Below are 51,857 nucleotides of genomic sequence, written 5' to 3'. Positions count from 1 at the left end.
CCGAATACGAAGCTTACTTAAGTAAGCGGAAACAGGCAAAGGAAGGTCGAAACTCTTGGTTCGATCCTGTCTTAGCTGCTATATAGGGTGCTGGGTAACAGAACACGCCTTAGTGGAGGCTTGAGCCGTATGCAGTGAAAGTTGCACGTACGGTTCTTAGGAGGGCGGCACTTGGTAACAGATGCCGTCTATCCGACAAAAGTGTGTTGCGTATGTCTTTTAAATCTACAGGTTACGTGAATGCACGAAAGGTGAGCCATGGTGATTGGCGAGACGACCGTCCGCCCCATGGACGGGGCGGTCGAGCATCCAAGGACGGACTTGAACAACATCCTGTTTAACGGCCAGTTCGCCATCTGATAGGCAGGACGCCTGAATGTCGTGCAATGCAGGGATGCTTGAGAACGACCATGGCTCTCGTTCATAAGCTCAGAAACCCTAGGTTTCTATTCACCGCGTCGGTGAGTGACTACCATGGCAAGCCTTTATAAGCGAAGAACAGCAAACGCTAAGCCCCAAAAAACTAACGTCTTATTATAAAACTGAAAATTGTGCTAACAGTGCAGAAGAAAGAACTGCTCAAGTTAACCCGCTAGCGTCTTAATCCTCTCAAGTGTCTGCTGTGTCGCCAGATTTTGCGCTGCAAGATAATCCAGTTTTAGCTGTTTGATGATGCCAGTAATCAAAACTAACTCCTGCTGTAACTGCGGAATTTTCGACATATCATGGGTGGGTAAATTGATATCGACGGTATCAAATAAATTGCCAAAATAGCTCGCCATGATCAGCACTTTATTGGCTTTAAATTCGATACTCAGCCCCGACCCGCGCGCCGTTTTACGGAATAACTGTTCCAGTTCAACGAGGCGTTCCATCACGGCGGGAGACAACAGATATCGCGCATAATGTTGGTCGTGGGAATACACTTCAAACATCGCCTCAAAGGTCACGCTTTCGAGTTTAACTCTGGGTTTCTTTATGCCTGCCATGGTGTTACCAAGGGAGCCATAGTCTTGGCTGACGACGGTATGGGATTCAAAGCTAAAGGGCATCGTCATGATCACGACCCCACCTTTAAATTGGATCTTGTCTGACTTGCTGCCGCGGGATTTTAAGGTTAATTCGCAAAATTCGAAGCTGATATCCTCTACCTTGCCGCGAATATGATCCTCTGATTGTTGCTTGCTAAAACGGGGCATAAGTTCGAAATCGGCCACTGAATCAAGGTTAACACAGGAGTCGGGGCTATACCTAGTTTTTTGAGTAAAACAGGCAATATTTTATATTTGTAATGGCGCTTATATTGCATTTCAGGCAGATGAACCCACATCAAAATGCTGGCGATGACGATCAGGCTCAAAATGGTTGGGTCATGGTTAGAGGCTAACGAGATTAAATCAAAGGCCAGTGCGGGCAGGCACACGAGCCAACCTAGACGCTTCGCCCATTTTTTACGGGAGAGTTTAGTTTCAAGCTTTTCAATACGATAGGCTTCTAGCGGCGCTAATAGCTGCAATAGCTCGGCTTTAGCTTCCTCGTACAGTGGCGGTAATTCAGCGCGGGGAAAATCAGCGGGTAAATTCGCTTCAGAAATATGATTTCGAATACTTTTAAGGGCTTCAAAACCTTGCTTTAAAGAATACAATAATGGGCTCATCAACTTATCCATGTTATCGCCGACACCGCGCCCATTCCGTTACGCTGCTAACCCCAAACCTTAGCGGTAACAAATAGGGTGGCGGTTAAATTCTGAGGTTAACATGCTGTGATATCAATCCACAGCTAAACACAAAAACGCTAGCACTTAGGCTTCGACTACTTTCACTATCTAGGTCTACCGCCCTTTTCCAACAGCTAAAACTTATTGCAAGCATCAGATTAAAAAAAAGGTTAATTTATTGTAAACACAAAAATGACCTTCTTTATTCGCGGTACCGATCCAGAATGCCAGTTCATAATCTAATTTAACTATTTAATTTAGCTATCCAATTTCACAATCCATAACCCAAAATCCTAGCTCACTTCTCTATCTCACGATCCTAGCTCACTATCCTAATCAACGATCCTAGCTCAGCATCCTAAAAGCAAAACGCTCCACAGAGACTGCGGAGCGTTTTATTCAGGCATTAAAACTGCAGATTAATGCGTGTGTTAGCTTTTCATGTCCTTTTCCATATCTTCGTAGGAAGTATGGCGAACGTCTTTACCCTTTACGTAGTAGATGATGTATTCACAAATATTTTTACAGCGATCACCGACACGCTCAACTGCGCGTGCTGCCCATAATACGTCGAGTATGTCTGGGATAGAACGCGGATCTTCCATCATATAAGTCATTAACTGGCGGATAATGCCTTCGTATTCACGGTCAAGCTTAGCATCTTCTTTATGCAGCTCTAACGCGGTATCGGCATCCATACGGGCCAAGGCATCTAAAGTCGCATGCAACATCCGAGTCGCATGACGCCCCATATTTTCAATGCTAACTAACAAAGGCTGCTGATTATTCAAACGTTTATCTAATGCCGCTTTTGCAATCCGCACACAGGCATCACCAATACGCTCAAGATCGGCGATGGTTTTTGAAATAGCGATAATCAAGCGTAAATCGCTGGCCGCAGGTTGACGCTTAGCAATAATACGCGTGCATTCTTCGTCAATGGAGACTTCCATCGCATTGACCTTATGATCGCCTGCAATCACCCGCTGGGCTAACTCGGCATCGAGGGCACTTAAGGCATCTATCGCTTGCTCCAGCTGACGTTCAACCAAGCCACCCATGGCGAGCACTCGATTACGGATATCATCCAGCTCAGCGGTGAACTGACCCGAAATGTGCTTACTTAAATTCATGTTTTCCATTGCGTTCCAACCTGTTACTTAACTGTTGACCCATACCAAGCCTTGGTGGCCTTATCCGATACTCAAGCGATTAACCGTAACGTCCTGTGATGTAATCTTCAGTCTTACGTTTTTTCGGCGTGGTGAAAATCGTATTAGTATCAGCATATTCAACTAATTCACCCATATACATAAAGGCCGTTTGATCCGATACCCGCGCCGCCTGTTGCATGTTGTGAGTCACGATAACCACAGTGTATTTCGTCTTAAGCTCAGTGATTAACTCTTCAATCGTCAGCGTCGAAATCGGATCGAGTGCCGATGTTGGTTCGTCGAGTAATAGCACTTCTGGCTCAATGGCTATCGCACGGGCAATCACCAGACGTTGCTGTTGACCGCCAGACAAACCAAAGGCGTTATCGTGTAATCTGTCTTTAACTTCGTCCCAAATCGCCGCGCCGCGCAATGAACGCTCAGCCGCTTCGTCGAGTTCACGACGGTTATTCAGCCCTTGCAATCTCAAGCCATAAACAACATTTTCATAAATCGACTTAGGGAAAGGATTTGGGCGTTGGAACACCATACCGACATTACGGCGCAGGGCCGCGACGTCAATCTTTTTGTCGTAAATATTCTGGCCGTGCAGCAATATCTCGCCGCCGATATGACAATTATCAACTAAGTCATTCATGCGGTTAATACAGCGCAATAGTGTCGATTTACCACAACCACTGGGGCCGATAAAGGCAGTGACTTGCTTCTTGGGGATCTTCATCGATACATTAAACAGCGCTTGCTTATCACCATAGCGCAAATCTAAGTTACGGATCTCCAGCGCGGTGTCGTTCTGGCTTAAGTTAGCTAAATCAAAGTTATTGGTTTTCATTGCTGTCGAATCTATAGAAATCATATTTAGTCCTAATACTTTCAGGATAATCGCTGATTAGTGCTCAAGCGAACGATATTTTTCACGTAAGTGGTTACGCACGCTAATGGCCGTCAAGTTGAGTGCCACAATCACAGACACCAGCAAGAAAGAGGTCGCATACACCAGAGGACGTGCCGCTTCAACGTTAGGACTCTGGAAGCCCACATCATATATATGGAACCCTAAGTGCATGAACTTACGTTCTAAATGCACAAACGGGAAGTTAAAGTCCAGTGGTAATGTTGGCGCTAATTTCACGACACCCACCAACATCAGCGGTGCCACTTCACCGGCAGCACGAGCGACCGCTAAAATCAAACCCGTCATGATCGCTGGACTCGCCATCGGGATCACAATCCGCCACAGGGTTTCAGCCTTAGTCGCGCCCAGTGCCAAACTACCTTGACGCACCGCGCTTGGAATACGACTTAACCCTTCTTCAGTCGACACAATAACCACTGGCAGCGTCAAAATCGCGAGGGTTAATGCAGACCAAATCACCCCCGGCGAACCAAAGGTAGGAGCAGGCAAAGCTTCAGCGTAAAACAATTGGTCGATGGAACCGCCCATCATGTACACGAAGAAACCTAAACCGAATACACCATACACAATCGAGGGCACACCCGCTAAGTTGATTACCGCAATACGGATCATCTTAGTAATAGGGCCTTTCTTAGCATATTCATGTAGATAAACCGCCGCGACCACGCCAAATGGCGTCACGATAACCGCCATCAACATCACCATAAATACAGTGCCGAAAATCGCGGGGAACACGCCGCCCTCAGTGTTGGCTTCACGCGGGTCGTCACTCATAAAGCGTCCAATACCGACAAACCACTTACCAATTTTTCCTATGAGTCCTAAGTGATTCACATAGGTCACATCGAGAACGGTATCGAGCTTCAGTTCAACTTCTTCGCCACGCATATCTCGGACGATAACCGAGTCACGCGCCGCATCATCACGCAGGGCAAATAACGCTTTTTCAAGCACTAAGTAATCTTCTTGCAGTTGAGCTCTCTTGGCGACCAACTCAGCTTTTATACTGTCGGTCAGTTCCCCATCTAGCTCGAAACGACGCTCCTGCAAACGCAATTTTTCAATGGCGTAGTTAATCGAACCAATATCTTGCTTCTGCAAATCAACCGCTTTGTCCGATAAGGCAACAGCGCGTTCGATGTGCTCCATTAAGGAGGATTCAATCGCATCATTCACTAAATCAAGACGCTTGCCATTTTCAATCACGGCTATCGGATAACCGTAGAAGTTACCGTTTTTAGCCCGCTCGATCAGTGCGACCTCGCTTGGCACAGAACGACTAACAATGTCTGTACCTAATATCCAGCGGAAATCCAAACCCACAAATTCACGGTTACCGGTTTTCACTAAGTAACGGGTCACAAACTCGCCCGGATGTTGCTTAAACACATGGCCAGCTGCAATCAAACGCTCAGTCGGTACTTCTTCCCTATCGTAAACCTCACCAATTAAGGTCGAACGTACACCCGTGTTATCTTCAAGCTCCCACTGGTAAACGGTTGCAGGCCAAAAGTAACTTAAGCCACGCCATGCGATTAACAATAATAAGCCTAAGACGGCAATCAAACTGATGCTCACGGCACCGCCCGTCATCCATATCCATGGCGAGCCTGATTTTACCCACTTACCCATTGCACAAACCTCTCAAGGTCACTGGCGAAATAGTATTTAATGTCATTGTCTTATCCCCGTTACAGCGAGCTATAGCGTTCACGTAGACGCTGTCTCACCACTTCTGCAATGGTGTTAAAGAAGAATGTAAAGATGAATAGTACGAACGCAGCAAGGAAGAGCACACGATAATGCGAGCTACCGATAGCCGATTCAGGCATTTCAACCGCAATGTTTGCCGCCAAGGTTCGCATCCCTTCGAACACGCTCCATTCCATGATGGCGGTGTTACCGGTGGCCATCAGTACGATCATGGTCTCGCCAACGGCGCGGCCAAGGCCCATCATAATGGCCGAGAAAATACCCGGACTTGCGGTTAACAACACCACGCGTGTCAATGTCTGCCAAGGCGTCGCACCTAAGGCTAAGCTGCCGTTAGATAAATGACGTGGTACAGAGAAAATGGCATCTTCAGCGATGGAGAAAATCGTTGGGATCACCGCAAAGCCCATAGCAATACCGACCACCAGCGCGTTACGTTGGTCGAAGGTGATCCCCAGTTCGTTAGTGATGAATTGACGGGTATTACCATCAAACAGCGCCACTTCGATGATTGGGCTGACCGCAAAAGAGAACCAACCCACGAAACAGACCACAGGGATTAACATCAGCTCTTGGTACACTTCGGGTAAACGTTGTTTCCACTTACCCGGCAACCTACTCCAGCCATAGGCAGATGTGAGTATCGAGGTCGGCAATAAGATCAGTAGAATTAAAATGCCGGGGAGATGCTCTTCAATCAGTGGCGCTAACCACAGACCCGCCAAGAAGCCTAAAATCACCGTTGGTAATGCTTCCATGATTTCAATGGTCGGTTTCACGAAACCGCGCACCTTAGGCGACATAAAGTAAGCAGTGTAAATCGCACCAGCAACGGATAAAGGCACGGCAAATAACATGGCATAAAATGCCGCTTTCATTGTGCCGTAGGCCAATGGCATTAAGCTCAACTTAGCTTCGAAATCGTCAGAACCTGAGGTCGATTGCCATACATATTGTGGCTCTGGATAACCTTCATACCACACTTTGTCCCACATGGCGCTCCATGACACTTCTGGGTGGGAGTTTTCCACACTGAAGATATGCAGCTTTTTGTCCGCCTCAACGACTATGCCGTTTGAGCGTGGGGTAAAGCCCATTTTACCGGGGTTTTTAAGGTCAAACTTTGCATCAAACAGTTCACGATGACTCGTGGTATAGAGTAGTGTTAGCACACCCTCAGGGCTCACAGTCGCAAAACTCTTACGATAGAATTCAGAGGTAATCGAGCTGATGGGCGGTAAGTCATCAAACTGACGAATCTCTTGATATAAACGCCCTTTTTCACCATTAACTTGGAAGTACTGCGCCACAATACCTGTGTCATAACTGACCAGTAATGAACTCGCTCCCGCCAGCAAAGCCACGTTATTGACTTGTGCCTTAGCACGTTCAACATCAATCACCTGCAGCAGATCTAAGCTGTCAGTATCACGGATGTCGTACACGAAAATTTTATTGCCAGTTTGCAACATCAATTGACGTTGATCGGGCGTCATCAGCTCGTGGGAGACTTTCTTCGGCGCATCTTGAATTTGTGACGTCGTAGAAACCCACTCCACTTCTTCAGTCATCATGTTCTCTTGCCCTTCGAGACGAGTGAGACGCCAAACACCACTCTCATCTTGATAAGCAAAACTCATTTTGTCTGAGCTATAAGTGAAGGTCAGCTTATGAATCGCGCTGCCCGTCTCATCGACGGTAATGGGGGTTTCACCTGCGGGATAACGCAGTTTAGGTGTGATTAAACGTTTGTTATTAGGGTACGTTAAACCAAACTCTAGGCCCGCCACTATGACCTGACCATTACTTAATCCCAGCGCAAAACGTTGTTCGCTCGGTACAGCAACGGCGGCGCTGGTGACGGTAACACCCGCTGGTAACGTCGGGGTAAAGCTAGAAAGTAGGCTACCGTCGGCAACAGTATAGAAGTCCACTTGACCATGAACGCTCACACGGTACATCACCTCATTTTGCTCTTCAGCACCCACCATTAAGGTCGGCACATCCGCGTGTTGATAGCTCACACTCTTAACGGGTGTGACATCAGCACTGTCGAAAATGGGTTTAATCACATACAACAGATAAAAGAAGATCAACAATAAGGCGACAAATACCATAGTGCCGCCGATAGTGACGCTGATTTGCGCCGCTTTATCCTTAAATGCCCTGCGATTCGAGCGTCCGCCTTTAAGCATACTGTGCGATGCAGAACCAGGTTGAGTGACCTGACTTTCCATTAAGAACCTCTATTATTAATAGCTAGCGAGTTTTTTCGCTAGGATTTGCCGAGTGCTATGCTTACACTGTTTGAACGTAAACTGAGCAATAACAACATCCTTTATTCTAAGTGCGTTGGATTATATGACGCAAAGATGACAGTTGTGTTACACCCCGTTTTAAAACAGGTGCCTTTTACAAAAAATAGGAGTCAGTCACTATGCTACGATACTTAATCACACTACAAGCACCTGATAGAAAAGGATTAGTAGAACAAATCGCCCATGCTGTAAGTCGTCATGGCGGCAACTGGCTCGACTCAGAATTACGCCATATTGACGGTGTCTTTGCCGCGATATTGTTACTCGAAGTACCGTCACTGCGGATGGACGAGCTCATTGAGGCCCTAGAATGCATCGATAGCCTGTCCCTCACCTACTCCAAAACCTCGGTCGCTCTTAAGCCCATCAAACGCTTAAGTTACAACCTAGTGGCCTATGACAGACCCGGACTTGTGCTCGATATATCTAATAAAATCAATGCAATTGGCATCAATATCGAGCAGTTTAGTAGTCAATATGAAACCGCAGGCCACACTGGTATAGCCCTATTTCGGGCGACCATTGGCCTTGGATTGACTGATCTCGCACAAGAAGATCAATTAGTTGAATCCCTCTATGCTCTTGGGGATGATCTCGTGCTCGATAGATTAAGCCGTTAATCTTGTTTACTTTTACGGCGAGCTAACACTTAGCACACCAATATATTTAGAGAGCGCACTCGCAATAGCACTTTCAAACAGCACTTAAAGTGCGCTTAAAAACCGACATTCGCGGCAAGGTGTTCAAATTAAGTTAAGCCAGTGCAATCAATACTGGATAGTTGGAATCGTTAGAATGCGCATAGGAATCAGGCAAGTGGGTTTGTAAGTTTATGCCATCATTCGAAATTTATTAACCCTATAATAATGCTTAATATTTTTACTATAAAAAACCCACAAAACCCGATTACTGAACCATAAACACACTAACACCAACAAAATTTAATGTTGTAACTGCCTTTCGATTCATGCTCCCTTGGTAGAATAACCCACGAAACACCATAGCTCAGGTTCAAAATTGCCGCTTTCGAGCTTTTCCATCTTTATGTTTTATCAATTATTTTAGGGAGTAGTACGTATGGAGCAGTTATACGAACTGGCCCAAGCCATGATACACAATGATCTGGCGGTTTTAGCCAATCCTAAAATCGCCCTCATGGTCAGCGCATTAATTTGTGGCTTTTTAGTGTTAGAAAATGGCTTTATTCCCACCGCATTTTTACCCGGAGATAGCCTACTCTTTCTCACTGGAGTGCTGATTTATCAAGATATTCTTCATATCGGTATTATGCCGTTATTGGTTCTAGCAACCTTTACAGGTACAGCTATAGGTTATTTACAGGGTCAATTTTTAGGGCATACCCAAATTTACCAAAAACTGCTGTCGAATATTGATATCAAACATCAGGAAAAAGCGACCCACCTTATTGATAACTATGGAGTGATAACCCTGCTACTCGCACGTTATATTCCTTTTGTTCGTACCGTTTACCCCTATATTTTAGGTGCAACGGGTATTTCTTCCCGTCGTTTTTTACTCATTAACTTCATCAGTTCAATGGTGTGGATTTTTTCCGTTGTTGGTTTTGGGTATCTCATTAGCCATACCCAATTAGCAACAAAATACCAAACACAATTTATGAGCATAATCATTTACTTACCAGTAGCCTTGCTTACTTTCGGTATTATTGCCTTAGTGTACAAATGGTTAAGTAAAACAAAAGAGGTTTAAGTGCACTCAGACAATCGACTCACTTATCGACTTACTTATCGAAAAATCCTATCTAAACTGACTTGGATAATCTTGTATACTGGCGGCCACGCAATGACGATATAACGAAAGCGTGCACTAAACCGCATGATGAGCGACTAAGCTGCACCAGAACGCAACACATTAGGATGACCATGTTAGGAACGCTAAAAAAGATGCGCGTGCAGTTAGATGACGCGCAACAAGTGCAATATCAACTCGTTGTCGGTGATGAGTTACTCCCGCTCAATCCATTGATAGGCAAGCAATTAACCTTGACCCACACGGGTAATATCTTCTGCTGCAACTGCGGTAAAAAGAGCAAGAAGAGTTACTCGCAGGGCCATTGTTTTGTCTGTATGCAAAAGTTGGCGAGTTGCGATATGTGCATCATGAAGCCGGAAACTTGTCATTACGACCAAGGCACTTGCCGCGAACCAGAGTGGGCCCAGAGCCACTGTTTTGTGCCGCATTATGTATATCTGTCGAATACTTCGGGCGTTAAAGTCGGCATTACCCGCCACACTCAACTGCCCACCCGTTGGATTGACCAAGGCGCTACCCAAGGTTTACCGATTTTTAAAGTCTCAACAAGACAGCTCTCAGGCTTAGTCGAAGTAGAATTGGCAAAACTGGTTAATGATAAAACCCATTGGCAAGCCATGTTAAAAGGCCATGCCGACGATATTGATTTAAATGCTAAGGCTGCGGAACTGATCCCGCAAATTGAGGCTAAGTTGCACGAAATCGGCATGCAAAAAGGCGATTACAGTATCGAGCGTTTGCACGAAACGATTCAGCCAATTCATTATCCAATTGACACCTTTCCGAAAAAGATCACTTCGCACAATTTCGATAAAGATGTGGTCGTCAGCGGAATTTTGCAGGGGATAAAGGGGCAGTATTTAATGTTTGATACGGGCGTGATTAACATTCGTAAGTTTTCATCCTACGAGATCACAGTCGAACACGACTGAAACAGTCTGAAATCAAAATGGAACCTCCCTCCACTAAAATGAAAAAGCGCGGCAGTTTTCACTGTCGCGCCCTTTATTGAGATGGCTGTCACTAAAGTACCATATCCCACAGTTCAAAAATGGGAGCTAGCACCACAAACATGGGACCAAGACACCTCAATTAAGCACTAATCCCGTTTATCTGGCGAATGCTCCAACCACTCAATTCACTTAGAACTGAACTAAAGCTCAAACGCTGGCTAAGGAGCCACATTAACCGACGGCATATTGGCCAACATACTGGCAATGAGACTGTCGAAATTTTCGGTTAGCTCATCCATCTTTTTAATGTTGCCAAAACCTTGGGCAAGCACTCGCCAAATTGGCTCATCAACGCCCTGTATTTTAGTGGGTTTAAAGAGCGCTATCACCACGGTACCTTTGTCATACTTTCGGGTATTCACACCGTCGGTTGACAGCCCAGCGACTAACCCTGTCACTGCCAAAATTTGTTCATCGCTCATTTCAGTTCCCATAGCGACGCCAAAGCCAACCTGAAAATCCGCCAGTAGTGGATCTTCGATCCAGCGATATCCCTTACTCTGCAAAGTTTGCTTTAATACGGCTTGCATGTGTTGTAACACTAGCTGCGAATCTAAACGTTTATCTGTGATGATTTTTTGAAATTTAGGATGCCAAGTGAATGTCATTGCCGTTGACGGTAATTCACTGAGATCGCCAGACATCACGATTGTGGTTCGCAACGGCTGCGCCGCGTTATCCGTCACAGTCACGCACCCAGTAAGACCTAAAACACTGCTAAAAAGCAGTATTAACACTCTCAAATACCGACTTAACACTCGGTCAGGAACCCAACAAGGAACTCGACTGAACTGTCGATTTAGCACTCCACTTAGCTCACTATGTAATGATGGATTCATCATGCCCTGTTACCTCAATCTATAAAATGCTGTCTAAGGATAGTTGCTATTGCTATTACTAAAACTGAAAGCTGATATCCATCATAGTGTTAAATCAGCATATTCCAATATAGTGTTAAATCAGCATATTCCAATATATCTTGATATTCGTACTAACACAGAAAACCATCAAACTGCGCTAGCCCTATTCTCACGCCATAAGCCTATCGAGGCATGTACATATTTTGTTATTCTTTTTAGTTTATAAACTCGCTATGTCGTATAGGCGCGGCAACATTTAATCGCTAGAATGCCTCGCCTGCGTTGCAATCAAATGTCGCAATTATAAATAATTGCAACACAGTATTGCGTACCCTCCGATGAGTAAATCGCAGGCTCAATGCGGCAAATAATCACAATGCCATAAAACTAAAATAAAAGGTGTGGATCTATCTATGGAGTTAATACTCGCTATCGCGTTGTTTGCCTTTTCATCTGGGATCACCCCAGGGCCTAACAATATTATGCTGATGACCTCAGGGGTAAACTTTGGCGTAAAACGCAGTATTCCGCATCTTATGGGAATAAGCCTTGGCTTCCCGACTATGATCCTCGCGATAGGTTTGGGCTTGAGCGCCCTATTCCAAAGCTATCCTATCATCCATCAAGTGATTAAAGTCGTCGGCATAGGTTACCTTTTGTATCTGTCTTGGTTGATTGCCAACAGCAGTAGCAAGATGGAAGGTAAAGCCATTGCTAAACCCTTCAGTTTTATCCAAGCCGCGGCCTTTCAATGGGTCAACCCTAAGGGCTGGATCATGGCCGTGGGCGCGATTGCGACATTCACGTCAGTACAGCAGGATTTGACCCCGCAGGTCATCACTATCGCAACGGTATTTTTGTGCGTCGCATTTCCCTGCGCTATCGTCTGGCTAGGCTTTGGCGTAGCCCTTAAACGCATTTTGAAAAATGAGCGCCAACAGAAGATTTTTAATATCAGCATGGCGCTCTTGCTTGTGGCGTCTATCATCCCTATGATCGCCCCCTAATTTTTAAGCACGAGCAAACGACCGCCATGAACGAAATTGACATGATCACTCAACAAACCGACGACTGGGTGAAAAAAGTGATCATGAAATACAATATTTGCCCCTTTGCCAGACAAGAAGTCGAGCGCGGCAGTATTCGGTATCTGGTGGTGGAACAAACCAAAGTCAAACTCGTACTCAAGGCATTGATCGAAGAATGTCAATACCTCGACGCCCACCCCGAAGCCGAAACCACACTGTTTATTCTGCCCCGTGGTTTTGAGGGGTTTTATGCCTACCTCGACCTCATCGACATGGCAACCGATACGCTTATCGAACACGAGTACGAAGGCACCTACCAACTCGCCACCTTCCACCCAGACTATTGTTTCGATGGCGAACCACAGGACGGGGCAGCCAACTTCACCAACCGCGCGCCCTACCCAACCCTGCACATCATCCGCGAAGCCAGCATGGAGTTAGCTCTCGCCAGCTACACAGATCCCGAAACCATCCCAGAACGTAACATCGCCTTTTGCGAACGCAAAGGCAGCGACTTTTTCGTCAAACTGTTAGCAGAGTGCATGGGGAAATCCTCATAACAGCCCAAATACGGCAGCTTTAATGAGATTGCGGCTCTTATCACTGAAACGGATGAAGCCCTTTTCGATGATAACGTCAATATCCAGCCAACCTATGTTGAGCTAATTAAAGCGATGATTGTTAACCATGTAGGGCTTGAGCAAGGCAACCAGATAATCGAGCAATTGGAAATCAGGGCCTACTAACACAAGTAGGCCACAACAAATAAAGCATTACAAATCAACAAATTAAATGTAATATACCCGAAAGCATTCCGACGATATCTTTATCATGGTCGATAATGCTCGCGAATAAGATCTGTCAAACCTATAACTGAAAACGTCTTAGTAATCCTTTTAACGTAACACCAAGGCTAGCAAGATCATCGGCGGAGCGCGCTGTTTCTGCCGCGCCATCAGCGGTTTGCTCGGCAATATCCCTCACTCTCACAATACTTTTATTAATATCTTCTGCCACGGCGCTTTGTTCTTCCGAGGCGGCGGCGATTTGATGTGTCATATCCTGGATACGGCTAACCGCATCGGCAATATCCACTAACATTTCACCCGCTTCGCGGGATAATGACACTGCGCCATCACTTAATGTTCGGCTTTTGGTCATCATTTGTACCGACTCCAGTGTCCCCTTTTGCAAATTAACAATCATATTTTCAATTTCTTCAGTAGAGGATTGTGTTCGACTCGCAAGGCTTCTCACCTCATCGGCCACCACTGCAAATCCCCGTCCTGCCTCACCTGCTCTTGCAGCTTCAATGGCCGCATTTAGCGCGAGTAAATTGGTCTGTTGTGCAACCGATTTGATCACATCAAGGACGGAACCGATACTGTCACTCTCAGATTGTAAGCGCTCCATCGCATGTGCCGTGGTCGCTATTTCCTTTGCTAAAAGTTCGATTTGACTGACCGCTTCAATAACTTTTTTATTACCTATCGCAGTGGTGTGATCCGCCTCTTTAGCCGCTAGCGCGACATTTTCAGCACTGGTAGACACCTCTTGTACTGTCGCCGCCATTTCATTAATCGCGGTGGCAACTTGGTCAGTTTCACTACATTGATTTTGCATACCCGCACTATTTTGTTCTGTGACCGTTGAAAGTACTTCTGCCGATGAAGCCAACTGCACCACGCTATCACCTATTTGTGTCAACACTTGCTTAAGGGTGCTATTCATTTCACCCATGGCACGCAATAGTTCTCCCATCTCATCCTGACGCTCTGAGTGGATAGTGCTGCTTAAATCACCTGCGGCAATTTTTCTCGCCGTAAGGAGAGTTTGTTTAAGTGGCCCAACAATTTGTCCACTGATTAGCCATGCAAGTAAGGGGCCGACAACCAAGGCGACGATTAACACACCGAGTACCACGGCCTTTGCTTGGGCATCAGCGTCTGCCCGTTTATGCTTTTGGATGTTAACTAATTCACGAATATTCACCATCAATGTTTGTGCTGCGCCGCCCATTGACTGTGCTAGGTTATCCATATCACGGTTAACATTGACCATAGCATCAATATCATGGTCGTAACGGTCCAATATCTGGATGGCTTGTGCGGTATCCTCTCCCTTAAGAGTGGCGATAGTCTGTGACAATCTGGCAATGGCATCTTTTGCCGTTTTTAAATTGAGATCACTAGCATCATAGACATAGCCTCGGATGTGATAACGTAACATGGTCATTTGCTGGCTAACACTTAAGGCATCTTTTAATAATTCAGTATTTTGCGTTGCTTGCGCCCTGTTGGTCATTCTATCGACCAGCTCCGCATAGGTGGCAACCAACTTGGCCCCCACTTGAGCACCCGTGACTTTCAATTCCTGTTTATGCTTAAACACATCACTAAACTGATTTATCGATTGATGATACCGATCCATTGCAACTAACGATTCTTGAAGATACTGCTGATCGTGGGCCTCGCTAGACGCTGACAATTGTTGCTGTAAACCGCTTTTTGTATTTTCAATTAAGCTCTGGAGTTCATCCAATTTGGTTAAATCGCCATTTGCAATAAATTCTAATCTTGCGGCCTTGGCCGCAAGCAATGTTTTATCGACATTGGCAATAAACTCCAACCGACTACTGCTGATATCGATTGAGGTAAGTCCCCTGTATCCAGCCGCTGCCACAATAAATATCAGCAATAACAAGATCCCAAAACCAAGCCTTAACTTATTGGTTACCGTCATGTTTCCTAGCAGGCGGCGCAAACCTTCCATTTAAATACTCCATATCAAATTTAAAAATGAATATACAAATCCAATGCAATTGTAATGAGTTTTTCATGGCCGTTTATTGACCCAGTTAACCAATCTATAAAATACATTATATGTATAACATTTAAATTAAGGATGTATTGTGGAAGTCAGAAGCAAGAGAAAGCATTGCGGGAATGACGGCAAAAATGAAAGGGTGATGACATGTCATAGTAGAACAGCCACGGATGGACGGTCATTAAGGAGAGGATGATGCCAGTCACGTGAGTAACTGCATTAGATTTACAATAGACACACAGCAAAATTAAAACAATAAAGTTGAGCACTACGACAAGACTGGTGACATCACAATATCCGATACATCTTCATCATGGTCGATACTAAAGGCCATAAAACCATCGGTTTTATGGATAGCTTGATAGACTTCAGTTTGGGTAAACTGCACTAGGCATTCGTTAAACACTGCGCGTATTTGCCGCACTATCTCCTCCCACTCACTAAAGTCATCCTCGGGTAAGCTCTGTTGAATCGTCTGCAACTCATCCTCTGAAAGCAGGTAACATGTACTAAAACATTGATACTCCCAGTCACCTGTATTGAATTTAAGTTCTTGGATAGCCTCAGGGCTTTGGTATGACTCAGCCCATTCCCCAGACTGGTAATAGGCCAATCGCTGCTGAAAATCTGCCTCTGTATTAAAACAAAGATTTAATTCTGCGTATTCAGCATGGGTGTCAAAAGCAAAGGCATAAAAGGTTTTATCAGGATGAGCTAATAAAAATTGCTCAACCTCAACCGTTGTAAACCGCAATGTCTCGGCTTTGATTCGAGCAATAAGAGCATTATCTAATGGCATAAAGATGTTCCATTTACACAATATTTTTTGTGTCTCAGTGCATCACTTAAATTAAACCGACGTTACTAAACTCAATGCTTTAGTCATTTTTTACTGACGTCAAGCATTGAGATTAAGCTGAATTAAAGGATTTGTACGCTCCATTTCTCATTGCCATAGCGACGATTTTTATAGCTATCGATACGCCATTCATCGGCTTTTTTAAGAGCAATAAACAAATACTCATCTTCGAAGTTAGTGTTGGTTTTAATATAGATTTCGGCTCTGCTTTTACTTTTTAAAGTAATTTGCACTTCAAGAGGATGATCGCAACCATTAAATTTTGAAGGAAACCCGAAGGAATTACGCACTTTTCCGCCGTAAACACGGGGCTTATCGGTACAAAAATCGTCAAATAATGGCGCTATTTGCTCACTCAGTAAAGCAAACCAATCGGTTTGCTTCGCATAATGGAATTCAGCCACTGGCAATTCCTGCCGTAGCTTATCTTCTTCGGCAGTTCTTTCGGTATAGAGGGTATTTTCGATACTGTTCCAGCGCGTACAAAAAGATAACACCCTCTCTGTTAAATATGCTTTTAATTCAATCTCATCCATTTAAATTATTGACTCCTTTATTTATAAGTCTGTCGGTCAAACCCGCCAAGAGTTTATACCATATCGGGACAGACGAATGACTCTTTACCGCGATTAAACGACGTATTAAAACCAACCCTTTACGCTCAAACGAGCTTGCACCACTGCAAACTCGGCAGCAAGCCATAACACCAAGATTTACAATGCTATAGATTTAATCCCCACACCTCAAAGGCATCACGACTCAGTTGTTCCCTAAAATCTGGGTGAGCGATGGCGATCAGCGCTTGTGCCCGTTCGCGCAGTGAACGGCCGCGTAGATTAGCGGCGCCGTATTCGGTCACAATGTAATGCACATGGGCCCGAGTGGTGACAACCCCTGCGCCAGGTGATAACACGCTGGCAATGCGAGAAAGCGTGCCCCCCGCGGCAGTGCTGGGCAGCGCAATAACAGAACGACCACCTTCAGATAACCCTGCTCCGCGGATGAAATCCATCTGGCCCCCGACACCAGAATAGATTTTAGTGCCAATGGAATCGGCACACACTTGGCCTGAAAGGTCGACCTGCAGCGCCGAGTTAATCGCCATCACATTGGGATTTTTACGGATAATGGCCGTGTCGTTGACTTGCTCTATGTCCATAAAGATAACCGCAGGATTATCATCAACATAGTCGTATAATTTCTGGCTACCCAGGGCGAAACCTGTGACGAGTTTTCCCGGATAAAAACGCTTCTTGCTGTTGTTAATCACGCCCTTTTCAACCAGTTGCAATATACCGTCAGAAAATAGCTCAGTGTGGACGCCTAAGTCTTTATGTTCGGTTAAGCAAGACAGCACGGCATCGGGGATCGCACCTATACCCATTTGCAAACAATCGCCATTACGCACCAGTTGGGCAACATTTTTACCGATCGCCAAACTCACCGCATCCCCCGTCGCGAAGGAATGAATGGGCAACGCCGCGCTCTGCTCATACACAGCGGCAAAACGGTCGATATGGATAAAGCTGTCGCCATGGGTGCGCGGCATTTGTGGATTAATATGAGCGATGATCTTACCCGCGACTTGGCAAGCTGCGAGCGTTGCTTCAACCGAAATGCCTAAGGAACACATGCCATGCTTATCGGGTGGCGACACTTGGATAATTGCGGTATCAATTTTTTGCTCGCCGGAACGAAATAACTTAGGCACTTCAGACAGGAAAATCGGCACATAATCCGCGTCACCACTTTGCAGTAATGCCCGCGTTGGCAGCCCACCGAAAAAACATCGATGGCGTAAATGCCCCTGTAAACTGGGATGGCTTAAGGATTCGGCGCCTTCAGTATGTAACTGTAACAGGGTGAGATTTTCTTTGGTGAGTGCATGCTGCGCCAACGCATCTAATAAAATGCGCGGTGTGGCGCCCATGGAATGAGTCCACAGCGTCTCGCCGCTTTGAATTAAAGCAACCGCATCGAGCGCGCTATGACAAATGATTGGAGGCATAATGAATTCCCTTCGCTAAGCATGATGGCGGCAATCGCCCTAGCGGCAGTGTAAGGGATATCCTAATTAAGCAACATCGATTTCAATAGCTTAGCGCGATTGTTTACTGATAATTTGCGCTATATCAAAACTCGGCACTTTGCCCTTGATGATGAAACTCAGTACAGGGTTAATCCAAGCGCTTCGAAAATCTCATACTGGCAATCAATAACCCAATACAAGTAAAACCTATCATCCACAGGGCATCAAATTGCAGATCCATCACTTGGGCATCGCGCAGCACTATGGCCCGTGACATGCGCATAAAATGGGTTGCGGGTAAAGCTTCGGCAATCCATTGCGCCGCGATAGGCATGGCTTCGTAGGGGAACATAAATCCCGACAAGAGAATCGATGGCAGGAGGATAAATACCGTCATCTGCATCGATTGCAACTGGGTTTTCGCTATGGTCGAAATCACTAATCCTAAGGTTAAACTGGCGCAAATGAACAACATAGCGGCAAGGGCGATAGAATCAAGCCCGCCGCGAATGGGCACATCGAACAACAGATGCCCCGCGCTCAGGATAATGGTCACTTGCACAAAGCCAACCATCACATAGGGCACGATTTTACCCAGCATCAACTCCAGTGGCCGAACAGGCGTAGTGATCAAAAACTCCATATTGCCCTGCTCGCGCTCACGCACTATGGCGGCGGAAGTAAACATCACCATGGTCATAGTCAAAATCACCCCCAACAGACCGGGCACTATGTTGACCACAGAACGTTGCTCGGGATTGAAATATTGCACCACTTCAAAACTCGGCATCGCCGTTTTTAGTGTTCTTCCTGCGACTTCATCCAGTGGCATTTGCCTTAGGCTACGAATAGTTGAAGCGACAACCGTATCTGAACCATCCACCAGCCATTGGCCAGCGGGTTGTGCGATATAGGATTGGGTTAAATATTGCTGACCCACAAAGCTTGGGTGACGCACTAAGCGCTCATCGAGATCGGCGGGCAAATACAGCACGGCTTTGACTTCGCCGCGAGTAATCGCCGCCTCAGCCTCGGCGGCACTTAAATATCGCTGCTTAAAATCTACGACCTGCGTTGCTTCCACCGCCTTAACCAGTGCGCGACTGTAGGCAGAATCACTCAAATTAACTAACCCAGCAGGCAGATGGCGAGCATCGGTATTGATCGCATAACCAAACAACATCAGTTGCACTAACGGGATCATGACTATCATGCCAAAGGTCATGCGATCCCGCGACAACTGCCGCAGCTCTTTGACCACAATCGCAAAAATCCTACGCCACATGGTCAGTATCTCCCTTGGAAACCCCAGCCAAGCGCTCGCCAGTACAAGTGACAAACACATCTTCTAAGCTAGCGCGCACTTCTTCCATCGTCCGGCTGGCAACCCTAGGTTTAAGCCAAGCGAGCGGATCTTCAATATCGCTGCGCACTAACACCCGCAAACGACTGCCGATTTGCGCCGCCGACAATACCGCAGACTCGCTGATCAGTGATTGTTTTAAAGTGCGTAAGTCGTCCCCTGAGATCTCAACCACCCGAGCCCCCATCGCCGCCATCAACTGCTGGGGTGAACCGTCGGCGCGTTTTATCCCCCGCTCTAAAATCGCAAGACCATGGCAACGCTCGGCCTCATCCATATAGTGAGTCGACACAAGTATCGTGGTGCCTTGGGCACAGAGATCGAATAAGCGCTCCCAAAACTCGCGTCGATTTTCAGGATCGACCGCCGATGTCGGCTCATCGAGAAACAATAATTCGGGGTGATGTAAGGTCGCTGCCGCTAAGGCCAAACGCTGTTTCTGGCCGCCACTCATGGAGCCCGCCATTTGTTTTTCTCGGCCGACTAAATCGTATAGCATGACTAACTCGGCTATCCGCAGCTTTGAGGCTCGGCGGTTAAGCCCATAAATTTGCGCGACAAACTCTAAGTTTTCCCGCACCGAAAGATTGTCGTACAGGGAGAATTTTTGCGTCATATAGCCAATGCGGCGGCGCAGTTTTTCCTCGGCGCCGGGTAAGGTTTCACCCAAAACACGAATATTCCCCGATGTTGGACTCAGCAACCCAGTTAACATGCGAATTGAAGTCGATTTTCCGCAGCCATTGGGGCCGAGAAACCCATAAATTGTGCCCTTGGGAATGGCGAGGTCGAGGTTTTCTACCGCATTAACACCACCAAAGGCGCGGGTCATCCCTTGGGTCTCGATAGCAAAATCAGCGCTTTTCATGGCTGCTCCACTTTTTGCTGCACTCCTTGCAGCACATCGAGTTGCAGCACATCGAGTTCAACTTCTAAAGCCATGCCAGTAGGTAGGTTCTGATCTGTGGCGGAAATAGTAATATCGGTCAAATACATCAGCCGCGCTCGATCACGTTCATTTAGCGCATAAAATGGCGTGTAAGCAGGTTGACTGCGGATATTGCGCACAGTGCCAGCAATCGGTATCTCGCGGCCATCTACAAGAATATTGACGCTATCACCCGCCTTCACTCTGTCTAACCAAGTCGCGGGCAGGTAAACCCGCACATAGGGATCCTCGCTCGCCAGCAAACCAATCAACTGGGTGCCTGCGGCAATGCGATCGCCGACTCGCCAAGGCAACGTATCGACAACGGCATCACGCGCCGCCACTAGGCTCAAGTCTGCTAAGGCTTTTTGTTCGATGGCTACACTGGCGCGAGCTGCGGCCACCGCCGCTTTGGCCTGCTCTAGCTGCTCACTACGGGTGCCATTTTCTAGTAGTCGCAGGCTTTGCTGCGCCTCGACTTGCTTAGCGAAACTGGTATCCCGCGCCGCACGGGCCGTATCTAAATCCGCTTGGCTAAGTACTTTAGTGGCAAATAAACGGTTTGTTCGTTCAAAGGCTCGCTGAGCCTCTTTCACGCTGGCATTTGCCCCGTCGAGCACGGCCTTGGCGCGTTCTATATCCTCTAAACGCGCACCTGTGACCGCCTCAGAAAGTTTAGCTTTAGCCTGTTCAAGCTCGGCTTGGCGCAGGGCGAGGCGCGCATTAGCAGAGGTTGTATCGAGCTGAATTAACACCTCACCCGCCTTAACCTGTTGACCTTCAACCACATTCACTTGAGTAATCAACTCACCTACGGGCGCGGTAAGCGTCAGCCTGTCCCGCTCGACAGTGCCAAGTACTCTGGGCGGCGCTTCAGTGCAGCCGACTAATAGCAAGATCACACAACCCACATTCACGTGCGTCAGAATTTTAAAATTCACACTCATTACGACTTCCTCGGTTCACGCAGTACACCTTGGGTAAAAACCTGCATATTGTGCAGCGCTAAACGCTGTAAACCATCAGCATCGGCACTAAAAAAACCGAACTGACGCATTAACACCGGGGGCGCAATAAGCGGAAAGACCATCAGACTCACGAAACTGAGGCGTGCTAAATCGGGATCTAATCCCTCCTTCAATAGCCCCGCATTGACTAATGTGGATTCGAGCCATTGCCGCGAGAGGGATAAAATTTGCTCAAAAACAGACAACATAATGCGATAGGGTTCTGAGCCATCGCCTTCCTGTAACACCCGTATAATCAACCGTGGCAATCCCAGGTTAGGTGCCATAACGCGATAATATGTCTGCATAAGTTCACCCAAGTTATTAGGGGCATCCGCAGCGGATATTTCGCGAAAACGCGCTAATACGGGCTCAAGGGTTTCCCGCACCATTTGTTCGAACAAGCCCGCTTTTGAACCAAAATAATAACGAATAAGTGCGGCATCAACCTCGGCTTCGCGGGCAATTTCACGGGTAGAAACACTGGGATAACTGCGATGACTGAAGAGATTTAGGGCTGCGATAATTAAGCGTTGGCGGGCATCGGAATCCCCTTTCGGACGACCAGGAGTCTGCGGCTGTGATTCAGTTTGGGCGGTAAATGGCACAACCCCCTTTGGGCGACCGGGAATAAGCGACATGGCAAGCTCCAGCAAAATTCATCTATTGATGAATATACTGAAAAGCCGCGTAAAAAGGCAGCAGTTAAATTCCTCATTTTCATTGATATTGAGGAATTTAACCCTAGCACTGCAAGGCTAAAATTTAGGTACCGTTCAATCGAAAAATTAAGCGGCCTTCTATTAAAGATTTATACAGTAAAAGCTTATGCGCCTTTCACTATCGCACTCAAACGGGTAATGAATTGCTGTACGGCTTCAACCGTGTCAAAACTAAAGGCAAGGCCATAGTGGGTTTCGGTCAAACTCTTATGCAAACGTTTGGGGAAACGTGTCATCTCGGCATTGTGGAAATAGTCGTATTTGGCATGCACGCCTGCAATAGTGGCAAGTTCGCCGGAAAAGACTTCGAATGCAGGGCGAATAATCAAGTTTGGTGATTTACCGTCGAGGTGTAAATAGAACGCCTCTTTGGTTTCTGGGAGCATGTATTCAGTAATGTTTTTTATGGTGAAATTAGTGCGACATTGCAGTCCACTTAAGCAACTCACCATCTTATTATGTTCTATCGCCAAACTTATTCTCCCGTGTTTGTTGTCTATTTAGATTAAACCTGCCCATATCGCGCTACTTTTTCTACTCCCAGTCAATCCATGGCTCAGATGACTGATTAAGATAAGAAGAATATCATCTCGGCAATGTTGGTTCTTATCCCGTTTATCCCACTTTACCTCAGCTCAGCCTAATCGGTTTAGTCTTTAAATGCACTAAAGTGATACCCATATCCCAGAGTAAATGCGCGAGTTTGAATTATTTATCACAAAAAACCTTTATATACAGAATGATAAACTGATTAACTCAAACACTAAGCGGGTGTCACAGAAAATTCTTTTGTGTGAGCAAATCGATATTTCAAACACGATAAAGCACAATTTAGTTTATTAGGCATTGCTTATCATCAGGTTACCAACCTTTAGTTTAACATTAAAACGAACCGTTCAAAATGCGACCCTGCGATTGCATTTTATAATGATGGTTTTACTTGCCAGCTTAAAATGTTGCGTCTAGGTTAATAAGCTTGAGTTAAGTCCTGTTGATAATGGCTAAGTTACGGCAATCACATTTGATGCCAACCTAAACTAGCGCATTCACACTATCCCGTCGTATTCAGGCCTTAAGTCATGTTTTACCCAAAGTGAGTAACCCGCGCTTAAGCGCCTATAAACCGAGCCATGCCAGCCGATTTCAAGCTTATTTACGGCAAATCCTGCATTAACTGACTTGCCCTGAACTGTCGCAACGGACTGGCGGCCACAATCAACAAGACCAACAACACGAGATATAGCCATGAAGATCAAAAAAGCCCTCATGCTCTTGGGTCTGTTCGCTGTCAGCCCAGTCACGTTAGCCGCAACCGGAGTCGCCTTTATCCATGGTACGGGTCACCAGACCAATGCCTTAGCCGATTACTGGACGCCCGAATTTGTTAACTCAGTGCGCCAAGGCATCCCAGTGCCAAACAATTACACAGTGATCAACTGCGACTTTGACCAATATATGTGGGAAGAAAGCGCCGCAGGTTGTCTGGCCACGCAGCTTAATAGCTTTATCCAAGCCAAAAATATCGACGACTTAATTCTGCTGACCCACTCCAATGGTGGCAACGTAGTGCGGTGGATTTTATCTAACCCAACGTGGGACAGCCGTTATCCTGCAGTGATCAACGCCACCTCAAAGGTTATCGCCATCGCGCCTTCCAGTGCTGGTACGCCGCTGGCCGATGCGGTGAACCAAGGTAATGTGTTCGAAACCAGCTTAGGCTGGCTCTTAGGCTATGGCAGCAATGCGGTGAAACAACAGCAAGTCGGTTGGATGGCAAACTACAACAACGCTTGGCTTAATGGCACAGCGGGTCGCCCATCGCTGGGTAAACCCTTCGAAGTCGTGGTGGGCTCAGATGTTGATTCCGCCATTTGGGACAGCGACAGTTACTGCGCGGGTTATCAATACCAAGTCGCGCTCGAAACCACCCAAAACTGGCTCGATAGCTGCTCCGACGGCTTCTTAAATTGCAGCTCACAAAAGGCGGCTGGCACTGTCTGGTTTACTGATAAACAAAAGACCCGTGGCCAAGAGCCCTTAAGCCATCAGCAGAGTCGTCGTACGTGTTTCAATTTAGACACGCTGATCCGCAACCACATTTAAGGAGCACTAAGATGCACACACTCAGCAAACTTGCCAGTGTCTTGGCGCTAAGCGGACTGCTTGCAGCCTGCCAAGATGAAGCCACACCCATAGATCCCAAAACCAATGCCAGCCCTATGTACGCCAAAGGGTTAACCCTAGCTGCGCCGAGCGATACCGATTTAGTCGATAGCAATATTGCCAGCCCAACACTCACGCCCATCAACACCAGTACGGATTACATTAGCTTTATCACCCCGCTGTACGGTGAGTATCAAGCGAGTATGCTTAAGCTTGAGCAAGCCAGCCAAAGTGACGAGTATTGGGTCAATGTAACAGGCGCACAGCTTAATGCGGGCGTGGGCCTCACCATGAGCCAAGCGTCTAGCTTAGTGCGCATTGCACCTCGGGGCGATACCCGCTCTGGCGCCTTAATGCATGCAGAGGCTATTGCCCCTGAGCGCGTACAAATTCAGCGCGTTACCCCTAATCAGTCACCCCAAGGCAAAGCAGCCAATAGCAGCGGGATAAACACCAATGAGTCACTGGTTAAATCAATGGTCAACGCCGATGCTTTGGCTAGCGCAGGGTTAACCGATGATTCCAGTGCATTGCAAATGTCGGCGAAAGCCACACCGGGCCAATATCGCCTGCAGGTCAGTCAGCCGTTAACGCCAAGCGCCAACTACTTAGTCAATGTGAAGGAAAAAGGCTCGCCCTATCAACTGAGCGTCAAAGCCCCCACCGCCATCGCGGCGGATGCGCAAACCCTTGGGCTTGAACTCGCACTCAGCCAAAGTGATAACGCCTTTGTGCCACAAGCAAAACTCAAGCAAGCCGATGGCGATATGCAACCACTGACGATGGTAAAACAAGGGGAGACATGGCAAGCGGTGATCCCCGCGGGCGTCGCACTTTCGAGCAGCAATGCAGGGTTCAGTGAAATTGAAATCACAGTGCAAACCCAAGTCGATGGCCGACCTGTGCAGCGCACGGTCAAATCTGTCTTTAAGTCCTATGTCAATTCGGCGAGCATCAAGCCCAAAGTGCTCACGGTTTGGGATAAAGGCTTGCCTAACCAAATCAACTTTGAGTTAACTGTCGCCGAGGCGGGACGTTTTGGCTTAAGTGGCACGTTAACGGGCACCAACGCCGAAGGTCAAAAGGTGGCGATTCTACGCACCCAAGCGGCCAATTGGCTGACCCCAGAGTCGCCGAAGTTAAAGCTGATGTTAGATCCTAAGCTCATCCAAGCCTCGGGTTTACAGCAGCCCTTCGAACTCAATGAGTTAGAACTCCAAGATCAAGGTCAAATGGCCAGATTAAGCTATCAAGCCAAGGCACTAACCTTAACGCGCTAATTCAAAGGGACCAATGTTAAGGGGCTAACGTTAAGATACTTAGCTTAACGTGCTGATAAGTCAGGCTTGTTAGCCTTAAGTTCATCTCTAATACCAAGTGCCCAATCACGGGCACTTTTTTATTGTTGATCTTTTGCAATCGACACCTAAAAGCCATCACCTTATTTAACATCTAGCGCAAAGCACAAACTGTTGACAGAAAAATGACAAGCTAAAGACTATTTACCACACCTCACCCTGATAAAATTTACATTGATTATCAAGGGTTATTCCTTTTAAATAACAATCATCAACGGCATAATGTCAACGTCTTGACATCAGACCTTTGAATGACAAGCATAGATCTTTATAACAATACGTATAACAATAAGAGTGACTCACGGCGCAAGTTTTTACCGTGCCATGGTCAATACTCAATAAATGGACATCGTTATGAGTGACAGCACATTTTTCTTTGGTGAATGGCAAATCAATCCCAGCGCCAATAGTCTGCTCCTTGGCAAACAAGTCAAACAACTTGAACCCAAGGCGATGGATGTGCTGCTATTTCTCTGTCAACGGGCGGGCGAAGTCGTCAGCAGTGATGAAATAGTCAGCCACTGCTGGCCAGGTGTAGATACCGGCGACAATCCACTACACAAGATTATCAATCAGTTACGTCGAGCATTAGGCGATAGCGCCACAGAACCCACCTATATAGAAACCATACGCAAACGCGGCTATCGCACCTTAGCCGAAGTGCGTTTTCCTATCGGACACCAAGCCACCGCCAGCCCACAGAGTTGGCAAGGCGGCTCGCCCTTTCCGGGACTGCAAGCCTATAGCGCTAATTATGCCGAGGTGTTTTTTGGCCGCAGTGAACAAATCAGCACTTTGCTTAACCGGATAAGCCAACAAATCCTGTTTGGCCGTGCCTTCTGCCTGATCTTAGGTCCAAGTGGCAGCGGTAAATCCTCCCTGATTAATGCGGGTGTTGTGCCCAATTTAATGAAGGGCGACGGCTATAACGGCATTGGTGTCGCGTCATTCAGCAGCTTAGATTTTGCCGATGTGAGTAAAGGGCAACTACTCACCGATCTTGCCAGTGCAATGCTCGACTGGGAAATCAACGACATCCCAGTATTCGAAGGCATGAGCGCTGAGACTCTGGCGATTCAACTCGTCGAAGATATCCAAAGCGTGATCAATCAGTGTACCCAAGCGCTCAAGGCTAAACCCTTTTCCAATCCGTTTTTTGCCTTGTTTATCGACCGATTAGAAGTGTTGCTCTCATCACCGCTATTTAGCGATACCGAACGAACCCAGTTCATAGAATTATTGGAACAACTCGCCACCTCAAAAGCCGTGATTATCATCAGTGCCTGTCGCAACGATTTTTATCCTTTATTGGTCAATTACCCAAGCTTAATGGCGGGTAAAGCCCGCGGCGCCCACTTTGACTTAGCGCCGCCAACACGCACTGAGCTATTACAAATGATCCGCCTGCCCGCGGTGGCTGCCAACTTAAGCTGGGAAGTTGACAGCGACACCGCGATGCCGCTCGACGAAATGCTCTGCAGCGATGCCGCCAGTAACCCAGATGCGTTGCCTATGTTGCAATACACGCTGCAAGCCTTGTATTTGCAACGCAGCGCCGACGATAAGTTATTAGTCTCGGTTTATCATGCGCTTGGCGGTATTGAAGGGGCGATTGGCAAAAATGCCGAGCAAGCGATTTCCCATTTAAGCGATGCCGAAAAAGCCAGCCTACCGCGGATTTTATCCCTGCTAGTGACTCTGCGTGAAGATGAAAAGTCCATCACCAGCCGCACCGCTCGCTGGTCACAACTACAAAGCACCGCTGAAACCGCCCTAGTGCAAGCCATGGTCGATAGCCGCTTATTCGTGTCGCATCTGCAAAATGGTGAACCCTGTTTTAGCATCGCCCACGAAGCACTTTTACGCCGTTGGCCGCGGGCAACCGCTTGGATTAGCGAGCATAACGACAGCTTAAGCATTAAGAGTCGCCTACAGCATTTATCTAAGCGTTGGCTCAGCGAAGCCAAACACAGCGCTTATCTGCTCGCCGACGGCAAGCCGTTGAAAGAGGCCCAAAGCCTCAGCCAAAATCCGTTATTCGATTTAGACGATCCCGAAACCGCCTTTATCGCAGCCTCCAGCAAACGCGCCAATATGCTGCGCTGGACGAGGCGCCTAACCGTCGCCCTGCTGTGCGTCCTCACCTTAACCTCCGTCATTATGAGCGTGCGCAGTATAGAGGCCGAAAAACTTGCCCTGCAAAAACGCCTCGCCGCCGAAGATTTGCTCGGCTTTATGGTGGGTGACTTCGCCGACAAGATGCGCGGCATCGGCCGTATGGACTTACTCGACGGGATCAGCAATAAGGCACTGGAATATTTCACTGATTTTTCCAATAAAGAGGATGATGCACACTTAAGTTTTGACGCCCGCTTCCAACACGGCCAAACCTTAGAGGCCATGGGGGAAGTCGCCTATTCGCGCAATAAAATCGATGAAGCCCGCAGCGCATTACTCGCGGCGCAAGAAAAAATGTTGCCACTGCTCGAATTGCAGCCGGAAAACTTAGCCCTACTGAAAACCTTAGGTGCCAATGCCTTTTGGTTAGGACAGCTTAAGTATGATGTGAGTGATTGGGCGGCATCGCGCCCCTTCTTCGAGCAGTACTTAGCCTATAGCCAAACTATGTACGCCCTTGCGCCCGAAGATAAAGATGCGCTCATGGAACTTTCTTACGCCCATAACACTTTGGGCTCAGTTTCGATGAAGCAACAGGAATTTGCCAAAGCACAACAAGATTTTGAAGAGTCGCTAAGGCTTAAATTGCTCGCCTTGGCAAAAGCGCCTGAGGATAGTCAGCTAATTGCGGATGTGGCCAATGCACGTTCTTGGTTAGCGAGTGCGGCAGTGTCACAAGGTGATGTACTTTCAGCCATACAGATCCACACTCAACTCCAACAAGAACTAAGCAATAACATTAAACAGCCATATATATTAGATAGACTAGCAGCCAGCCATCAAATTCTTGCTAAGTTATACGATTATCAAGATCTACCAGAACAAGCCCTAAGACAAACCCGACTTGGTTTGGAAGCAATATCAAAAGCGCTAGAACAAGATCCTAAAAACGATATTTGGACAAGACAAAATTACTATTTACACTTCAATCTTCTAGCATTTGCACGCACTGATTCTAATGAGATTACAAGATTAAAATCTTTACTAGATTCAGATATTGATTTGAATTCTTCATCGAAGAGAGACGAAGTGTATGCAAGCTATTTTCTTGCATCAGCACAACACTTACAACGACAAGGTAAGTTTGATAAAAGTATAGAATATGCTGTGCTAGCAAAAAATGAATTTCTTAAGTTATCAAAAAAATTCAATCAAAATATTAACTTCATTTCAAACTTATCGGAAAGTATTCTATTTGAAGCTAAAACGGTCAAAAATTATAAAGCCAAGCATGAATTATGCAACACTTCAAAATATTTACTATTACCTATAGTAGAAAAAGATAAATCACCAAATTTCACCATTCATTATGTTAAAGCCCTTGACTGCCTTGGCGAAATTATAAGCGATGACAATCTTAAACATTTACTATTAAAATCTCATATAACCAATACCAAATTTTAACCAAAAGAAAGGAAGTTAATATGTTCGCACCACAAGGCTCGGCTCAATTTATTAAAGTCAATGTTAATCTAGAAAATGGCGAACCTGTATTTATTTATACAGATGCTAATGGTGAACAATGCCAAGGGGATGTGACTATCACCCAAGCTGGTACTGTTACCTACTTGCTAAATGATCAAACAGGAAAAGGTTTAAAATTTGTTGGGGTCGGCTTTGTTACCCCATTCGATGATATTGTCGATGCGGTAACCATCAGCAGCGATGGTATGTTAGTACAACTCGTCGATCTAGATAGAACGTCGGGAACTACTAAGTTCCAATTTGTATTGAGCAATACTACTAATACCTTACTGATATTAAGTCCTGATCCAGAAATTATCAATCGTCCTCAAAACTAATCGAAATGCCCAACCTTTAATCGGGCTGGGCAGTTTCTACACCCGAAGAAAAGGGGAAAAGCGGGGACAGCCATGTCTTTTTGTGCTTTGTCCCCTCTTATACTAGCCTTTACATTATCTTGATTGCGTCTGTTTGGAGCAGATGATGACCCCGGCCAGAAGAATGCTTATCGATGCTAATACAACGCCCTTCTATCATGTGATAAATCGCTGTGTCAGAAGGGCTTTTCTGTGCGGTGAGGATAAACTCACAGGCCGCAGTTATGAGCATAGACGTGACTGGATTGTCGATAAAATCAAAGCATTATCCACCATCTTTAGACACTAAAATCCTTTGCGCTTGCCGCTTAATAGCCAAAAATCCACTCATGGGTACCGCTCTTTCAACTTAGCCATGCCCAAAAACCTCGCACGTTTCAGCTAAACCTGAGAATTTACCGTGAGAAGAGTAAATTTAAAACCTTTATAAACAATAGATTAAATCGGAAGGTAAGCAGAAGGTATCTTTTCTTTGCGAAGAATAAAGTCATCATCAGAAAAGCGCTTAGCGCAGATGACATTAGGTTCACGGAGAATGATAACAATGACAAGCTCACCTAAACAGACTCGCTCACAACATCCATTATCACTTGTGGGTGAAGGCAATGGCTCACAGTGCACTGCGCAGCAAGGCTTGGTCGAACCCTCGTTGCCGTTAACCTTCTTCGAACATGCCTCGATTGAAACGATTCAACAGTTTATTCAGCATCTGACAGAGCCGGTGATTATCGTCAATGCCCAAGGTTACATTTACTTTAGCAATAGCAAAGGTGCTGACTTACTGACATGCCCGCAGGCCAGTTTGAAGGGACAAGATTGGCGCAACTTTTTGACCGAACACCACCAAGCTCGCTATGACAATCTGCTGAGCAATGATATTAAATTAGGCAAAAATTGCGGTATCCCAGTGCAGCACTGCGCCGAAGAAATCACCCTCATTACCGCCTCAGGCAAAGCAAAAGATGTTGAGCTTTCCATTTCCTACATCCCCAGCCATGAACCTCTGTTTGTGATGATGATGCACGATTTAACGCAGCACAAAGCGGAAAATCAAAAGCTACGTAAATTGGCCGCCACAGATTCACTGACAGGACTGGCGAACCGCCGATATTTTGATGAAATGCTGCATCACTATTGGGAAGAATGCACAGGTAAGTTGCGCCCGATCAGCGTGGTGATTATCGATGTGGATTACTTCAAAGTGTTCAACGACCAATTCGGCCATATCCAAGGGGACGAATGTCTACGAAAGATTGCCAAAGTGATTGCTGACATAGTGCCAATAGAAATTGGCCTGGCAGCGCGTTACGGCGGTGAAGAATTCGCGCTAATACTGCCAAGCCACAATGCCAAAATGGCACTGACGATTGCCCAAAAAGTGCAGCAAGGGATTAATGACCTGCGCTTTACTGAGCAAGGCCTGCGCGACTATGTCTCTGTGAGCGCGAGCCAAGGGATTGCGAGTGAAATCAATGGCCAATTCCGTACCTCACTCGCCATGCTGTGCGCCGCCGATACCGCATTGTATCGCGCCAAAGCCGATGGCCGTGACAGGATCAATACGTCGCTTTAATACCTATTAATTGGCGACTTGTTTGCCCGCAACTGATTTACCCAAAACTGATTGACCCAAAACATAGTTACCCGCGACTTAGTTACCCGCGATGGATTAACCACGGGATGAATTACCCCAGTAGCGCTTTAGCGCACTGAGGTAAAACACGCAAAGCACACGAAAGGACGCACGAATATGAATAAGCTTGAGGCATCAAGAAATATACGGGCAGTGATTGAAAAAAGCTTACCCGTGAGCACGTCACCCCTTGCCATATTCACATACCAGTGTTGGTTGAAAACCAGCGCAGGTGGGCGTGTGTTCCATTATAAAACTGATAGGGAAGATACCTATTTTGCGGTGGATATAAATTCACTGGGGCATATTGAATGCGTGATTAATACCACCTTACTGCGGGTTGAGGCAATATCAACCTTAGGTGGACTCAACGACGGTCAGTGGCACTTATTGTCCATCTGCCATGAATACCATGAAATCAGTTGTTATGTGGATGGTGAAATTACCCATACACAACTCAATAATCTGTCACTGGTTGCCGACAATGAATTTTTAATTGAAAACGTGTCTTTACCGAATCATCGCGATACACATTTCGATGGTGAAATATTTGGCATCACCTTGCTCAATCGATTATTAACGCGAACTGAAATCGTTGACTATTACCGTAATCCAGCGCAACAAAGATCGATTAGCGAAAATAACCTTTACATTTACCAGCATCAAGATGCACATAATATTCGTGGTGAAAACTTTATCCCACTTAAAAGACAAAAAGTGCTGCTGGTCATATTTAATGACACTGAATATCAATTCATAAAAACCACTACGGATAGCAACACCTATAATCAACAATTACCTAAAATTATTCCGCCCCACGAACGCCGAGCCTACATTATTGAATGTAACTATAACACTTGGCCAAATTTTAGTTATTTAGTGAATTACACGGCGAGTAATCAAGCGGATATTACACTCAATATTGAAGTGTTTAAATCGCTGACGGCCTATCGCTCTAATATTAAAGTCACCGTCGCAAATGAACTGGAACGGGATTGTTTGATTATTCAATCGACCGAAGAAGAATTAAGTGCTGAAGTGCGTATTAGTGAAAACTTAGTGATCACTCAAGCCAAAAACTTTGTTAATTTCATCAATGAAGTTCGCGCACACATTCCGGCCGATAATATTATTACCGGTGGCCATTATTATAGTGAGCAGCAACTCTCGGTCAGCACAGGTAAGCAAATGATTGCCTATCAACAGGCTTGCCAACTGTTCAACCGCAGATTACAAAAAAAACCACTGGCGATCATCAAATGCACGTCAACTGAAGAAGTCAAAATCGCCTATAAAGCGGCCATCGATTATAACTTGCCAATCAGCGTACGCTCGGGTGGGAATGATCACGAAGGTGAAAGCACTGAAACGAATACCGTAGTGTTAGATCTGCTGAAGATGGATAGCCTCACTTTAGATCCCATTACAGGTATTGCGGCCATTGGCCCAGGTAATCGTTTTATCAATCTCACCACAGCCCTTGCCAAACAAGGCGTGATGCTCCCCCATAGCTCCTGTGGCAGTGTTGCCATAGCGGGATTTATTATGGGCGGCGGCTCAGGACCTTGGACCCGCAAACACGGCATGTGCTGCGAATCCCTATTACAGGCAGAAATCGTCCTCGGCGTTGGTGAAACTCAAGTCGTCTCTGTTGCCAATAAACCTGAGTTACTCTGGGCGCTCAAGGGTGGCGGTGGGTTAAGTTACGGCATAGTGACCCGCTTTTTTGTGCAAACCTTTCCACTACCACCTTGCCTTATCAAGTTTGAATTAGAATGGAATTGCTACAATAAACAAACCCATGAACTCATTGAGCACACCCCAACTAAAGACATTTTACAGCGCTGGGAAGCCATCATAAATGCCGACAGCACTGGCTGTTTGATTGGCACTAATCTCAAGATTAATGCCAAACATTTACCCGTAGAACAACACAAAACACTCGACATAGACACTGACTCAATTACGCATAACTGCTTGATGTATGGTTTTTGGGAGGGCAATTCCGCCAGCCTAAACCACTTTATCCAGAAACAATTTAATGAATTTGGCCTAATCCCCAATGATATTCGCATCGAGGGTATGGGCGGACTCACCAAAGCCTACGGTGAAAACTTAATGCCCAGTTGGGAAAGGGAATCTTTTCATCATCTGCAAGCTGACTTACAAGGCATAAACCGCTCACCGACGCCACCCGATTTGGATGAGCCCGCGCCCCATAAAGTCACCTCGCGCTTAGTGAATCAAACGGGCCTAAGGGACGGTTATAAGCCACTGCTTGAAAGCTTAACCTCTCGCTATGTGCTTGAAGGCAATCGCCAACTGGGGCTATTTACCTATGTTACCCTTGGCGCCATTGCGGGCGATTATTATCGCACTATGGGCGAAGAGCAAAAGAGCCGCAGCGCCTTCCCCTACAAGGACAGACAATACACAATTCAATATCAAACTTGGTGGAATAACGCCCTGCAAGAGAAGCAACAATTGCAGGATAGCCAAGTGTTTACCCGCATTAATCGTGCGCTCGATTGGATTGATGCCAGCCGAAGCTATGACATCCCCAACACCTCGGGCGCTTATATCAGTTTCAAAGACAAGGCCATCCCCACTGATGTGTACTTCGACCATAACTACGCCGCGTTAAAACGGATTAAGGCGGCCTACAGCCAAGATAGCTTTAACCATTTCCGCTCACGTAAAAGCATTATTTAGTTAATATATCGGCATAGCCTAGGGTGAGTTTTTAAGGCAAAATCGACGCCGTCCACAGGACGGTGTCGCCCCTTAACTCTCTGTTCACTCTGTTGTAGGTTATCTATGCCAAGCTCAGCTTTAGCTATCATTTTTGCCCTATTGGCGGCCATTCTTATGGGCACAATCGGTGTATTAGCGCGCTTTGCCGCCCTGCCCGCCGAACACATTACCTTCTACCGCTTACTGCTCGGTGCCCTATTTCTATTGGCTTATATGTTATTCACTGGCAAAGGACAGCAAATTCGCCATAGACCGAGTAAGCGTAACTTAGTTAACGGCGCTATGCTCGCGGGTTTTATGGCGTTTTACATTGAAGCCATTCAGTACACCCAAATGGCCAAAGTAATCATGATTATTTACTTAACCCCTGTGGTGTCGGCTATTTTCGCCCATTATTTCTTTGCCGAAAAACTCACCCGCTTAAGCATGGCAAGCGTGGTCGTCGCACTAATGGGTTTTATGTTAATGATCCCAACAGGGCCACAGCAAGCGAGCAATCACACTGAATTATTAGGTTATTTTTATGCCCTACTCGCTTTATTAACCTACTGCGGTTTTATGTTAATCAACCGAAAACCTAGCCTGAGTTCGCCCTATCAAAGCACTTTAGTGCAGCTTAGTGTCGGCGCTTTGTGCCTACTGCCCTTAGTGATAAATGCACCGCTAACGCCAAGTTTGCCGCAAATGGGTTGGTTAATTGCGATTGGATTCTTCCCCGGATTTTTAGCCATTTTGCTGGCGGTAAAAGCCCTACGCCAATTGCCTGCAGTCACTTTTGGCACCCTCGCCTATGTGGAACCGGTTATCGTAGTGACGCTAGCATGGTGGATATTTGGTGAAACCTTGAGCCCAATGCAATTAAGCGGTGTCGGCTTAATTCTTCTGGCCGGCATTAGCCAAGGCTTTATCAGTCAGCGCAAAATGCGAGTTGCGAGCGAGTAACCAACAACCTTTGCCAAGTAGCTGAAATAATGTGAAGAAAATAGTGTAAGCTCGATAGCGGATTGATTGAACATTGCACTTAAGACGTGCGACTAAGACTTAAGATCAGGAGGTCAAATTGAGAAAGCTACTGTTAGTCATCAGTATATTTTTGCTCAGCGGTTGCTTAGGCATGCCTAAATTGGTTCAACCCGTGAATGATTTTGAGCTGAATAAATACTTAGGTAAATGGTACGAGATTGCGCGCTTAGATCATTCATTCGAAAGAGGGTTAAGCCAAGTTAGCGCAGAATACAGCCTGAAAGAGGATGGTGGTGTTAGGGTCATTAACCGTGGATTTTCAGCGGCTAAAAATGAATGGAAAGAAGCCGAAGGAAAGGCCTATTTTGTGAATGGGGACTCAGAAGGCTATTTGAAAGTCTCCTTCTTTGGGCCATTTTATGGATCGTATGTGGTCTTCGAATTAGATCATGAAAACTATCAATACGCTTTTATATCGGGACCCGACACGGGTTATTTGTGGCTATTGGCTAAAACCCCGACTGTGCCACCCGAGGTGCTGCAAAAGTTTGTTGAAATGTCTAAAGCCCGCGGCTTTGATACCGACAATTTGATTTATGTGCAGCAAGAGTCAGCGTCCTAACGAGTGCCGCCAATGCGCTAAAATCGAGTGCGCGAAAAGCTAATCGCTAGATAAAAGACAGCAAATGGATACAAAAACGCCGCAATGAATCGCGGCGTTTTTATTGATGCTGCATTTAGCTGTATTTAAACATGCAGCGAAATGAGCAAATAGCGTTAGACTTCAATGCCTTTGCTGGCAAGGAACTCATCGTAAGTGCCTCTGAAATCATTCACGCCTGAATGAGTGACTTCGAGGATACGGTTTGCCAGAGACGATACAAATGCACGGTCATGGCTCACGAAAATCAAGGTCCCTTCGTACATTTCCAGCGCGTTGTTTAATGATTCAATCGATTCCATATCCATGTGGTTGGTCGGTTCGTCGAGCACTAAAATGTTGGCTTTTTGCATGATGAGCTTGCCGAATAACATACGACCTTTCTCACCACCAGACAGCACTTTGACTGACTTTTTAATGTCGTCAGAGCCAAATAACATACGGCCTAAGATGCCACGTACCGATTGGTCGTCATCTTCTGGCTTGCGCCATTGGCTCATCCACTCGAACAGCGTCATTTCGTTAGCGAAATCAGACTCATGGTCCTGTGCATAGTAACCAATGTTAGCGTTTTCAGACCATTGGATAGTACCGGCATCCTGCGGGATATCATGGATCAGTGTACGTAACAGGGTTGTTTTACCGACGCCGTTTTCACCCAATACCGCAATGCGCTCGCCCACTTCAACAATTAAGTTTAAGTCTTTGAATAACGGAGTGTCGTAGCCTTTAGTTAGGTTTTCAATCACTAAGGCATTACGGAACAATTTCTTCTCTTGCTCGAAACGAATGAAGGGGTTCACACGGCTAGAGGCTTTTACTTCATCTAACTTAATCTTGTCGATTTGACGGGCACGTGATGTGGCTTGTTTCGCCTTAGAGGCGTTAGCCGAGAAGCGTGCTACGAAGGTTTGCAGCTCAGAGATCTGAGCTTTTTTCTTCGCATTATCAGACAATAAACGCTCGCGAGCTTGAGTCGCTGCTTGCATGTATTCGTCGTAGTTACCTGGGTAAACGCGCAATTCGCCGTAGTCTAAGTCAGCCATGTGAGTACAGACTGAGTTTAAGAAATATCTATCATGGGAAATGATAACCATAGTACTGCTACGTTGGTTCAACATGTCTTGTAACCAACGGATTGTGTCGATGTCCAAGTTGTTGGTAGGTTCGTCAAGCAGCAGCACGTCTGGATCAGAGAACAGGGCTTGCGCTAACAATACACGCAGTTTTAAACCCGGTGCGATTTCAGACATCAAACCAAAATGGCTTTCAATACCGATACCTACACCTAACAGTAATTCGCCAGCACGAGATTCGGCGGTATAACCGTCCATCTCAGCAAAATCCATCTCTAGGTTGGCGACGGTAATGCCATCTTCTTCACTCATTTCGGGTAAAGAATAAATACGGTCACGTTCTTGCTTTACCTTCCACAGTTCGCGGTGGCCCATGATCACGGTATCGATCAGGTTGAATTCCTCATAACCGAACTGGTTCTGGCTTAATTTACCCAGACGCTCATTCACATCTAACGAGACGTTACCGCTGCTAGGGTCTAGATCACCACACAGGATCTTCATGAAGGTCGATTTACCACAGCCATTCGCGCCGATAAGACCGTAACGGTTACCACCGCCAAATTTAACTGAGATGTTTTCAAACAGTGGCTTAGCGCCGAACTGCATGGTGATATTTGCTGTTGTGATCAAAATGAACTTCCAAATCGAGTAATGTTGGCCGAGCCCGCTGGCGCCGCTTTAAATAAGCATAAACCAAATAACGCTATGCCGAAGGGGTAAAAATAAACGTGGCACTATAGCAGTTTGGGCTAAATTATCAACTACCAAGGCGGATCAAAAGCCAGAGGGAATGCCGAAATCGCTGCACTATGCCTGTGTGAGAAGCATAATTGATTTTACCCTATTGGCTTAGCTTTCAATGTATTCGAGCAGAATGACAATCTGATGACCCTTAGCGTCGTAAAGCTTGCCGACGCTAAGGGCTTATGTGGTAAGTGCTAATGTGGGCATAGCCCTAAGCTAACTCAAGATACCCGTTTCAACATTTTGAGTTAGCTTAGGTATCGACAGCTTATAACTTCTGCCGTCTTAAGCGGTTGGCGTTCGTGACGACAGTCAGTGAAGACAAAGCCATGGCTGCACCCGCGATCACAGGGCTTAATAACATGCCCGTAAGTGGATAAAGCACGCCCGCCGCAACCGGAATACCCAAACTGTTATACACAAAGGCGCCGAACAGATTCTGCTTAATATTAGTAATCGTCGCCCGCGACAATGCCAATAAGTTAGCAATCACTATCAATTGCTGCGACAACAAGGTGATATCCGCACTTTCAATTGCCACCTCAGTGCCCGATCCCATCGCGATCCCCACATCGGCGCTCATCAGGGCGGGGGCATCATTAATGCCATCCCCAACCATAGCCACCACATGCCCTTGCTTTTGCAAATCCAGCACATGCTGTTGTTTTTGCTCGGGCAGTACGCCGGCAATCACTTCGGTGATACCCACTTGGTCGGCCACCGCCTGCGCCGTTTGTGGGTTATCCCCCGTTAACAGCACCACACGAATGCCCCGTTGCTGCATGGCCGCGATGGCTTCTTTGGCATCAGGTTTAATCGGATCAGCCAGCGCGATAGTGGCCACTAACTTGCCCGCTTTGGCGACATAAATTGGGGTTTTACCTTGGTTCGCAAAACTGAATGTCGCGTTAGGATCTAAGGCACTGCCATCGGAATTGACAATATTCAATGCCGTCATCAAGGCGAGATTACCAATCGCCAGCGATACGCCATCGACCTTGCCCTCAATCCCCTTACCTTGATGGTTCGTAAATGCCTGTGTATCGGGCAATTGCGTCAGTGATTCCTTGGCATAACTGACAATCGCCCCCGCTAACGGATGCTCAGAGTGCTGCTCAAGGCTTGCAATTTCGCCCAGCAAGGTTTCTTTATCGGCATCACTCAATGTTTGTACTAATACAAAGTCAGTGACTTGTGGCTTACCTAAGGTGACAGTGCCGGTTTTATCCAACACCACACAATCAACTTTACTGGCGATTTGCAGTGCCTCGCCATTTTTGACTAACACGCCCATTTGGGCTGCGCGGCCAACGGCCACCATGATAGACATAGGCGTAGCCAGTCCCAGCGCACAGGGACAAGCTATGATAAGCACACTCGTCAGCACCACTAACGCATGGCTTAAGGCGGGCGTTGGACCTGCAAAATACCAAATAGCCGCCGCCAGTAGCGCTATCGCCACCACAGTAGGGACAAATACCGCTGAGATCTTATCGGCCAATCGACCTATGGGTAATTTTGACGTTTGTGCCTGTTGCACCAGTGCAATGATTTTGGCGAGCTTAGTATCTTGTTGCCCAGCCGTCACTCGGTAAACTAGGCTGCCATTGCCGTTGACTGTGCCCGCGCTCAGACTGTCTCCCCGATATTTAAGGACAGGAATAGGCTCACCTGTGAGCATGGCTTCATCGAGTAGGGATTGCCCCGTTTCGACCTCACCATCGAGGGCAACTCGGTCACCGGGGCGCAAACGCAGCTTATCGCCCAGTTTCAACTGACTTATCTCAACCTTTTCATCACCCTTATCCGTAATACGAATCGCAGTAGTGGATTGCAACCCGAGCAGTCGCTGCACCGCTTCGCTGGTTTTGCCCCGCGCTTTGAGTTCGAGTCCATGACCTAAGTTAATCAAACCTAAGATCATCACACTCGCCTCAAAGTACACATGGCGGGTATCCATAGGGAATGCGCTCGGCATAATGACCACCAACATGGAATAGGCCCATGCGGTACTGGTGCCCAGCACAATCAACGTATCCATGTTGGTGGTTTTGGCTTTGAGCGCCCGCCACATGCCTTGATAAAAATGGCCGCCTGTGGTGATGAGTAAAGCTAAAGTGACCAGTCCCATGATGCCCCAACCTAGCTGCAGATTTGGGCTGTTGATCATCATTTCACCGCCCAGTAATCCCCACAGCATCATGGGCACACCCACAACGAGCGCGGCTATAGCTTGGCGCATCCGCAGTCGATACTCGGCGGCATCTTCAAGGCGTTTTTCTTCGGCGGCGACTTTAGCATCAATAACGACCTGCGCCGGATAACCCGCATTTGCCATCACAGCCAAGGCGGTATCAGCGCTCATCTTGCCTTCTACCGTCACTTGCTTATCGGCGAGATTCACACGCGCTTCGACGCCATCTTGGGCGGCAAACGCCTTTTCAATTTTTGCGACGCAGCCAGCGCAATTCATATTGGCGACATAGAGTCTGGTCATAGACATGGGAGATCCCTCACTTGATGTTTCACACTATAGGTCTAAGATAAAGTCTCCCATCACTGGAGAGTCAAGGATGAATTTGCTCAATGTGATCACATCGACAATTAATTGTTGGGCGAAGTGGGTGATACCATTCAGTTGGAAAAATAGAGGTCAAAATGAAGATAGGTGAAGTGGCGAAACAAACGGGCTTAAGTGTTAAGAGTATCCGTTATTACCATGATATTGGTTTAGTGTGCGGCGAGCGCAATGAGGCGGGTTATCGAGTTTATCGCCATCAAGATATTGAAGCGCTTAAGTTTGTGCATCAATGTCGCGACTTAGGTTTTAGCCTAGAGGATTGCAAATCCTTACTTGGTCTTAAGGGCAATGAAAGCCGTAATGCCGAGGATGTTAAGCAGCTTACCCAAACGCACCTTGCCTATGTCGAGCAACAAATCAATAAGTTACAGCAGCTTAGGTCGCAATTGCAGCACATGGTGACCCAATGCCAAGGCGGCGATCAGCCCCACTGTGCCATTATCGACAGCCTAAGTCACGAGACTCATGGCAGCCATGAAAATCACAAGAGCCAGCAAAATGCTGGCTCTGAGTGTTGCAGTAAAAGCCAATCGCAATAATGATGGCCAAGTTCAATAACGGTAAATACTGCGTTATTGGCTTCTCACTATGGTTGGCTTTAGCGCCGCGGCGTTATCCAGTACCAGTGTTGCAAGCTTACCCGCTGGGGTAAAGTTAAACACTTGCCCATAAAATGCCAGCTCAGTTTCTAATCCTGCGGCCTTGTGCTCAGGTTTCCAACCGCCGTGGGGTTCATCCTGATAAGCGATATAAGCCGTGGGTACGCCTCTCACTTTCAACGCCTCATAAATCTGCCGCGACTGCTGTGGTGGCACGATTTGGTCGCGTAATCCTTGAAAAATTAATAAAGGCTCATTCAATCCTTCAAGGTGATGCAGGGGCGACAGCTCCCTATAGCGGGCTTGATTTTCACCATAGGGGCCGATAAGCAGATCTAAGTAGCCAGTCTCGAATTTATGGGTACTCTTGGCGAGCTGTTCAAAGTCACTGATCCCCGCATAGCTCACCCCCGCTTGAAATACATCATAAAATGCCAAGGACGACATCACAGTTAACCCACCAGCGCTAACACCTCGAATCGCCAGTTTTTGTCCATCGACCCAACCCTTATCAACTAAATAACGGGCCGCATTGACCGCATCTTCCACATCAACTTGGCCCCATTTTCCGTAGATACTTTGACGATAAGCACGGCCAAAACCACTGCTGCCACGGAAATTAACATCGAGAACCGCAAAGCCTCGGCTGGTCCAAAATTGAATATCACTGCGATAAGCCAGACTCGCCCGCGCCGTAGGTCCGCCGTGTAACATTACAATCAAGGGCGGACGGGTATCATTAGGCGCAGTATAGTTGGGGTTAACCGGACCATAAAAATAACCGTAAGCTTGCTGGTTAGCACCTGTTTTAAAAGTAATATTTTTAGCACGGGAGATATAATTGGGATTAAGTTTTGGTAAGTTAGGGGTATACACCAACTCAGTACCACGACCGATCACTTTATAAATGCCCTTCTCTGGCGTCGCCTTAGCGCCGACAAAATAGACAGCATCTTCCCCTCGGATCACTTGGGTGATTTCACCAAAGTCGACGGCCAAAGATTCGGTCAGACCTGAATCTAGATGCAGTCGAATTAAAACGGCCTGACTACCAAGCATATAACTGGCAATAATAGTTTTTTCGGATTCAAAGGCATAATTATGATTGCCTAAATACCAATCAGCCACCGCAAACTCGGCCTTTTTCTTTAGCACTGGGTCTAAGGTATTTTGTGCCGTGACTCGATAGATATTCCACCAGTTACTGATATCCGATACGACATACAATTGTCCATCAGGACTAAATAACGGCTGTGACACCGAAGAATCTGCGGGCGTGTTTACCTTACGAATATTGTGTAATTGTCCTTTACGGTCCAGATCCCCAAGCCAGAGCACGCTATTATCCCATGGCATATAGGGATGTTCCCACGTGATCCACGCCAGTTGGCTGTTATCGGGCGAGATGGCTGGCGAAGAAATAAAGTCATGGCCCGAAACAAAGGTATCGCCTTCACCGGCAAAATTAAGATTAATGGTAACAAGACTCGCCTTAGGCTCACCCGCTTGACGATGATCTTCGCGCACACAGATAATCCTCGACCCTTTGGGGTAAGCAATACAATCTGCATGACGAGTACCATTTGGCGTTAAAGGCAAAGGGGGTTGATTAGGGGCAAAACGATAAAACAGTTGGTCCTGTGCCTTAGTGGCAAACAGACTCTGACCAATCCCCAAAAAGGCGGCACCACCGTATTCATGAACGGCGGATTTAACATTAAACGCAGGCGGCACTATGTCGGTAATTTTTCCCCGTTGATCGAGGCGTTTAATGCCGACTTGGCCTTGTTTTTCACCATCAGATTCAGAGAAATAAATGGCACCATCAACACTTTGCAACTCAGCCACATTATCGGCCTGCTCAAACACTTCAGTCGCCGATAGCGGAGACTGCCAACTACCATAGGGCGCAACTATGCGCGCGCCATTATCACTAAGATGCGGCGTCTCTTTGTTCGAGCGCTCGCAAGCACCTAAACAAAATAAGCCCCCCAGCATCCATAAATATCCATGTAGCTTCATTGTTTCTCCCCAATGTTTGCCAACTGCACAAACCGAAACAAAATATGAACTTGCAGAAATGAGTTATGTGTAAATTAGTTATTTTTTAAATTTTTTTAAGAACCAATTTACCACTTGCACTTGTTGTACTTGCGTTAAACCAAAATAAATACACACCCAAGGTGAGATAAGAAAAAACCATGGGATCACGGCCACAGAACGGCCACTAAAGAGCAGAAAAAAGAAACCGCAATAAATCACAACCAACCCTAAGATACCCACGATCAACATCATGCGCTTAGTGATTTTCTCAAGCCAGTGGGCTTTTTCCTGCCAAGACATCCGGATTTCAAGCTCCATTACATGTGATCAACATGTTTGTAAAGTTATGTAAAAAAACGGGAGAGCGATTGTTGAAGGTTAACAACTAAATGTCAACTCCAACAGTGAAATCTAAATAAATCCGAAAGCTAGGGTATAAGAACCATTATCTTTATTTACCCTATAAAAAAACCGAGCCTAAGCTCGGTTTTTATGCAAATCAATAAGATATCGCTCTAAAGACGAATACCACCATCGATTTCAAACACACGACCGTTAACATAATCATTTTCAATAATAAAACGTACGGTAGAAGCTATCTCGTCGGCATGACCTAAGCGGCCAACAGGCACGAGTTTCTCTAAACGCTCCAATGCTTCTGGCTTCATTGCTGCCGTCATCTCGGTCGCAATCACACCTGGTGCTACGGCTGCACTACGGATATTGTAGCGCGCTAACTCCTTCGCCCAGCCGACAGACATAGCCGCAACACCCGCTTTTGAGGCCGCGTAATTTGATTGACCCATATTACCCGCCTTAGCAAGGCTAGAGATGTTAACAATCACCCCCGCTTGACACGATTCAATCATGGCAGCTGCGGCCTCACGGCCACAGAGGAAACTGCCGGTCAGGTTCACATTGATCACCGATTGGAATTGCTCGTAAGACATACGATCAGTGACTTTGCCGTCTTTGGCTTTGACTAACATGCCATCACGCAGAATACCGGCGTTGTTCACTAACACGTTCACTTGACCAAAATCTTCGAGAATATAGGCAAAACCCGCGACGACGTCTTCTTCGTCGGTAATGTCTAAGGCATAACCTTGGACTTCAGTGTCCGATCCAAGCTCAGCGCAGGCTCGCTCGAGTTTTTCTTGGTCCACATCGATAAGCGCTATCTTAGCACCCGCCTGCGCAAAATTTTGCGCCATTGCTAAGCCTAAGCCACCCGCGCCGCCAGTAATGACGACAACCTTATCTTTTAAATCCATCTGGTGATCCCTTGTTATCTGTGTCTATTTTTTAAGTGGTGCAAATTGTTCAAATATACTGGAAAAATCTCGGCGGCCATTGCCTTGTCTTGCATGATTGACATACAAGCTGCGGGCTAAAGCGCCCATTGGCGTGCTAGAGTTGCTCAATAATGCAGCTTCTTGTGACAGACCGAGATCTTTGACCATCAAATCTACCATAAAGCCACCCTGATAGCCCTTAGAAGAAGGCACTGTTTCCATCACGCCTGGGCAGGGATTGTACTTCTCTAGCGTCCAGTTTCCGCCACTGCTGACCTTCATAATGTCGGATAGCACTTTGGGATCTAGGCCATGATCGACGCCCATTTGCAGGGCTTCGGAAGTACCGACCATCAACACAGATAACAGCATGTTATTGCAGATTTTCGCGACTTGCCCCGCACCTGGACCGCCTGCGTGGAAGATATTCACACCCATAGCCTTAAGTACGGGCTGCGCGCGTTCAAAAGCGTTATCCGAGCCACCACAAATAAAAGTTAAGGTGCCCGCCGCCGCGCCTGCCGTGCCGCCAGAAACTGGTGCATCCATAAATTCGATGCCGCTTTTAGCCGCTTCAGCTGCCACGAGTTGTGCGCTTTGCGCATCGATGGTTGAACAATCGATGAGCAAGGTATCACCCGCAACCACTTCAAGTAGGCCTTTGTCTGTTCCATTGCCTAAATATAAGTTTTTTACATGCTTGCCCGCAGGCAGCATAGTAATCACCACACTTGCGCCCGCTGCAGCGCCGCAGGCTGTACTTGATACTAAGGCGCCTTTTTCGGCCAATTGCTGCATAGCCTCGGGGACTAAATCAAAGACGCGAACCGTCATGCCTGCTTTTAATAAATTGGCCGCCATTGGGCCGCCCATATTACCTAAACCGATAAAGGCTACTGTACTCATGCCATCACTCCTGTGTTGTTCTTTTTAGTGTTGTGATAATGCTATCAAATTGATTATGTTGTCATTATCACAGAGTAAAGCGAGCTTAGCTAAGCCGATAAATACAGCGCTTAGCCAACTCGGCCCTTAAACGCTTAACTCAGTTGGTTAAAGGGATGCGCCTCGCCCCATGGGGAAGCCAATATTTGCTCAAGTACCGCTGTGGGTACTGAGTTAACATCCTTAAAACGCCATTGCGGTTTCTTGTCTTTATCAATCAAGAGTGCACGAACGCCTTCGCAGAAATCACCGTGGGCACACACGTTAACACTTGCGGTTAACTCCCATTTGAAACATTGAGCTAAGCTAAGCTTAGTCCCTAACTGCCCTTGGATATAGACCAAGTGCCAGCTGATAGGGCTACCCGCAAGGAAGGTGTCCCGCGCTTTCATTAACCACTTTTCTTCCGATACCAGAGTTGACATGCGTGCTGCAATATCCTGCAGACTGCCCGCCATAAGCCTGTCGATTATGTCTTGGCTTTCGGCTAATACACTGTCGCCCTTCGGAATATCCACTTGATTAGACAGCTCGTTGATCATGCTATCTAAACGTTGATGATTAAGAGCTGGCGTATCACTCCAATCTAAGGTTGCCATGGCATCAAACATCAGCTCTTTGTCGTCGCGGTTCAGGTAATGATCCGCAAGGCCCACATAACAGGCATCGGCGGCATTGAGTTGATAGGCGGTCAATCCCAAAAACAATCCCATCTTGCCCTGCATACGATTAAGGAAATAACTGCCGCCCACATCGGGATACAGGCCGATAGTCACCTCTGGCATAGCGATACGCGAGGTTTCGGTAACGACTCTGTGGCTCGCGCCCGCCATCAAACCGAGGCCGCCGCCCATGACTATGCCATCGCCCCACACCAACACAGGTTTGCCAAAGGTATGCAGTAGATAATCGAGGCGATATTCCTCTTCGAAGAAAACCTTTGCTTCCTCAGTCACTTGCCCATTAGCGGCAATGGAAGCATGGTATAAAGCGCGCACATCACCCCCGGCACAAAATGCCTTCTCACCGCTGCCATCTAATACGATGCAAGCGATAAGGGGATCTTTCTTCCACAGATTAAGCTGCGCCGTCATAGCGCGCACCATGCCTAAATCTAAGGCATTGAGGGCTTTTTCCACATTGAGTGTGACCACCCCAACCAATTTGCCAGAAGCAGTGGCTAAGGTTTGAAAAACCACATTTTGTGTGGTCTTGACCTGATTTGCGACATGCTCGACCACGTCATTATCTACTACATTCGTCATTAGCGGTTTCTCCACTCAGCTTTACGTTTCCCTAAAAACGCATTCACGCCTTCGGCCTGATCTTCAGTATCAAATAATCCGACAAATAACTCACGCTCAATCGGTAGCGCTTGGCTACGCGCCATAGTGCGCCCCGCTTGAATAAGTGTCTTGCACGCTGTGACGCTGCTTGGGCTTTGGTTAGCGACTTTAACGGCCAACGCGATTGCCGCATTAAGCGCTTCGCCAGTATCAACCACTTCTTCCACTAAACGTAGATTCAATGCTTGAGTCGCATCGATACGCTCGCCGCATAAAATCATCCGTTTAGCCCACCCTTCACCGACTAATGCGGTCAGATTTTGAGTGCCACCCGCACAGGGTAATAAACCGACCGTCGCTTCGGGTAATGCCATTACAGCTTGAATTTCGGCGATACGAATATCGCAGGCCAACGCGACTTCTAAGCCGCCGCCCATGGCATAGCCATTAATCGCGGCAATCGACACACCGCGGAATTGGCTTAAGGTTTCAAAGGCTTCACCAAAATGCTTTGCCATCGTTGCCGCATTGCCTTTGTCACCATCGCTAAACAGTTTTAAATCGGCGCCAGCGGAGAAGAACTTTTGCCCTTGGCCCGTTAACACTAAGGCGTAAATCTCTTTATTGGCATTCAGCTCAAGCACTTTGGCTTTAAGCGCCTGCAAACTCTCGGCGGTCCAAGTGTTGGCTGGCGGATTGTTCATGGTCAGAATCGCCGTGTGGCCTTCGATACGTTCAACTAAATATTCCATCTTTATAGACTCCTTTTCAGTTATCGCCGACCTGTAAGTCACGCATATTGCGAGTTGAATTACAGGATTTGTCCTGCATTTTCATCGAGTAAACGACGGGCGATAATTAAGCGCATAATTTCGTTAGTGCCTTCTAAAATCTGGTGTACACGCACATCACGGAAATGACGTTCCAGCGGGTACTCCCTTATATAACCATATCCACCATGAATTTGCAGCGCCGCATCGCAGACTTGAAAACCCACATCGGTGGCAAAGCGTTTCGCCATAGCGCAATAAGCCGTGGCCTCAGAATCGCCACTATCGAGTTTAAAGGCCGCAAGGCGCACCATTTGGCGGGCAGCCACTAACTCGGTTGCCATATCGGCAAGTTTAAATTGCAGCGCTTGGAAAGCCGCCAAAGGTTTACCAAATTGCTGACGCTCATTCATATACTGAGTTGCGCGCTCTAAAGCCGACTGCGCCGTCCCTACAGAACAGGTGGCTATATTGATGCGACCACCGTCTAAGCCTTTCATCGCGAAAGCAAAACCTTGGCCTTCTTCACCGAGCAAATTCGCCACTGGCACGCGCACGTTTTCAAAGGTGATTTGACGGGTCGGCTGGGCATTCCAGCCCATTTTATCTTCAGCTTTACCGTAGATAACACCAGCGGCATCCGCCGGAATCGCAATGGCCGAGATCCCCTTAGGGCCAGCTTGACCTGTACGGCACATCACGACTAAAAGCTCAGTTGCGCCCGCACCCGAGATAAACATTTTCGAGCCTGAAATCACATATTCATCGCCGTCGCGCACCGCTTTAGTTTGCAAAGATGCAGCGTCCGAACCCGCGCCCGGCTCAGTCAAACAGTATGACGCTAACATCTGCCCAGTGGTTAACGGCTCAGACCAAGTCTGACGCAGGGTTTCAGTGCCCCAAGTCGTCACCATCCAAGTCGCCATATTGTGAATGGTCAGCATGGCCGTGGTCGCGGTGCAGCCCTTGGCAAGTTCTTCAAAAATAATCGAGGCATCGAGGCGCGATAAGCCCATGCCACCTTCGGATTCTGGCGAATACAGAGAGCAAAAACCTAGCTCACCGGCTTTTTGGATCACGTCTTTGGGGAAATGATGTTCTTCATCCCACTTGGCGGCGAACGGGGTTAATTCTTCCGCGGCAAACTGGCGCGCAAGATCGGCAAACTGGCGTTGGTCATCGTTGAAATTAAAATCCATTGGGCTCTCCTATGACTCTATGGTCACTTTTTTATTGAATAAATTGGGCGCCATAAAGACGCCGCGGTTTATAACCGAGCTTAGCGTAGGTTAGCGTAGGTTAATGCTCATATTTGGCGTTGAAGCTACGGCAATATCAGACTCAAACCAGCGGGAAGTGATGGTCTTGGTCTCGGTATAGAAACGCACCGCTTGCTTGCCATAAGCATGTTGATCGCCGTAGAAACTGCCCTTCCAACCCGTAAATGAGAAGAAAGGTAATGGCACAGGAATAGGCACGTTAATCCCCACTTGGCCGACTTCGATTTCATGTTGATATTTACGGGCCGCCGCGCCGCTAGCGGTAAAGATAGAAGTGCCGTTGCCATAAGGGCTGGCGTTAACTAATTCGATGGCGGCTTCTAAGGAGTCTGATTCCATGCAGCACAGTACTGGGCCGAAGATTTCTTCCTTGTAGATGCTCATCTCAGTGGTGACTTTATCGAACATGGTTGGGCCAATCCAGTTGCCGGACTCGTAACCTTCCACGGTAAAATCGCTGCCATCGAGTAAACACTCGGCGCCTTCGGCTTTACCTTGGGCGATAAGTTTAAGCACCCGCGCCTTAGCTGCAGGGCTGATAACTGGACCATAACCCGCTTCTTTATCGTCCCATAAACCTGGGCGAACTTTGGCTAAGGCTTCTTTTAATTCTGGGATCCACTCTTTAGCGGCGCCAACAAACACAGCAACCGAAATCGCCATACAACGCTGACCCGCCGCGCCCACAGAAGCGCCGACTAAGTTGTTGATCACTTGCTGTTTGTTTGCATCTGGCATGATAACGCAGTGGTTTTTCGCGCCCGCAAAGGCTTGCACGCGTTTTAAATTATCGGTACCCGTTTTATAAATATATTGACCCACAGCCACAGAACCGACAAAGGAAATTGCTTTAATCGCAGGGTCTGCCAGCAGGATATCTACGGCTGTTTTATCGCCATGCACTAATTGCAATACGCCCTTAGGTGCGCCCGCCTCAACAAACAGCTCAACCAGACGCTGCGGCGTCATAGGATCTTGTTCTGAAGGCTTTAAAATGAAAGTGTTACCGCAGGCAATCGCCAATGGGAACATCCATAACGGGATCATCGCAGGGAAGTTAAATGGCGTAATACCGGCACACACACCGAGCGGTTGAGTGTAGCTATAAGTGTCAATTGAACGCGCGACGTTCTCGACGGTTTCACCCATCAATAATGACGCCACGTTACAGGCGTGTTCAGCGACTTCGATACCGCGCCACACATCGCCCTTGGCATCTTCAAAGGTTTTACCGGTTTCCTTTGCGAGAATGGTCGCCAATTCGTCGTGATGTTCTTTTAGCAGATGTTGATAACGCAACATGACGCGCGCGCGTTCAGACACTGGCACTTCTTTCCAGGTTTTAAAGGCCGCTTTGGCGCTAGCAATCGCAGCGTGAACTTCTTCGCTAGTGGCAGCATTAATCACAGCAATCGGCGAGTTATTCGCGGGATTGGTGACAATAATCTGTGATGTGCCCGTACCTTGGATAAACTCGCCGTCAATGTAATGCTTTACTTGTGTGGTCATGTTGCAATCCTTTCCTTGTAGAGTGATGGACTGGCGGTGCGATATTATGATTATCCTCAAGGGAAGTGATTGCCCTTGCCAGCCCCGTCTTGTTGATTTAACTAAAACCTGATTTGACAAAAACCTTTGCGATTAGACCTCAATCGCCATCGCTGTTGCTTCACCACCGCCGATACACAGCGAGGCAACACCGCGTTTAAGGCCGCGGGCTTTTAATGCATGGATTAAGGTCACCAGCAAACGAGAACCCGAGCAACCAATAGGATGACCTAAAGCGCAGGCGCCGCCATTGACGTTAACTTTAGCCACATCTAAACCGAGCTCAGACACGGCAAGCATAGTCACCATGGCGAAGGCTTCGTTGATTTCGAATAAATCAACTTCATCCGTTGACCAACCGACATTGGCCAGTAATTTCGCCATAGCGCCGACAGGTGCAGTGGTAAAGAGTGAAGGCTCTTGGGCGTGGGTCGTGTGGCCTTTAATGGTGGCTAATACAGTTAAGCCTAAACGCTCAGCTTCGCCACGCGAGGTCAGCATCAATGCCGCTGCGCCATCGGAAATAGAGCTAGAGTTAGCTGCTGTGATAGTGCCATCTTTGGTAAAGGCTGGGCGCAGCGTAGGAATTTTTTCAGGGCGGGCATTACCGGGTTGCTCGTCGGTATCGATAGTCACATCACCACGACGATCGCTGACAGTAACTGGGGTAATTTCGGCTTTAAAGGCACCCGAGTTAATCGCGGCATTGGCTTTTTCGAGCGAACTTAGCGCAAAGGCGTCCATCTGCTCACGAGTGATCCCAAATTCATCGGCGGTTTTCTGGGCAAACGTTCCCATGGCGCCGCCAGTATAAGCATCCTCAAGACCATCTAAAAACATGTGATCTAACACTTTGCCGTGGCCCATGCGCATGCCGCCGCGAGCTTTATCCAAAAGATACGGCGCTTGGCTCATACTTTCCATACCGCCAGCGATCACGACTTTTGCACTGCCCGCTTTAATCAAATCGTGGGCTAACATTACCGTCTTCATGCCTGAGCCACAGACTTTGTTCACTGTGGTCGCACCAACGGATAAGGGTAATCCCGCACCTAAAGTGGCTTGACGTGCAGGCGCTTGACCTAAACCAGCGGGTAATACGCAGCCCATCAAGACTTCATCAACATGCTCACCCGCTAATTGAGTCTCCGCCAATAAGCCCTTAATGGCTGTCGCGGCTAAAGTCGGTGATGCAACAGATGACAAACTGCCTTGAAAGCCACCCATCGGGGTGCGTTTAGCGGCAACAATAACAATATCTTGATTTAACGCTTCAGTACTCATGCAGGCTCCAACCCAAATTGACCACAAGGCCTAGTGCTAGCCTTGGGACGTTTAATAAAATCGACAATAAAACCACTCTGACGTTTACGCGAACGTAAAGCAAGCGTTCCTTGGTCTAATATGTCGATTTTATCGGGTAAAAATTGTCAGTAAGGATTTACAGCGAGGCAGGGATTAAGCACAGTCAAGCGTGGACAACAGAATCGAAGGGAGAGATAAATTAAGAGCTTTTGGGTATCAGCTTAGGTCACATCCATGTGACCACATCACCATAAAAGGCTAGCGCGATTCCCACGGCGTCATCGCCGTCATATCACTTAAGTCATAAGGCGTTAACTGGTAAACGTAATAATTGAGCCAATTACTGACCAACAAACTACCGTGGCTGTGCCAGCGGGCAATGGCTTCGGCTTCTGGATTATTATTTCGATAATAGTTTTGTGGCACATTTGGCGTTAAGCCTTGGGCTAAATCCCTATGGTATTCATCGTTTAAGGTCGATTTTTGATATTCAGGGTGCCCCATTACAAACAAGTTACGGTTATTGCGACTTAATACCAAATAGGCCCCGGCCTCATCGG

42 protein-coding genes and 1 pseudogene (1 of these 43 cut by a window edge) are annotated in these 51,857 nt (G+C 47.0%); 15 read left to right on the top strand and 28 right to left on the bottom strand.

The annotated features are described in order from the left end of the window. Window positions 1-212 precede the first annotated feature (212 nt). Window positions 213-341 (top strand): hypothetical protein, encoded by a 129-nt coding sequence (locus tag L5L97_RS02445; RefSeq protein ID WP_263181006.1) that lies wholly within the window; start codon window positions 213-215, stop codon window positions 339-341. A 243-nt stretch (window positions 342-584) separates the two neighbouring features. Here L5L97_RS02445 and L5L97_RS22880 read toward each other — a convergent pair. From L5L97_RS22880 to L5L97_RS02415, 5 genes and pseudogenes are all read right to left on the bottom strand, one after another. After that, window positions 585-1,657 (bottom strand): annotated as a pseudogene (locus tag L5L97_RS22880) (DUF3137 domain-containing protein). A 494-nt stretch (window positions 1,658-2,151) separates the two neighbouring features. Further along, window positions 2,152-2,862, bottom strand: a complete 711-nt coding sequence (gene phoU / locus L5L97_RS02430) for a phosphate signaling complex protein PhoU (protein WP_263181003.1) — start codon at window positions 2,860-2,862, stop codon at window positions 2,152-2,154. 70 nt (window positions 2,863-2,932) lie between these two features. Next, window positions 2,933-3,751, bottom strand: coding sequence for a phosphate ABC transporter ATP-binding protein PstB (pstB, locus tag L5L97_RS02425; RefSeq protein WP_028760531.1), 819 nt, complete (start codon window positions 3,749-3,751; stop codon window positions 2,933-2,935). 33 nt (window positions 3,752-3,784) lie between these two features. Continuing rightward, entirely contained in the window at window positions 3,785-5,443 is a 1,659-nt protein-coding gene (gene pstA / locus L5L97_RS02420; protein WP_028760532.1) for a phosphate ABC transporter permease PstA, read from the bottom strand. A 59-nt stretch (window positions 5,444-5,502) separates the two neighbouring features. Further along, on the bottom strand, window positions 5,503-7,761 hold the full coding sequence (locus tag L5L97_RS02415) for an ABC transporter permease subunit (RefSeq protein ID WP_263181002.1): 2,259 nt from the start codon (window positions 7,759-7,761) through the stop codon (window positions 5,503-5,505). A gap of 200 nt (window positions 7,762-7,961) precedes the next feature. On the opposite strand from L5L97_RS02415, the gene L5L97_RS02410 reads away from it, so the two are divergent. The 3 genes from L5L97_RS02410 (at window position 7,962) to L5L97_RS02400 (ending at window position 10,568) form a co-directional block, all read left to right on the top strand. Next, window positions 7,962-8,462, top strand: a complete 501-nt coding sequence (locus tag L5L97_RS02410) for a glycine cleavage system protein R (RefSeq protein ID WP_028760534.1) — start codon at window positions 7,962-7,964, stop codon at window positions 8,460-8,462. A 457-nt stretch (window positions 8,463-8,919) separates the two neighbouring features. Continuing rightward, window positions 8,920-9,573 carry a DedA family protein gene (locus tag L5L97_RS02405; RefSeq protein ID WP_263181001.1) on the top strand — a complete coding sequence of 218 codons (654 nt, stop codon included), beginning with the start codon at window positions 8,920-8,922 and terminating at the stop codon, window positions 9,571-9,573. Between the two features lie 173 nt (window positions 9,574-9,746). Next, complete coding sequence (locus tag L5L97_RS02400; RefSeq protein ID WP_105249677.1) at window positions 9,747-10,568, top strand: DUF2797 domain-containing protein; 822 nt, start codon at window positions 9,747-9,749, stop codon at window positions 10,566-10,568. A gap of 239 nt (window positions 10,569-10,807) precedes the next feature. Here L5L97_RS02400 and L5L97_RS02395 read toward each other — a convergent pair whose 3' ends face one another. Next, the gene (locus tag L5L97_RS02395; RefSeq protein ID WP_317629519.1) at window positions 10,808-11,491 is read right to left on the bottom strand and encodes a DUF4136 domain-containing protein; all 684 of its coding nucleotides are present in this window, start codon (window positions 11,489-11,491) and stop codon (window positions 10,808-10,810) included. Window positions 11,492-11,922: 431 nt separating this feature from the next. On the opposite strand from L5L97_RS02395, the gene L5L97_RS02390 reads away from it, so the two are divergent. Both L5L97_RS02390 and L5L97_RS02385 read left to right on the top strand, forming a co-directional pair. Next, on the top strand, window positions 11,923-12,516 hold the full coding sequence (locus L5L97_RS02390) for a LysE family translocator (RefSeq protein WP_113938904.1): 594 nt from the start codon (window positions 11,923-11,925) through the stop codon (window positions 12,514-12,516). 26 nt (window positions 12,517-12,542) lie between these two features. Next, complete coding sequence (locus L5L97_RS02385) at window positions 12,543-13,097, top strand: DUF1415 domain-containing protein (RefSeq protein ID WP_263180998.1); 555 nt, start codon at window positions 12,543-12,545, stop codon at window positions 13,095-13,097. A gap of 307 nt (window positions 13,098-13,404) precedes the next feature. Here the strand turns inward: L5L97_RS02385 and L5L97_RS02380 are convergent, their stop codons facing one another. The 10 genes from L5L97_RS02380 to L5L97_RS02335 all read right to left on the bottom strand — a co-directional run bounded on the left by L5L97_RS02380 (window position 13,405) and on the right by L5L97_RS02335 (window position 23,518). Continuing rightward, the gene (locus L5L97_RS02380) at window positions 13,405-15,309 is read right to left on the bottom strand and encodes a methyl-accepting chemotaxis protein (protein ID WP_263180997.1); all 1,905 of its coding nucleotides are present in this window, start codon (window positions 15,307-15,309) and stop codon (window positions 13,405-13,407) included. Between the two features lie 322 nt (window positions 15,310-15,631). Then, on the bottom strand, window positions 15,632-16,162 hold the full coding sequence (locus tag L5L97_RS02375) for a DUF4303 domain-containing protein (RefSeq protein WP_263180996.1): 531 nt from the start codon (window positions 16,160-16,162) through the stop codon (window positions 15,632-15,634). A 122-nt stretch (window positions 16,163-16,284) separates the two neighbouring features. After that, on the bottom strand, window positions 16,285-16,758 hold the full coding sequence (locus L5L97_RS02370; RefSeq protein ID WP_105249681.1) for an NTF2 fold immunity protein: 474 nt from the start codon (window positions 16,756-16,758) through the stop codon (window positions 16,285-16,287). A 185-nt stretch (window positions 16,759-16,943) separates the two neighbouring features. Next, window positions 16,944-18,230, bottom strand: a complete 1,287-nt coding sequence (locus L5L97_RS02365) for an acetyl-CoA hydrolase/transferase family protein (RefSeq protein WP_212600061.1) — start codon at window positions 18,228-18,230, stop codon at window positions 16,944-16,946. 169 nt (window positions 18,231-18,399) lie between these two features. Beyond that, window positions 18,400-19,536 carry an ABC transporter permease gene (locus L5L97_RS02360; RefSeq protein WP_263180995.1) on the bottom strand — a complete coding sequence of 379 codons (1,137 nt, stop codon included), beginning with the start codon at window positions 19,534-19,536 and terminating at the stop codon, window positions 18,400-18,402. Beyond that, complete coding sequence (locus L5L97_RS02355; protein WP_263180994.1) at window positions 19,526-20,482, bottom strand: ATP-binding cassette domain-containing protein; 957 nt, start codon at window positions 20,480-20,482, stop codon at window positions 19,526-19,528. The genes L5L97_RS02360 and L5L97_RS02355 overlap by 11 nt, the downstream gene beginning before the upstream one ends. Continuing rightward, on the bottom strand, window positions 20,479-21,489 hold the full coding sequence (locus tag L5L97_RS02350; RefSeq protein ID WP_263180993.1) for an HlyD family secretion protein: 1,011 nt from the start codon (window positions 21,487-21,489) through the stop codon (window positions 20,479-20,481). The genes L5L97_RS02355 and L5L97_RS02350 overlap by 4 nt, the downstream gene beginning before the upstream one ends. Continuing rightward, a complete protein-coding gene (locus L5L97_RS02345; RefSeq protein ID WP_263179696.1) occupies window positions 21,489-22,190 on the bottom strand; it encodes a TetR/AcrR family transcriptional regulator in 702 nt (233 codons plus the stop codon). Before L5L97_RS02345 ends, L5L97_RS02350 begins: the two co-directional genes overlap by 1 nt. 185 nt (window positions 22,191-22,375) lie before the next feature. Next, window positions 22,376-22,723, bottom strand: coding sequence for a hypothetical protein (locus L5L97_RS02340; protein WP_113938914.1), 348 nt, complete (start codon window positions 22,721-22,723; stop codon window positions 22,376-22,378). A gap of 594 nt (window positions 22,724-23,317) precedes the next feature. Beyond that, window positions 23,318-23,518 (bottom strand): hypothetical protein, encoded by a 201-nt coding sequence (locus tag L5L97_RS02335; RefSeq protein WP_173497123.1) that lies wholly within the window; start codon window positions 23,516-23,518, stop codon window positions 23,318-23,320. On the opposite strand from L5L97_RS02335, the gene L5L97_RS02330 reads away from it, so the two are divergent. The 8 genes from L5L97_RS02330 (at window position 23,517) to L5L97_RS02290 (ending at window position 35,783) form a co-directional block, all read left to right on the top strand. Beyond that, a complete protein-coding gene (locus tag L5L97_RS02330; protein ID WP_028760548.1) occupies window positions 23,517-24,374 on the top strand; it encodes a hypothetical protein in 858 nt (285 codons plus the stop codon). The genes L5L97_RS02335 and L5L97_RS02330 overlap by 2 nt on opposite strands. A gap of 11 nt (window positions 24,375-24,385) precedes the next feature. Further along, the gene (locus L5L97_RS02325) at window positions 24,386-25,714 is read left to right on the top strand and encodes a DUF4785 domain-containing protein (protein ID WP_263180992.1); all 1,329 of its coding nucleotides are present in this window, start codon (window positions 24,386-24,388) and stop codon (window positions 25,712-25,714) included. 432 nt (window positions 25,715-26,146) lie between these two features. After that, the gene (locus tag L5L97_RS02320; protein ID WP_263180991.1) at window positions 26,147-29,374 is read left to right on the top strand and encodes a winged helix-turn-helix domain-containing protein; all 3,228 of its coding nucleotides are present in this window, start codon (window positions 26,147-26,149) and stop codon (window positions 29,372-29,374) included. Window positions 29,375-29,394: 20 nt separating this feature from the next. Then, window positions 29,395-29,772: a DP-EP family protein gene (locus L5L97_RS02315; protein WP_219250208.1), complete on the top strand. Its 378-nt coding sequence runs from the start codon at window positions 29,395-29,397 to the stop codon at window positions 29,770-29,772. Window positions 29,773-30,355: 583 nt separating this feature from the next. Further along, complete coding sequence (locus L5L97_RS02305) at window positions 30,356-31,384, top strand: diguanylate cyclase (protein WP_263180990.1); 1,029 nt, start codon at window positions 30,356-30,358, stop codon at window positions 31,382-31,384. 177 nt (window positions 31,385-31,561) lie between these two features. Then, window positions 31,562-34,156 carry an FAD-binding protein gene (locus tag L5L97_RS02300; protein WP_263180989.1) on the top strand — a complete coding sequence of 865 codons (2,595 nt, stop codon included), beginning with the start codon at window positions 31,562-31,564 and terminating at the stop codon, window positions 34,154-34,156. A gap of 105 nt (window positions 34,157-34,261) precedes the next feature. Next, complete coding sequence (locus L5L97_RS02295; protein WP_263180988.1) at window positions 34,262-35,140, top strand: DMT family transporter; 879 nt, start codon at window positions 34,262-34,264, stop codon at window positions 35,138-35,140. Window positions 35,141-35,258: 118 nt separating this feature from the next. Further along, on the top strand, window positions 35,259-35,783 hold the full coding sequence (locus L5L97_RS02290) for a lipocalin family protein (protein WP_263180987.1): 525 nt from the start codon (window positions 35,259-35,261) through the stop codon (window positions 35,781-35,783). Between the two features lie 155 nt (window positions 35,784-35,938). On the opposite strand, the gene L5L97_RS02285 is transcribed toward L5L97_RS02290, so the two are convergent. Then, window positions 35,939-37,531: an ABC-F family ATPase gene (locus L5L97_RS02285; protein ID WP_081729050.1), complete on the bottom strand. Its 1,593-nt coding sequence runs from the start codon at window positions 37,529-37,531 to the stop codon at window positions 35,939-35,941. A gap of 382 nt (window positions 37,532-37,913) precedes the next feature. Then, window positions 37,914-40,148, bottom strand: a complete 2,235-nt coding sequence (locus L5L97_RS02280) for a heavy metal translocating P-type ATPase (RefSeq protein ID WP_263180986.1) — start codon at window positions 40,146-40,148, stop codon at window positions 37,914-37,916. A gap of 155 nt (window positions 40,149-40,303) precedes the next feature. Between L5L97_RS02280 and L5L97_RS02275 the strand changes: the two genes are divergently transcribed. Continuing rightward, window positions 40,304-40,765 (top strand): Cu(I)-responsive transcriptional regulator, encoded by a 462-nt coding sequence (locus tag L5L97_RS02275; protein ID WP_212600051.1) that lies wholly within the window; start codon window positions 40,304-40,306, stop codon window positions 40,763-40,765. Between the two features lie 33 nt (window positions 40,766-40,798). Here the strand turns inward: L5L97_RS02275 and L5L97_RS02270 are convergent, their stop codons facing one another. From L5L97_RS02270 to metA, 10 genes are all read right to left on the bottom strand, one after another. Beyond that, a complete protein-coding gene (locus L5L97_RS02270; RefSeq protein WP_028760559.1) occupies window positions 40,799-42,847 on the bottom strand; it encodes an alpha/beta hydrolase family protein in 2,049 nt (682 codons plus the stop codon). Between the two features lie 78 nt (window positions 42,848-42,925). Further along, entirely contained in the window at window positions 42,926-43,168 is a 243-nt protein-coding gene (locus L5L97_RS02265) for a hypothetical protein (RefSeq protein ID WP_028760560.1), read from the bottom strand. Window positions 43,169-43,383: 215 nt separating this feature from the next. After that, a complete protein-coding gene (locus L5L97_RS02260) occupies window positions 43,384-44,142 on the bottom strand; it encodes an SDR family oxidoreductase (RefSeq protein WP_168823138.1) in 759 nt (252 codons plus the stop codon). Between the two features lie 24 nt (window positions 44,143-44,166). Then, window positions 44,167-45,069 (bottom strand): 3-hydroxyisobutyrate dehydrogenase, encoded by a 903-nt coding sequence (gene mmsB, locus L5L97_RS02255; RefSeq protein WP_263180985.1) that lies wholly within the window; start codon window positions 45,067-45,069, stop codon window positions 44,167-44,169. A gap of 134 nt (window positions 45,070-45,203) precedes the next feature. After that, window positions 45,204-46,373 (bottom strand): enoyl-CoA hydratase/isomerase family protein, encoded by a 1,170-nt coding sequence (locus L5L97_RS02250; protein WP_198573586.1) that lies wholly within the window; start codon window positions 46,371-46,373, stop codon window positions 45,204-45,206. Then, entirely contained in the window at window positions 46,373-47,146 is a 774-nt protein-coding gene (locus tag L5L97_RS02245) for an enoyl-CoA hydratase (protein ID WP_011789976.1), read from the bottom strand. Before L5L97_RS02245 ends, L5L97_RS02250 begins: the two co-directional genes overlap by 1 nt. A 59-nt stretch (window positions 47,147-47,205) precedes the next feature. Beyond that, complete coding sequence (locus L5L97_RS02240) at window positions 47,206-48,363, bottom strand: acyl-CoA dehydrogenase family protein (RefSeq protein ID WP_219250200.1); 1,158 nt, start codon at window positions 48,361-48,363, stop codon at window positions 47,206-47,208. Between the two features lie 90 nt (window positions 48,364-48,453). Further along, window positions 48,454-49,953 (bottom strand): CoA-acylating methylmalonate-semialdehyde dehydrogenase, encoded by a 1,500-nt coding sequence (locus tag L5L97_RS02235; protein ID WP_011919010.1) that lies wholly within the window; start codon window positions 49,951-49,953, stop codon window positions 48,454-48,456. Between the two features lie 132 nt (window positions 49,954-50,085). Beyond that, window positions 50,086-51,276, bottom strand: a complete 1,191-nt coding sequence (locus L5L97_RS02230; RefSeq protein WP_263180984.1) for a thiolase family protein — start codon at window positions 51,274-51,276, stop codon at window positions 50,086-50,088. A 279-nt stretch (window positions 51,277-51,555) separates the two neighbouring features. Next, on the bottom strand, window positions 51,556-51,857 hold the 3' end of the coding sequence (gene metA / locus L5L97_RS02225; RefSeq protein ID WP_028760567.1) for a homoserine O-acetyltransferase MetA. 640 nt of this gene lie beyond the right edge of the window; only the last 302 of its 942 coding nucleotides appear in the window; its start codon lies beyond the right edge, outside the window — the gene reads right to left on this strand; it ends in the stop codon at window positions 51,556-51,558.

The organism is Shewanella sp. SM71 (assembly GCF_025653905.1).
In the GTDB taxonomy this organism is placed as follows: Bacteria; Pseudomonadota; Gammaproteobacteria; order Enterobacterales; family Shewanellaceae; genus Shewanella; species Shewanella oncorhynchi.
This window is presented reverse-complemented; position numbering and strand designations above follow the sequence as displayed.

Bases quoted from the DNA above. Each gene is read 5' to 3' on its own strand.
- L5L97_RS02325 (WP_263180992.1), top strand. From the start codon at position 24,386: ATGCACACACTCAGCAAACTTGCCAGTGTCTTGGCGCTAAGCGGACTG.
- L5L97_RS02320 (WP_263180991.1), top strand. From the start codon at position 26,147: ATGAGTGACAGCACATTTTTCTTTGGTGAATGGCAAATCAATCCCAGC.
- L5L97_RS02445 (WP_263181006.1), top strand. From the start codon at position 213: ATGTCTTTTAAATCTACAGGTTACGTGAATGCACGAAAGGTGAGCCAT.
- L5L97_RS02230 (WP_263180984.1), bottom strand. From the start codon at position 51,276: ATGAGTACTGAAGCGTTAAATCAAGATATTGTTATTGTTGCCGCTAAA.
- pstB (WP_028760531.1), bottom strand. From the start codon at position 3,751: ATGATTTCTATAGATTCGACAGCAATGAAAACCAATAACTTTGATTTA.
- L5L97_RS02280 (WP_263180986.1), bottom strand. From the start codon at position 40,148: ATGTCTATGACCAGACTCTATGTCGCCAATATGAATTGCGCTGGCTGC.
- L5L97_RS02235 (WP_011919010.1), bottom strand. From the start codon at position 49,953: ATGACCACACAAGTAAAGCATTACATTGACGGCGAGTTTATCCAAGGT.
- L5L97_RS02410 (WP_028760534.1), top strand. From the start codon at position 7,962: ATGCTACGATACTTAATCACACTACAAGCACCTGATAGAAAAGGATTA.
- L5L97_RS02335 (WP_173497123.1), bottom strand. From the start codon at position 23,518: ATGGCTATATCTCGTGTTGTTGGTCTTGTTGATTGTGGCCGCCAGTCC.
- L5L97_RS02380 (WP_263180997.1), bottom strand. From the start codon at position 15,309: ATGGAAGGTTTGCGCCGCCTGCTAGGAAACATGACGGTAACCAATAAG.
- L5L97_RS02250 (WP_198573586.1), bottom strand. From the start codon at position 46,373: ATGACGAATGTAGTAGATAATGACGTGGTCGAGCATGTCGCAAATCAG.
- L5L97_RS02260 (WP_168823138.1), bottom strand. From the start codon at position 44,142: ATGGATTTAAAAGATAAGGTTGTCGTCATTACTGGCGGCGCGGGTGGC.
- L5L97_RS02340 (WP_113938914.1), bottom strand. From the start codon at position 22,723: ATGGTGAGTTGCTTAAGTGGACTGCAATGTCGCACTAATTTCACCATA.
- L5L97_RS02365 (WP_212600061.1), bottom strand. From the start codon at position 18,230: ATGCCTCCAATCATTTGTCATAGCGCGCTCGATGCGGTTGCTTTAATT.
- L5L97_RS02295 (WP_263180988.1), top strand. From the start codon at position 34,262: ATGCCAAGCTCAGCTTTAGCTATCATTTTTGCCCTATTGGCGGCCATT.
- L5L97_RS02415 (WP_263181002.1), bottom strand. From the start codon at position 7,761: ATGGAAAGTCAGGTCACTCAACCTGGTTCTGCATCGCACAGTATGCTT.
- L5L97_RS02385 (WP_263180998.1), top strand. From the start codon at position 12,543: ATGAACGAAATTGACATGATCACTCAACAAACCGACGACTGGGTGAAA.
- L5L97_RS02390 (WP_113938904.1), top strand. From the start codon at position 11,923: ATGGAGTTAATACTCGCTATCGCGTTGTTTGCCTTTTCATCTGGGATC.
- L5L97_RS02345 (WP_263179696.1), bottom strand. From the start codon at position 22,190: ATGTCGCTTATTCCCGGTCGCCCAAAGGGGGTTGTGCCATTTACCGCC.
- mmsB (WP_263180985.1), bottom strand. From the start codon at position 45,069: ATGAGTACAGTAGCCTTTATCGGTTTAGGTAATATGGGCGGCCCAATG.
- L5L97_RS02330 (WP_028760548.1), top strand. From the start codon at position 23,517: ATGAAGATCAAAAAAGCCCTCATGCTCTTGGGTCTGTTCGCTGTCAGC.
- L5L97_RS02400 (WP_105249677.1), top strand. From the start codon at position 9,747: ATGTTAGGAACGCTAAAAAAGATGCGCGTGCAGTTAGATGACGCGCAA.
- L5L97_RS02405 (WP_263181001.1), top strand. From the start codon at position 8,920: ATGGAGCAGTTATACGAACTGGCCCAAGCCATGATACACAATGATCTG.
- pstA (WP_028760532.1), bottom strand. From the start codon at position 5,443: ATGGGTAAGTGGGTAAAATCAGGCTCGCCATGGATATGGATGACGGGC.
- L5L97_RS02375 (WP_263180996.1), bottom strand. From the start codon at position 16,162: ATGCCATTAGATAATGCTCTTATTGCTCGAATCAAAGCCGAGACATTG.
- L5L97_RS02265 (WP_028760560.1), bottom strand. From the start codon at position 43,168: ATGTCTTGGCAGGAAAAAGCCCACTGGCTTGAGAAAATCACTAAGCGC.
- L5L97_RS02275 (WP_212600051.1), top strand. From the start codon at position 40,304: ATGAAGATAGGTGAAGTGGCGAAACAAACGGGCTTAAGTGTTAAGAGT.
- L5L97_RS02350 (WP_263180993.1), bottom strand. From the start codon at position 21,489: ATGAGTGTGAATTTTAAAATTCTGACGCACGTGAATGTGGGTTGTGTG.
- L5L97_RS02395 (WP_317629519.1), bottom strand. From the start codon at position 11,491: ATGATGAATCCATCATTACATAGTGAGCTAAGTGGAGTGCTAAATCGA.
- L5L97_RS02360 (WP_263180995.1), bottom strand. From the start codon at position 19,536: ATGTGGCGTAGGATTTTTGCGATTGTGGTCAAAGAGCTGCGGCAGTTG.
- L5L97_RS02305 (WP_263180990.1), top strand. From the start codon at position 30,356: ATGACAAGCTCACCTAAACAGACTCGCTCACAACATCCATTATCACTT.
- L5L97_RS02240 (WP_219250200.1), bottom strand. From the start codon at position 48,363: ATGGATTTTAATTTCAACGATGACCAACGCCAGTTTGCCGATCTTGCG.
- phoU (WP_263181003.1), bottom strand. From the start codon at position 2,862: ATGGAAAACATGAATTTAAGTAAGCACATTTCGGGTCAGTTCACCGCT.
- L5L97_RS02270 (WP_028760559.1), bottom strand. From the start codon at position 42,847: ATGAAGCTACATGGATATTTATGGATGCTGGGGGGCTTATTTTGTTTA.
- L5L97_RS02355 (WP_263180994.1), bottom strand. From the start codon at position 20,482: ATGAAAAGCGCTGATTTTGCTATCGAGACCCAAGGGATGACCCGCGCC.
- L5L97_RS02315 (WP_219250208.1), top strand. From the start codon at position 29,395: ATGTTCGCACCACAAGGCTCGGCTCAATTTATTAAAGTCAATGTTAAT.
- L5L97_RS02245 (WP_011789976.1), bottom strand. From the start codon at position 47,146: ATGGAATATTTAGTTGAACGTATCGAAGGCCACACGGCGATTCTGACC.
- L5L97_RS02300 (WP_263180989.1), top strand. From the start codon at position 31,562: ATGAATAAGCTTGAGGCATCAAGAAATATACGGGCAGTGATTGAAAAA.
- L5L97_RS02370 (WP_105249681.1), bottom strand. From the start codon at position 16,758: ATGGATGAGATTGAATTAAAAGCATATTTAACAGAGAGGGTGTTATCT.